At 47.2% G+C, this 57,671-nt stretch carries 39 protein-coding genes (2 of these 39 only partly in view); 14 read left to right on the forward strand and 25 right to left on the reverse strand.

Features of this window, described 5'->3' with window-relative positions; all coding sequences use genetic code 11:
- Both FSB84_RS24675 and FSB84_RS24680 read left to right on the forward strand, forming a co-directional pair.
- Positions 1 to 706, forward strand: partial view of a tetratricopeptide repeat protein gene (locus FSB84_RS24675; RefSeq protein WP_130540516.1) — the final stretch only. 713 nt of this gene lie to the left of the window's left edge; only the last 706 of its 1,419 coding nucleotides appear in the window; the start codon falls outside the window, past its left edge; its stop codon occupies positions 704 to 706.
- An 8-nt stretch (positions 707 to 714) separates the two neighbouring features.
- Positions 715 to 2,064: an alkaline phosphatase family protein gene (locus FSB84_RS24680; protein ID WP_130540517.1), complete on the forward strand. Its 1,350-nt coding sequence runs from the start codon at positions 715 to 717 to the stop codon at positions 2,062 to 2,064.
- Positions 2,065 to 2,158: 94 nt separating this feature from the next.
- On the opposite strand, the gene FSB84_RS24685 is transcribed toward FSB84_RS24680, so the two are convergent.
- The 14 genes from FSB84_RS24685 to FSB84_RS24750 form a co-directional block, all read right to left on the reverse strand.
- Complete coding sequence (locus FSB84_RS24685; RefSeq protein ID WP_130540518.1) at positions 2,159 to 4,471, reverse strand: ABC transporter permease subunit; 2,313 nt, start codon at positions 4,469 to 4,471, stop codon at positions 2,159 to 2,161.
- A 55-nt stretch (positions 4,472 to 4,526) separates the two neighbouring features.
- Entirely contained in the window at positions 4,527 to 5,843 is a 1,317-nt protein-coding gene (locus FSB84_RS24690; RefSeq protein WP_130540519.1) for a MutS-related protein, read from the reverse strand.
- Between the two features lie 24 nt (positions 5,844 to 5,867).
- Complete coding sequence (locus tag FSB84_RS24695) at positions 5,868 to 7,160, reverse strand: MutS-related protein (RefSeq protein ID WP_130540520.1); 1,293 nt, start codon at positions 7,158 to 7,160, stop codon at positions 5,868 to 5,870.
- A 38-nt stretch (positions 7,161 to 7,198) separates the two neighbouring features.
- Positions 7,199 to 9,514: a Gldg family protein gene (locus FSB84_RS24700; RefSeq protein WP_130540521.1), complete on the reverse strand. Its 2,316-nt coding sequence runs from the start codon at positions 9,512 to 9,514 to the stop codon at positions 7,199 to 7,201.
- Positions 9,515 to 9,525: 11 nt separating this feature from the next.
- Complete coding sequence (locus tag FSB84_RS24705) at positions 9,526 to 10,446, reverse strand: ABC transporter ATP-binding protein (protein ID WP_130540522.1); 921 nt, start codon at positions 10,444 to 10,446, stop codon at positions 9,526 to 9,528.
- 44 nt (positions 10,447 to 10,490) lie between these two features.
- Positions 10,491 to 11,294, reverse strand: a complete 804-nt coding sequence (locus tag FSB84_RS24710; protein ID WP_130540523.1) for a hypothetical protein — start codon at positions 11,292 to 11,294, stop codon at positions 10,491 to 10,493.
- A gap of 45 nt (positions 11,295 to 11,339) precedes the next feature.
- Positions 11,340 to 12,797 (reverse strand): RagB/SusD family nutrient uptake outer membrane protein, encoded by a 1,458-nt coding sequence (locus FSB84_RS24715; RefSeq protein WP_158644106.1) that lies wholly within the window; start codon positions 12,795 to 12,797, stop codon positions 11,340 to 11,342.
- 10 nt (positions 12,798 to 12,807) lie between these two features.
- The gene (locus FSB84_RS24720) at positions 12,808 to 16,206 is read right to left on the reverse strand and encodes a SusC/RagA family TonB-linked outer membrane protein (RefSeq protein ID WP_130540525.1); all 3,399 of its coding nucleotides are present in this window, start codon (positions 16,204 to 16,206) and stop codon (positions 12,808 to 12,810) included.
- A 60-nt stretch (positions 16,207 to 16,266) separates the two neighbouring features.
- On the reverse strand, positions 16,267 to 17,424 hold the full coding sequence (locus FSB84_RS24725) for a FecR family protein (protein ID WP_158644107.1): 1,158 nt from the start codon (positions 17,422 to 17,424) through the stop codon (positions 16,267 to 16,269).
- A gap of 76 nt (positions 17,425 to 17,500) precedes the next feature.
- Positions 17,501 to 18,100, reverse strand: coding sequence for an RNA polymerase sigma factor (locus FSB84_RS24730; protein ID WP_130540527.1), 600 nt, complete (start codon positions 18,098 to 18,100; stop codon positions 17,501 to 17,503).
- Positions 18,101 to 18,505: 405 nt separating this feature from the next.
- Positions 18,506 to 19,258 carry a Bax inhibitor-1/YccA family protein gene (locus FSB84_RS24735; RefSeq protein ID WP_225979878.1) on the reverse strand — a complete coding sequence of 251 codons (753 nt, stop codon included), beginning with the start codon at positions 19,256 to 19,258 and terminating at the stop codon, positions 18,506 to 18,508.
- Between the two features lie 171 nt (positions 19,259 to 19,429).
- Complete coding sequence (locus tag FSB84_RS24740; RefSeq protein WP_130540528.1) at positions 19,430 to 22,252, reverse strand: FAD-binding and (Fe-S)-binding domain-containing protein; 2,823 nt, start codon at positions 22,250 to 22,252, stop codon at positions 19,430 to 19,432.
- Positions 22,253 to 22,506: 254 nt separating this feature from the next.
- The gene (locus FSB84_RS24745; RefSeq protein WP_130540529.1) at positions 22,507 to 24,228 is read right to left on the reverse strand and encodes a hypothetical protein; all 1,722 of its coding nucleotides are present in this window, start codon (positions 24,226 to 24,228) and stop codon (positions 22,507 to 22,509) included.
- Between the two features lie 181 nt (positions 24,229 to 24,409).
- Entirely contained in the window at positions 24,410 to 25,549 is a 1,140-nt protein-coding gene (locus FSB84_RS24750) for a TlpA disulfide reductase family protein (RefSeq protein ID WP_130540530.1), read from the reverse strand.
- A gap of 360 nt (positions 25,550 to 25,909) precedes the next feature.
- Between FSB84_RS24750 and FSB84_RS24755 the strand changes: the two genes are divergently transcribed.
- From FSB84_RS24755 to FSB84_RS24795, 9 genes are read left to right on the forward strand one after another with little or no spacing between them, the layout of a single operon-like run.
- Entirely contained in the window at positions 25,910 to 29,071 is a 3,162-nt protein-coding gene (locus FSB84_RS24755) for a SusC/RagA family TonB-linked outer membrane protein (protein ID WP_130540531.1), read from the forward strand.
- A 20-nt stretch (positions 29,072 to 29,091) separates the two neighbouring features.
- On the forward strand, positions 29,092 to 30,660 hold the full coding sequence (locus FSB84_RS24760; protein ID WP_130540532.1) for a RagB/SusD family nutrient uptake outer membrane protein: 1,569 nt from the start codon (positions 29,092 to 29,094) through the stop codon (positions 30,658 to 30,660).
- A gap of 24 nt (positions 30,661 to 30,684) precedes the next feature.
- Positions 30,685 to 31,575 carry a DUF5017 domain-containing protein gene (locus FSB84_RS24765; protein WP_130540533.1) on the forward strand — a complete coding sequence of 297 codons (891 nt, stop codon included), beginning with the start codon at positions 30,685 to 30,687 and terminating at the stop codon, positions 31,573 to 31,575.
- 3 nt (positions 31,576 to 31,578) lie between these two features.
- Positions 31,579 to 34,170, forward strand: a complete 2,592-nt coding sequence (locus tag FSB84_RS24770; protein ID WP_207234222.1) for a glycoside hydrolase family protein — start codon at positions 31,579 to 31,581, stop codon at positions 34,168 to 34,170.
- Positions 34,170 to 37,559 carry a hypothetical protein gene (locus tag FSB84_RS24775; protein WP_225979879.1) on the forward strand — a complete coding sequence of 1,130 codons (3,390 nt, stop codon included), beginning with the start codon at positions 34,170 to 34,172 and terminating at the stop codon, positions 37,557 to 37,559. The genes FSB84_RS24770 and FSB84_RS24775 overlap by 1 nt, the downstream gene beginning before the upstream one ends.
- 26 nt (positions 37,560 to 37,585) lie before the next feature.
- A complete protein-coding gene (locus tag FSB84_RS24780) occupies positions 37,586 to 38,998 on the forward strand; it encodes an SGNH/GDSL hydrolase family protein (protein ID WP_130540535.1) in 1,413 nt (470 codons plus the stop codon).
- A gap of 26 nt (positions 38,999 to 39,024) precedes the next feature.
- A complete protein-coding gene (locus FSB84_RS24785; RefSeq protein ID WP_130540536.1) occupies positions 39,025 to 41,514 on the forward strand; it encodes a beta-glucosidase in 2,490 nt (829 codons plus the stop codon).
- 43 nt (positions 41,515 to 41,557) lie between these two features.
- On the forward strand, positions 41,558 to 43,834 hold the full coding sequence (locus FSB84_RS24790; protein ID WP_130540537.1) for an FAD-dependent oxidoreductase: 2,277 nt from the start codon (positions 41,558 to 41,560) through the stop codon (positions 43,832 to 43,834).
- A gap of 25 nt (positions 43,835 to 43,859) precedes the next feature.
- A complete protein-coding gene (locus FSB84_RS24795) occupies positions 43,860 to 45,542 on the forward strand; it encodes a sodium:solute symporter family protein (RefSeq protein WP_130540538.1) in 1,683 nt (560 codons plus the stop codon).
- Positions 45,543 to 45,602: 60 nt separating this feature from the next.
- Here the strand turns inward: FSB84_RS24795 and FSB84_RS24800 are convergent, their stop codons facing one another.
- From FSB84_RS24800 to FSB84_RS24815, 4 genes are all read right to left on the reverse strand, one after another.
- The gene (locus FSB84_RS24800) at positions 45,603 to 45,962 is read right to left on the reverse strand and encodes a hypothetical protein (protein WP_130540539.1); all 360 of its coding nucleotides are present in this window, start codon (positions 45,960 to 45,962) and stop codon (positions 45,603 to 45,605) included.
- Between the two features lie 266 nt (positions 45,963 to 46,228).
- Positions 46,229 to 47,017, reverse strand: coding sequence for an alpha/beta hydrolase (locus tag FSB84_RS24805; RefSeq protein ID WP_130540540.1), 789 nt, complete (start codon positions 47,015 to 47,017; stop codon positions 46,229 to 46,231).
- A 96-nt stretch (positions 47,018 to 47,113) separates the two neighbouring features.
- Positions 47,114 to 47,974: a helix-turn-helix domain-containing protein gene (locus FSB84_RS24810; RefSeq protein ID WP_130540541.1), complete on the reverse strand. Its 861-nt coding sequence runs from the start codon at positions 47,972 to 47,974 to the stop codon at positions 47,114 to 47,116.
- Between the two features lie 31 nt (positions 47,975 to 48,005).
- On the reverse strand, positions 48,006 to 49,547 hold the full coding sequence (locus FSB84_RS24815) for a bifunctional GNAT family N-acetyltransferase/carbon-nitrogen hydrolase family protein (protein ID WP_130540542.1): 1,542 nt from the start codon (positions 49,545 to 49,547) through the stop codon (positions 48,006 to 48,008).
- A 78-nt stretch (positions 49,548 to 49,625) separates the two neighbouring features.
- Here FSB84_RS24815 and FSB84_RS24820 point away from each other — a divergent pair, with 78 nt between their 5' ends.
- Entirely contained in the window at positions 49,626 to 50,765 is a 1,140-nt protein-coding gene (locus FSB84_RS24820) for a serine hydrolase domain-containing protein (protein ID WP_130540543.1), read from the forward strand.
- On the opposite strand, the gene fabF is transcribed toward FSB84_RS24820, so the two are convergent.
- The 5 genes from fabF to FSB84_RS24845 form a co-directional block, all read right to left on the reverse strand.
- Complete coding sequence (gene fabF / locus FSB84_RS24825) at positions 50,755 to 52,005, reverse strand: beta-ketoacyl-ACP synthase II (RefSeq protein WP_130540544.1); 1,251 nt, start codon at positions 52,003 to 52,005, stop codon at positions 50,755 to 50,757. The genes FSB84_RS24820 and fabF overlap by 11 nt on opposite strands.
- A gap of 14 nt (positions 52,006 to 52,019) precedes the next feature.
- Positions 52,020 to 52,655 carry a TetR/AcrR family transcriptional regulator gene (locus FSB84_RS24830; protein ID WP_207234223.1) on the reverse strand — a complete coding sequence of 212 codons (636 nt, stop codon included), beginning with the start codon at positions 52,653 to 52,655 and terminating at the stop codon, positions 52,020 to 52,022.
- A gap of 174 nt (positions 52,656 to 52,829) precedes the next feature.
- The gene (gene prfH, locus FSB84_RS24835) at positions 52,830 to 53,444 is read right to left on the reverse strand and encodes a peptide chain release factor H (RefSeq protein WP_130540545.1); all 615 of its coding nucleotides are present in this window, start codon (positions 53,442 to 53,444) and stop codon (positions 52,830 to 52,832) included.
- Positions 53,432 to 54,190, reverse strand: coding sequence for a hypothetical protein (locus FSB84_RS24840; RefSeq protein ID WP_130540546.1), 759 nt, complete (start codon positions 54,188 to 54,190; stop codon positions 53,432 to 53,434). The genes prfH and FSB84_RS24840 overlap by 13 nt, the downstream gene beginning before the upstream one ends.
- A 238-nt stretch (positions 54,191 to 54,428) precedes the next feature.
- Entirely contained in the window at positions 54,429 to 55,001 is a 573-nt protein-coding gene (locus FSB84_RS24845) for a hypothetical protein (RefSeq protein ID WP_130540547.1), read from the reverse strand.
- A 225-nt stretch (positions 55,002 to 55,226) separates the two neighbouring features.
- On the opposite strand from FSB84_RS24845, the gene FSB84_RS24850 reads away from it, so the two are divergent.
- On the forward strand, positions 55,227 to 56,096 hold the full coding sequence (locus FSB84_RS24850) for an AraC family transcriptional regulator (RefSeq protein WP_130540548.1): 870 nt from the start codon (positions 55,227 to 55,229) through the stop codon (positions 56,094 to 56,096).
- Between the two features lie 53 nt (positions 56,097 to 56,149).
- Positions 56,150 to 56,827, forward strand: coding sequence for an ankyrin repeat domain-containing protein (locus FSB84_RS24855; protein ID WP_130540549.1), 678 nt, complete (start codon positions 56,150 to 56,152; stop codon positions 56,825 to 56,827).
- Positions 56,828 to 56,878: 51 nt separating this feature from the next.
- Here FSB84_RS24855 and FSB84_RS24860 read toward each other — a convergent pair whose 3' ends face one another.
- Both FSB84_RS24860 and FSB84_RS24865 read right to left on the reverse strand, forming a co-directional pair.
- Positions 56,879 to 57,394 carry an SRPBCC family protein gene (locus FSB84_RS24860; RefSeq protein ID WP_158644108.1) on the reverse strand — a complete coding sequence of 172 codons (516 nt, stop codon included), beginning with the start codon at positions 57,392 to 57,394 and terminating at the stop codon, positions 56,879 to 56,881.
- On the reverse strand, positions 57,351 to 57,671 hold the 3' portion of the coding sequence (locus FSB84_RS24865; protein ID WP_130540551.1) for an ArsR/SmtB family transcription factor. The gene runs 51 nt beyond the window's last position; only the last 321 of its 372 coding nucleotides appear in the window; its start codon lies off the right edge, out of view; the stop codon is at positions 57,351 to 57,353. Before FSB84_RS24865 ends, FSB84_RS24860 begins: the two co-directional genes overlap by 44 nt.

Consider the following 57,671-nt stretch of genomic DNA (forward strand, 5'->3'; position numbering starts at 1 on the left):
CCGCTTTGCACCCCTGCCCCGCCTGGATTTCCTCGATCCCAAATATTTCAATACCGGTGTTGCAGCTGCTGAACAGAAACCTATCGCCATCGCCAAGGGTGAAGAGGCTTACCTGATCATTGCAGAATCACAGATCGCTGCCAATGATTTTCCGGCTGCCCGTCAGACCATGAAGAACATGATTAGTGAAGTAGTGAGCCTCCGCACTATCACCGCTGTTGACGACAGCAAGGAAACCCGCAATGGCGGCAATCGTAAAGACTACCCCCTCACTGCCGTGAAAGTGAAATTCGATGAGAACGATTCACCCAGGGATGGTTATGTATTGAATCGTACAACAGGAAAAGTGAACGCTTATACAGTATCCGGAACCAAAGTAACGGATGCCGATCTCGATGCAGCCGCCACACAGGATGATATGATGTATATCCTGTACCGCCTACGCCAGGAGATCTTCATGAGTGAAGGTCGTCGTATGGCTGATCTTGGTATCAAATTCCCTGTATCACAAACGGAACAACTGAACAACCCGCATGTAAAGGATGAACATATCAAAAAACAGCTTCCCTCCTTCATTCCCCTCAATCGCGGCATGGACGATTTCACCGTGGAAGCCGGAACAGGAACAGTTACCATGAGATACGATATGAACAAAGTGCTGGTGCAAAACAAATCAGCCAAAGAGATTTTTCCATTTTTAAATTAATCTGAAACATGCGCAATAAGATCATCGCCCTGCTGGTAGCTTCCTCTGCATTTTACTCCAGCGTTGTGGCGCAGCAAAAAGCCAAATATGTTATTCTAGTAAGTATCGATGGGTTTCGTTCGGACTTTTACAAAGACCCATCCTGGGCCACTCCATACCTTCAGCAAATGGCCAAAGCCGGTGTTTATGCCCAGGGCGTAAACGGTGTGTTCCCCACCGTTACCTACCCTTCACACACAACACTCGTTACAGGTGTTACACCTTCCAAACATGGAATTCTGTACAATACCATGCCCGATCCCGGTAGTGAAGGCGGACAATGGTATACAGAGACCAAACAGATCCAATCCGAGACAATCTGGGAAGCAGTGAGAAAAGCCGGGATGAAGTCAGCATCAGTTTCCTGGCCGGTTTCCGTTGGCGCTCCCATCGATTACAATATCCCTGAGATCTGGGACAAACAAAATGCATCCGACCGAAGAGGCGCTACTGCACAGTACGCAACGCCCAAAGGTCTTTTTGAAGAAGTAGTGGAAAACGCTACAGGCAAAATGCAGATCAATGATTATAACCTGAGCTCTCCAAGTATGGACCAGAACCTCGCGCGCATCGCAGGTTATATCATCCGCACTTACAAGCCCAACCTGCTAACCATCCACCTGCCGTGCACAGATGGTGCTCAACACGCGGAAGGCCGCGAAAGCGAATTACTCCGCAGGACTATTTCCGGTGCAGACAATGCCATCGGTATTATCATCGATGCATTACAGAAAGCAGGGATCAAAGACAGTACTGCCATTATCGTATCCGGAGATCATGGATTTGTGGACACACATTCCAGTTTCGCCCCCAATGTATGGCTGGCTAAAAAAGGACTCACGGGAAAAGGAAAAGACGACTGGAAAGCCTGGTTCATCCCCACCGGAGGCGCAGCCTTCCTTCGATTGAAAAACCCGAACGATAAAGCCACACTCCAACAAGTGCGTCAAATGCTGGAAGAGCTGCCGGAAGGCTATAAAAAGCAATTCCGCATCATCGAAAAACCAGAGCTGGTGAAATCCGGCTGCGATCCGGAAGCTGTGCTGGCGCTGGCTGCCGTGCAGGGCATCACTTTCAACAGCGCTGCAACAGGCGAAGAGTTCCGCACCGGCAAAGGAGGAACACATGGATATTATCCTGATTTCGCAGAGATCCAGACCGGTTTTGTAGCCAGCGGAGCCGGTATCAGGAAAGGCGGTGTGATCCCGGTAATGAGTTTGACCGATGTGGCGCCTACCGTGGCCTACCTGTTAGGCATTGAACTGAAGTCAGCTACCGGTATCGTATACCCGGGAATGATGGAACAGAAGAAGAAATGATAACTCCGGCCCTGTATTAAAACAGCGTGGCGCCTCCTGATCCGGGGCGCCACATTTGTTTTACAATTCAAGGCTATACTTAACGGACTGAGAACTATTTTCTTTTTCTCCGGATAAGGATCACCGATCCAACAACCAGGATCAACGCCGGAATACCATAGATGTAAACATACCAGAGGATTTTCGCATTTGTTTTCCCGATAGCAACACGGATGTCCGCATGTTCTATGACCGTTTCATAAACGGGATATTTGTTATACACGAGCCAGCTATAGATGCCCAATGCTATATCGGATCCGTTGCCATAATTCGGCGACATAAAATCTGCATCGCTCAACACCACGATCCGTTGTTCTTTATTGTTAATCTTCCTGGTGAGTCTAACGCCCAGTATGTATTCAGATCTTTGCCAATCACCTGCCCCGGGATCAAAAACAGGTTTTGCAGAATCCGGCACATACAATCCATTCTCCACCCAGATCTGCTTGCCGGGTAGTGGGATGATCGGTTCCGCTTTGAAGCCCAGCGTATCTTTGAAACTGATATGACAAGCCCCGGCAAATCCTCCTTTGGCAAGATCTTTCCCCACCCGCTGTGCTATTTGCAACGCCTTTTCCCTTGCCATATAACGGCCGGTCTCATTGATCGCTCCAATGAAAAAATCAGAAGCCTGGTGCAAACGGGGCATCACCAATCTTCCGTTTTCAAGTTGGACACCTATTGTATGCAGCATGGAGTTAAGTACATATTGCTTTCCCGGCTCTGCATAAAACAACAGGTTACCGCCTTTTTCGATATGCTGCTGTACCCTGGCAAGTTCCAACGGCGTCAGTTCTGATTTTGGATCAGCAATTACCAGCAGGTCTGTTCCAACAGGGATTTCCCGATGCAGTAAGGAAAGAGTATCTGCATTCAGACCTCTGTTGATCATGGATAACCGGTTTGCCTGCACATTGGTATGACCCCCAAATTCCCTTTCTCCGTTTCTCCATGGACTGCGTTCATAATGTCCGGTAGTGAACAGCACCCTGGGAATATTATTTTTCGATATTTCCCGGATACTGGCTGCAACATTGGATTGCTCTGGCCATAGCGGTGAATCGAAGGTCCTCAAAAATGATTTCCTCCCTTTATATTCCAGCTCCATCAGCAGTCGCCACATATCTTCCCTCCCCATATCCGTGATCTTGTTGATCTCTCCGGGCTTTCTGAACCCGGCGGTATCAACCTTGAACAGCCTGGCAAATTGGGCGGCGATCTGGTGGATATTCTTTTTCGGGCTGGATTTATACAAGGTGCTGTCACCTGGCTTGATATCGTAGTAGTATTCGTATTTCAATTGGATATTGGGGTAAAATCGAAGAAACCTGTCCCAGAACCCCCAGATGTATTCATTTCTCGCTACAGGCAACCCGTCTCTTGCACCTCTGTTCAACAGGTTAGTATACAGTGTAACGGTGAGCGGGGAACCATCCAGTTCTTTGAGCACAGATTGCATGGCGGTATCGATGGTGTTCAATTTGTTCGTCGTTACATCGTAATACCCCACATAACCAGGCCTGGAGCTGAAATACCCGGTGATCAGAATAACTGCAATCAACATGAAATACCTGGAAAATGAAACGGTCCATTTTTTCGATTCCTGTTTACTTTTCAGATTGATCATAGCCAGCCCAAGGAACAAAACAACCACCAGGATAAAATAAAAGATATCCCTTGTGGTGATCAGTCCAAGGATCAGATTTTCGGTTCTGCCGGCCAGTGAGAGGAACCAGGTAATGTCCCGTATGAAATCATATTCCTGCAAGATCCCTCCCACCAGGTTGATCAGGAAAAATGCAATAAAGGTTGCGATACCAGCCACGATCTGATAATTGGTGATACAGGAGATGAAAAGCCCGATGGCCATATAAGTACTGGACAAACAGAAAAAGCCCAGTAACATTGAACAGTACCATTTGAATTCCGCATGCTGTATACTGAAGTATCCTGTAAACAATAACAAAGCAATGGCTGACAGCAATGCCAGGTTGAGGGCAGTGAGTCCAACAAACTTGCCGAGCACAATTTCACGGATGCTGACGGGAGAAGAGCTCAGCAGCTTCATGGTACCGGCATTTACTTCCCTGTTGATGGTACCCATTGTGAGCAGGGGTATGAACAGGTAAAGATATTCCAGCATTTTACCGATGGAGCTATTGAATAAGTTAAACGTAAGGGGGCCGTCAAATCCAAGCCAGCCGGGGTTATTGGCGATCTGCAGCTCCTGCACCCTTGCAAAATCCATCAGTGGATTAAGAAATTGAATACCGGTGATCACGAAAAATACCACCAGTACGATCCAGGCTACCGGTGAATAGAACAAGGTCCTGAATTCAGCTCTGGCTATCTTACAAATTATTTTCATGGCGAACTTAGATTACGAATGATTGAAAAAGTTGGTCGGTTGCATCGGGTGAACCTCAATCACCGATCATTTCGATGATGCCTTCATTTTTGATGATCATCATACCCTGCCTGTCTTCTGTAATACCATCCTTCAATCTGTAGGTGTAACGGGGTATATTTGCTTCCAGCATTGTAGGCATGTATTTGAACTGGATATTGTTCCGGTGCTTCAGCTGCTCTCCCACTTCTATGATATGGGTGCTCACAATGAACAGGCAGTTCTCATATTCAGCAAAGGCCTGAGTTACCGCGAGTGTACCATCAAAAGCATCTTTCACATTCGTGCCTTTGAACAATTCATCGAACATCAGCAACAGGTGCCTGCCGGTGCAGGTTGAGTTGGCCGCCTGTTTTACCCTTACCACTTCTGCATAGAAATGGCTATAGCCGAGCGCGATATTATCAGACACATTGATGCTGGAATAAATTCCTTCCCGTACAGAGAACTCCATCGATCCGGCAGCAACAGGAAAACCGATATGCGAGAGATACAGGGATATGCCGATGGTTTTCATCCAGGTTGATTTACCAGCCATATTGGCGCCGGTCAGAAATATCACATTGCTTTTGTGCTGCATGGCAATATCGTTGCCGATGGCATTATCGATGCAGGGATGTTTAAGACCGTTTGCACGAAGCATATTGGCGGCTTTTGGCATGGCAGCAGCCCAGGTAAATCCTTTGGAGAATGCCACATTGCCTACGGCGATGTTCACATCCAGCTCTGCAATGAAATGCAGCAGATCCACCACCTGTGCATTGAACCTGTTCTTCAGTAAATGATCGTAGCTGGCGATCCGCCTTACCGGGATATCGGAGTAGATATCTGTTTCAATCAGGCCGGCCAGTTCCGGCGTTTGAAGTATTGATCGCACTTCCTGTATACGATTCAGAAAAGGTCCGCCCATCAACTGTAACTGCTCAGCTATGGTAAGGCATTTTTTCAGGGTAATGATGGTGGCCTGCAGGCCCTGGATCAGGGCTTTGAATCTTTCATCCCGCGTGAGGGCCGACAAAGTCTTTTTCAACAGTATCCCGGCAAAAGTACTCAACTGAGTACTGCCGGCGCCAACATCGATATATTCGCGCATCTGCAAAACCTGTTGAGGATCGAACGGGAATTGCAGCCTGGCTTCCTGGAAGAACCGGAATACAGCCGTCCGCTGATTGATGATATTTTCATCCGTTAGTGGATTCCTGAACAACTGATCAAGCAGCTGCTCTCCCCCTCTTGTTTTTACCTGGTTGAAAAGTGAGTACACGGAACCCTGTTTGAACTTCCCCATCAGGTTCAGCTCATCCAGTGATTGCCTGTCTATTGTAAAGCTCATAATTGGTGATTGATTGAAATAATTTTAGCCATGCTTCTTCCCTGTTGCCAGCGATTCCAGGATGCCTTCATTGCGGATAATGATCATGCCATGCCTGTCGTCTGTAATGCCTTCCTGTAACGTATAGGTATATTCGGGAACAGTGCCGTTCATCCGCGTGGGCAAATAATGGAAACCGATATTCGGCTTTTGTTTTAATTCCTCTCCGGCTTCCACGATATGTGAAGAGATCAGGAACAGGCTGCTTTTCTTTCCTGCAAAAGCCTTTGTTACCGCCACGGTTCCTTCATGCGCATCTTTCACATTTGTTCCTCTGAACAATTCATCAAACAGCACGAAAAGCGATTTTTCTGCACACAGTTCAGCCGCTACTTTTTTCACACGCAGCACTTCTGCATAGAAATGACTGGCGCCGATCCCTAAATTATCAGGCAGGTTGATAGTGGTGAGCACGCCATCCATCACTGAAAAATCCAGGGATCTGGCTGCAATGGGAAAACCCATATGCGCAACATATACCGCTGTGCTGAATGCACGGAGAAAAGTGGACTTACCAGCCATATTGGCGCCAGTAAGAAAAACCACGGACTTACCCGCATGCATATGAAGATCATTGGCAACGGGAACCTTCAATTCAGGATGGTACACGCCTGTTGCTTTCAGGATATTACTGCCCCGGGGATAGGCCACGGGAAAAACGAATTGCCGCTTATTTGCCACCTGTGCTACAGATATGTATACATCGGTCTGATAAATGAATTGCAGCACGGTCTTTACTTTCCCCAACTCCTTCCTGCGTATCAGCATATCAAAAGCAGTAACTGCCCCGAATGAGAGCCTGCTGCCGGGCTTTTCTCTGAAAACAGGCTCCAGTGCAGGATCCAGCAGGAGCTCAAGTATTTCTTTTCTTTCGTCCTCCAACTGGGGGATCTGAACAATGGCGCCATTTTGAAGAAAATCCATCACGGAATGCAATAATTCTATCAGTGCGATAACACCTGTGCTGATCTCTTTTTCGCCCAGAATGGTTTGTTGACTGTCCTCACTGCCACCTGCATGCGAAATGTATTTTTCAACACTGTCCAGCAGCACGGCGTTAAAGGGAAAAACAACGCCTTCCTTTGCATAGGCTGAAATAATACCTGAACGTTTATTGATGGCTTCCAGATTGGACAATGGATTCCTGAACATTTTTTCCAGCAGCATTTCTCCGCCACGGGTGGAAGTATTGTTATAGATATCGTAAATGCCGGCCTGCTCTCTTTTCGCAAATAACCTGAGGTCTTCGATGGTTTGATCATCGGTGATGAGGAACATGATGAATCTTTTTATTGAATGACTCTATGCATTGATGTTTATTTCCTTTTCCTGCGGGTAAGCAGCATGATAGCACCCAGGAGCAATATGCCGGAACCGATGTACACGTACAGCCCGGTGATGAGCTTTGCTGTAGTGGATGATATTTTGAGGAAAAGATCGGGCGCCAGCGGATAATTGGTGTATACGGGATACCGGTTATACAATAGCCAGCTATAGAAAGCGGAATGAATTGTCCGTACCTTCATCCGGTTAATTCCCATGAAATCCGCATCTCCTGTAACGATGATCCTTTGCTCCCTGTTTCCGATCTTCCGGCTGAGCTTCAGCGCAATCAGGTATTCCTCTTTTTTCTGATCTCCACCGCCTGCATCGAATACTGGTGCTGCCGAATCCACTACCAGCACGCCATTTTCTATCCAGGTTTTATCATTGCCTGGCTGAGTGATCACGGGCTCAATGGTAAAACCATCAATGGCTTCATAACGCAGGTTCAATGAGCCCTCGTTCTCTACCATTCCTCCCCTGATCCCATATTGCTGGAACAATTCCATCGGTGCTTCTTTTGCAAGGAAATTGCCGGACCTGGTCAGCATGTTTTGAAAGATATGCGGCATCTCGTGTTCGTTGGGACTAACGATCATACCGTTTTCAGGATACACGCCAATGGTTTCGAGCACGGGCGCCAGTATGAATTGTTTACCGGGTTCGAGATAAAAGATGGCGTTGTTTCCTTCCCTGAGATAATCGATCAGTTTTTGTTTTTCTTCAGCACTGTAATCGGATTTTGGGTCGGCCACCACCAACAGATTGGTATTGGCAGGGATCGAATTGCCGGCAAGGGAAATCGTATCTGCATCCACACCTTCATTGATGAGGGCCCTTCTGGCTGATTTCTGCGTGGTATGATATCCATATTCCCTGCCAGCTAAACTCATTATGTTGCGTTCATAGTGCCCCGTTAGAAAATGAATGGATACGTTCTTATCCCGGGTGAGCCTTTTCAAAATAGCGGCAAAATGCGGCTGGTCCGGCCATACCTGGGGAGGCGTATAGGTTCGCAGGAATTCTTTTTTCCCTTTGTATTCCACCTGCATCACCAGTTTCATGTATTCAGGAGCGAGATCGATCTGCTTCCGGATCTCGGCGGGCGCTTTGAAAATGGACGGGCGGATATTGTACATTTCCGCTTCGATGGCCATGATCTCCTTCAGTGATTTACCCGGGTATTTCCTGTAATAGCTGCTGTCGCCATCCACAACATCATAATAGTATTCGTATTTGAATTCGATATTGGGATAGAACCTGATCAGGGGTTCCCATACATTCCAGATATAATTGTTGCGCGCCTGTGGAAGGCCGGCATAGGCATTCTTGTCGAGCAGGTTGGTATACAAGGTAACGGTGAGCGGCGATCCATCCAGCGATTTCAGTAGTTCCTGCATTTCAGGACGCAATGTATTCACCTGGTTCTTCGTTACATCGGAGTAAGCGATATACCCCGGCCTGGAGCTGAAATAGCCCAGGACCACAATGATCAGGGTAAGTACTGCATAACGGGCAGCATTAGCCGTCCATTTCCGTGATTCCTGCGTGCTTTGCAGTTTGATCAGCGCAAAACCGATGAACATGGAAATGACCAGCAGAAAATATAGTATGTCCCTGCTCGTTATCAAACCACTCATCATCTTCTCTGCTTTTCCGGAAATGGACAGGAAATGGGTAATATCCCTCACCAGGTCATATTGCTGCCATAATCCCGAAATTGCGGAGAGCACAAAAAAGCTGGCAAAAGTGATCACGGCAGCCACGATCTGGTAACCGGTAAGGCAGGATATGAACAGGCCAATGGCAGAATAAGCGCTGGTGAGCAGGAATACACCGAGTATGATGGAGAGATACCATCCGAATTCCCCATTCTGCGTATTCATTCGGATACTGGTAAGGATGATCGAAAAGATCGATAACAGCAGCAGGTTGAAGATCATCAGTCCGAAGAACTTTCCCAATACGATCTGCCGGGTTGTGACGGGAGATGAATACAACAATTTGATGGTGCCATTACTGATCTCACGGTTGATGATCCCCATCGTGAGCAGGGGGATGAAGAGGTAAAGATATTTTAGCATCAGCCCCGTGACTGTTCCGGCCAATACGGTGCCGATGCCTTTGTCGAAGCCCGGCCAGTCTTCATTCAGGTCCAGCATCACTTCCTGGTAGAGTACATAATTTCCCAGGGTATTGGTATACACCAGCACCATCGATACATAAAAAAGAAAAAGTACAAACCAGGCGATGGGTGAATAGAACAAATACCTCAGTTCCGCCCTTGCTATCTTGAATATTATTTTCATGGCCACAGAGTTTAGGCTTGTTGGGATAATTGTTTGAACACATCGTCCAGCACCGATCTTTCGAGGCTGATCTCTGTAAGCCTCCAGTTATGCTGCATGCTTGCAGCAATGATAGCTTCAGAGATAGCTGTATTGCCATGGAAGAATATCCTGTATTGTTTGTCGGTAAGGAACTGCACTTTGGTAACGCCGGGTATTTTCATCAATTCGTTTTCTGCCGGCGGATTTTCCATTCTCGCCAGCACGGCATTGGGTTGAATGTAATTGTTGAATGATTCCATCGAATCCGAGAAAACCATCCGGCCGCTTTCAATCATGATGATATCTCGGCAAAGCAGGTTGATCTCTGACAGTACATGGGAAGAAAGAAGAATGGTATGATCCTGTGCGATCTCTCTGATGAGTTTTCTCGCCTCGATGATCTGGTTGGGGTCAAGTCCATTGGTAGGTTCATCCAGGATCACGATACCGGGTTTGTGGATGATCGCCTGCGCAATACCTACCCGCTGTCTGTAGCCACCAGACAGGTTTTTGATCAGCCTCGAACTGAAATGACTGATACCGGTTCTGTCCATCACTTCGGCAACAGATTGTTTCACTTTTGTTTTTTCGATGAACCGAAGGTCTGCCGTATAAGTAAGGTATTCGTTCACGGTGAAGTCTGCATACAGTGGTGGCGTCTGCGGCAGAAAACCAAGTTGTTTTTTTGCCAGCCTTGGATTTTTCTTTTTATCTACACCATTGATATATACATTCCCTTCCGTTTGATTCAGCACCCCGCAGATGATATTCATGGTGGTGGATTTACCGGCGCCGTTGGAACCGAGCAGTCCGATCACTCCATGCTGACTGATCTCGAAATTGATATCGCGGATCGCCCAGGCACTGGAATACCTGTGGGAGAGATGCTCCACTTTCAATACTATGCTCATAACTCTATGATTGTTGTTTACATGATTTCAGGGAAATAATTTCGCTACCTGTGATTCATTACGATGGTCCTGTAATTGTTGGGAAATGCGGCGCCTGGTTTTCCGGTGAATACGAGTGTATTGGATTTGAATATCCAGTTGTTCACTGCTCCGGGAAAATTATTGCGGGGATTGAGTCCTGTTGTTGTGAAACTGCCGAGGAGGTTGCCTGTTGCCTGCTCTCTTATTTCAAAAATGTAATCCTGTACAGAAACATTTGCTTCCAGCTCAACAAAATCAGACATCGATTTGTATGCCAGATTGGCTACAAAGGAGCCATTGGGCGCTCCCTTGATGTTCACACTGATGGATTGCGTTTCACTGAAATTGGCAAAACGGAGATGGGTAGAACTGTCGCTGCGGTTGATGGGCGGCACATTGTCTTTCACCAGAAGGGACGCGGCATTAGATTTTTCGTGGAAAAGAAAAAGAGAATAGATCCCACTCTTTTGCAGGTCTGCCTCCACACTCAATACCGGCCGGTCATCAGGCATCGTGTCTTTCGAAGAATAAAATTCCACCCGCTGCATGGGCTTGTCCAAATAAAGCAGGTTATTGCGCTGATCATACAACTTATTCCGGATCTGAAGTGATGCATTGTACCGGATGGGATGCGCACCACTGAGATTCGTATACAGAGCAAGGCCATCATCCAGTGCATTGAACACCTGCATCGTTGCCGGATAACCTTCCTGTTCATTTTTATCACAGGAAGAAAATACAGTTGATAAACCCAGGAGCGACAATACCAAAAGCGTCCTGATCCGTGCCTTTTCAGGCCGGTTATGATGGAAATATGTAAATGACATGATCGGTTTTTTAGTGATGAATGTTCGGGTTAGCTACACTTGTTTTTACCTAACATTGTATTCAGGATTCTGTATCAAATGGCTGTTTTCGTTGATCTCACTCGCAGGGATGGGATACAGCAACTGGTAATCTCCCCACCAGGGTTGTTTGTAGGGAATGGTGCTGAGTACGCCGCCGGCCTTACCGGTCCTTTTCAGGTCGAACCAACGGTGGCCCCATTCGAGGAAGAGCTCTACCCTTCTCTCCTGTGCGATGGCATCGATCACCTGTTCGTCAGTAAGCTGATCGTCCAGCTCATCCAGTCCTGCCCTTCTTCTGAGTATATTGAGATCTTCGATGGCATTGCTTTTATCTGCTGGCATGAAGCGCATGATGGCTTCGGCCCTGATCAGGTGCAGCTCGGAGAGACGGATCACATTATAGTATTGCATTTTTTCAGCTTTTGTGTATTTGGCTGAAAGGAATACGGGACCAACCGTTGTTGTCCATAAAACCTTCCGTTGATCGTTCGCTTCAAATGCAGCAATCAGTTCATTGCTTATTTCATAGGAACGGTAGTAAGAACCACCGGGGAACGGCGTATTGAAAAGTATATATCCTTCCGGTGTTCCATTCTGCACCCAGGAATTATCGGAGGCAGGTTTCAATTGCAAGATCGTTTCCCTGTTATTGGGCAGGAAAGTATTGTTCAGGTTTTGTTCAACTGAAAACAATGCTGTGTTACCGATCACACTGGTAGCGCTGTTGATGGCGGGCTGGTATTCTCCCGTATACAGGTATACGCGCGCCAGCATCGCTTCAGCAAACCAGCGATTAATTCTTACCCTTTCATTCCTGCCCACTGAATAATCATCGGCCAGCAGCGACTTTGCCGTCAACAGGTCTGTTTTGATCTGTTCGTACACTTTTGCAACCGGCGCCCTGGGCAGGCTCTGGCTGCTTTTGAAATCGGCAGTGAGGACCAGCGGCACATCCCCGTAAAAATTGACGAGATAGAAATAGCTGAATGCACGAAGCGCCAGCGCTTCTCCTGTGAGTTCATTCCTTACACTGTCGGTCAGCAATGTGGAAGTGGAAGACCTGATACCTTCCAGGGCAGCATTGCAGTCGAAAATGGTCCTGTAGGCCGATTCCCAGATCATCGCGGTTTTGGCGCTGTTCACCACCGTTAGTTTATTATTGCTGGCATGCAGATCGGTATTCTGCAGGTTGGTGGGCGCAGTCAATTCATCTGCCGACAACCCGCCCAAAATGGTGGAAAGGCCGGATGAAAACACTGATTCGGTAATGGCTTGCGGCGTGTTCATTCCTGTATTGACGCCATTGATCATTTTGGAATAAATGGCTGCAATGGCCCACTCGGCCTGTTTATTATTCTCGAAGATCTCCTCTGTTGTTATGGAATTGATGGGCGGACCTATTTCCAGCAGTTTGCTGCAACCGGTTAAAGTAAAGCCGCCGATAATTGCGTATATGCCTGTTAGTAAGAATTTATTTAGCATGATCTCCATTTTAGAAAGTAAATGAAATCCTGGTAGTGATGATCCTTGGTGTGGGAGATGAAAAATTGGAAACTATGATCTCAGGATCGAGGTCTTTGTATGCCGATATCACCAGCAGGTTTTGGGTATCGATACTGATATTGGCATTTTTCATTTTGATCCTGTTTAGCCAGCTGGTGGGCAATCGCCAGGAGACAGAAAGATTTTGCCATCGCAGATAAGACCCGTTGGAATAAGAGCCATCGGAAGCATACAGTGGTCCGAGGTTGGAGGCATTGGTTGTGTACCTGGGATATTTCACCTGATCTCCGGGTTGCTGCCAGTGGTTGTTCTTTATTTCATCGGGCATCGGCATATTATACATCATGCCGGGAACGGAATTGAGATAAGGGTCTGACCTCAGTTTGTTCACAAAATAGAATTGGGATGAGATGGAAAGTTCTTTGTAGCCAAGCTGAAAACCGAAGCCACCACTGTATTTCGGAAGGGTTTCAATCAGCACATAGCGGTCGTCTTCTGCATTGTTCGGAAACGTGGTGAAGCCAGCCGTAACCTTTCCGTCCTTATTACGGTCTTCGAAAGTGTAGGACCCCGTTAATGGATCGATGCCAGTGTAATGCAGGAGGATGCGGCTGGTTGTGGAATATCCCACTTTAAGTTTGCCACTGAAGGAAGATTTCTCCAGGTTGGGAAAGCTCATCAGTTTGTTCCTGTTATGACCCACATTGAAATTGAGCGAGAGGTTCCAGTTTTTCGATTCAATTATCCTGGCCCTTGAGCTGATCTCTATCCCGGAGTTGCGGACTTCGGCAGGCCAGTTGGTCAATGCAGTCTTGAACCCGGTAAGGCTGGGAATAGGCATCGATGCCAGTTGGTTACCTGAATTGTTCTGATAAAATTCAACATCGAGATTGATCCTGTCTTGCCAGAAACCAAATGTGGCAGCCAGTTGTGCTTTGGTGGTGGCCTCCCATCTGAAGTCCTGGTTCAGCGGAGTTACCATGTGAAAGGCGTCGATACCGTTATAATTGAACAAGGTATAGGGGATATCTAAAATACTGTTCCTGGCCCACCGCGACAAATATTCGTAGTTGGCGCTGGGGTCTGATCCTGTAGTGCCATAACTTCCCCTGAGTTTGAGAAAACTGAACCAGGATGGAAGTATTGCCTTCATCCATTTTTCATCAGATGCGATCCAGGCCAGCGCCACCGAACCGAAATTACCGAACTGCCTGCCCGGGCCGAAGCGGGAAGAACCATCCCTTCTTGCATTCAGGCTGAGGATATATTTATTGTCCCATGCATACCGCACAATGCCGGAAACCGACAGGTATTTGTATTCTTTGTATCCTTCCGTGATGGTGATGTTTTTTGCGTTGTTATGGCTTTTCATCATAGCATCATTGGGAAAATCTTCAGCGTGGATAGATTCACTGCTGCTGATCTCTGTCTGCAAATTGGAGATCAGCTGTACAGAAAGGTTTCCTTTTCCGATATAGGTATTGTATTGCAGCTGAGGTTCCACCTGCCAGTTTTTGGATATGGATTTTCCGTAATCAGCATTTGCGATGGAAAAGAAAGACATAATGGGATCGATGGATGCCGCAGGCATGTAAAAGGAATTATCGTTTGACGAAAACATATAACCGGCCTTTGCAGAAAGCGTCAATCCTTTCAGGATCTCATACTTCAGATCAACAAGACCACGAAAAGAGAAAGTCTTGCTCTTGCTGGGCCTCTTGAGCGCATTGAAAGGGAATGCGCTGATGTTCTGTATGCGGTAAGGTTCAAAATTGAACTCTCCATTTTCATTATAGATATCAGGGGCATTGGGAGCAAGTCCTCCCGGAGGCACGATAGCAAAGGCATTGACCTCAGTAAGCGTCAGACTGTTGGAGATCCCGAAATCGAATTTCTGATCACGGCTCGTGTGACTGAAATTGCTGCTGAAAGTTCCCCTGATATTCTTGCCGCCATTGTTCATCACTTCTTTCTGATTGCCATAGCTGGCAGAAAGCCTGTATGCGGATTGCGGCATACCACCACTGACACTGGCATTCACATCCAAATAAGAACCTGTGCCAGCCAGCTCGCGCTGCCAGTCTGTATATTTATTGGGATCCCAGGTAACCAGGTCGGGCGCATTGGTGGCGTCCGGCAGGATTCCATCATTCTGGAATGCTTCCCTTCTCACGGCCAGGTACTGTTCCGTTTTCATCAGTTTGGGAAAGCGCGCCAGCATCCTTATGCCGTTGGATACATTGAGATTGAAACTGGCAGGGCCTGATTTCGCTTTTTTGGTGGTGATCAGGATCACGCCATTGGCGCCTCTTGAACCGTAGATGGCGGTTGCATCGGCATCTTTCAAAATGCTGATACTTTCAATATCCCTCGGATGAATGCTGAGCAAAGGATTTTCACCACTTGTATTGGTCACTCCGCCCTGTACCGCACCCATGGAAACAGGCAAGTGCCCGGTCAAAGGAGAAGCATTTTGCGTGCTCATGGGCATTCCATCGATCACATATAATGGATCAGCCAGCGCCAGTGGATTGATGCCATTCCTGCCCCTGATGGAAACACTGACCGGAGCTGCGGAATTTCCTGAAACAGGATTGATCAGGATGCCCGGCACCCTTCCTGCAATGGCATCGAGCACGGTCATCACCGGTTGTTTTTCGATATCTTCAGCCTTAACTGTACCGATACTGCCGGTGGACAGTCTTTTGCTGGTTTTGCCATAGGCAGTGATCTGCGTTTCATCGAGGATGGCATGTGAAACTTTTAACCGGATCAACAATGTGATGCCCGTTACTTTCACTTCCTGGTTGGAATAACCTACAAAAGAAATGGAAAGGATATCACCTGTTTCGGCCTCGATGGAAAAACTACCCTTGCTGTCTGTGACTGTTCCTTTCTTCGTTCTCTTCACTACAACACTTACACCACCGAGCGGCAGTCCTTCATCAGAATATACAAGACCGCTGGCGGGAGGATTTTGCGGAAGCGTCAATTGCAGTACCGGGGCTGCTTCCGGCGCTAACGGCTGTTTTCGCGTTAGCACGATCGTTTTCTTTTCGAATCGATAAGCAACTGGTTTGTCTTTGAAGATCAGTTGCAGGAATTCCTGTAATTCCATATCCTTTACGGAAATGGAAACGGTGCCTAATTCAGCCAGCAGGTCTGCCCTGCCGGCCACCAGGTAACCTGTTTGTTTTTTTACTTCCGAGAAAACTGTTTTGATCGGGAGATTGTTCCCCGCAAGTGTGATCGTTTGTGAATGCAGTTCCGAACGGGCATTCATGAAGAAACCGATCAGGAATAAGAAAGTGAGCTTCATAACCAGCATGGTTTTGGTGGGCCGGTTCCGGGCATGGTAATGCCAGGACGCGGCAGCAGTCTTAAACATAACGCATTAATTGGGTTAGCAGTTAATTAATTGAACAGGACCTGGAGATAAGGTTATAGTCTAAGGTGTGATGATCAAACGGCGTTCTTCGCCGATACGGGCATGAATATCGAAATCGTTAAGTACCTGCAGCATTCCATTGAGTGTAATATCCCGGCTCAGTTCACCGAACAATTCTATATCCGGCACCCTGCCTTCAAATACCACTTCAATATCGTACCATCTTTCCAGCTGGCGCATGGCTTCTCTCAGCCTGGTGCCATTGAAATTGAAGTTCCCGTTCTTCCAGGCCATCACTTTCTCGATGTCGGCATCACTGACCTGATTGCCCTGTTCACTGATCCTGCATTGCTGGCCGGGTTTCAGCATCATTTGGGTCTTGTTATCATTTACACGCACGATGCCTTCCAGCAACGTAGTGTTCAGGCTGGCTTCCTGTTCATAAGCATTCACGTTGAAATGAGTGCCCAGCACATCCACTGCTGCACGATCCTGAACCTTTACGCGGAATGGCCTTCTTGTATCGCGCGCAACTTCAAAATACACTTCTCCAGTCATCTCCACTTCACGTTTGTCTGTTCCGAAATCCGTAGGATACCTGATGGTGCTGGCGGCATTCAACCATGCTTTCGTTCCATCCGGTAGCCGCAACTGGAATTGTCTCCCCTTTGGCGTACTCATTGTATTGAAAGCGCTTGTTTTTCCTTCGCCTTCATATACCAGCGCTCCATTGCGCATGGTGGCGGCAATACCATCCCTGTTGTCAACCACACCATTCTTTATCGAATCCAGCAATACCTGTGTGCCATCGGCCAGAGTAAGGATAGCGCCGGTTTTACCGGGAAGGATGATGGGTTCATTCTTAACAACCGTTTCTTTTATTTTATCGTTGCTCTTATCGATCGTATAATAAATTGCAAAGGAAGCCAGCAAGAGAACAATCGCTGCAGCCACTCTCGCCCATGTCGTTCTCATGAACCACAACCTGGACCTGGTTCGATGTTGGATTGTATCCAACTGAATATTTGCATAGATGAGCTCACCAGTATCAGCATCTCCGAGCAAAGGAATGCTCTCGTCCATCATCTCTTCATCGAGCTGCATTTCCAGTTCTTTCCCGTACTCATCCACCATCGCCAGAAACCTTGACCGTTCCCTGCTCGTGGCTGATCCATTACGGTATTTCTCCATCAACTGTATGAACTCGTCTTTACTCATATGCGGGATATTCAGGCCCCTTTCCATAATAGACTCGATCCGGAAAAAGTTGTAGGGGGTGAAAAAGAGATTTTTTTTAGAAATCGTAGAAAAAGAAAAGACTGATGATAGCAGGAAGCTCCTGAAGATGTTCGGATAAATGTTTTCGAATGGATTTTAGCGCAAGGCTCATATGTTCCCTGGCAGTGGAATATGAGATACCCAGGGAGTCAGCTACTTTCTTCAAAGGCATTTGCTCTTCCCTGCTCAACAGGTAAACTTTTTTCTGTTGGGGCGACAATGAATCTACGGCTGTTCTGATCAGCAATGCAACTTCCTTTGCATCTATCAACTTATCAGGAAGCAGGTTCGTTTCCTGTACATTGACTTCCCCGGCAGTATCCAGCACGGTTACAGGCTTCTTTTTTCGCAGTTCAGTTATGATAAAATTCCGCGCCATCACGTAGAGATAACCGGCAGGGTTGTCAACACTTACCATGTTAGCACGATTCATCCATAATTTTTCGAATACTTCCTGAACTGCATCCTGAGCAGCAATCGGAGTTTTGAGATAGAGCACAGCCATTGTGTAAACCCTGTTCCAGTGCAGGTTGTAGAACTCACGAAAAGCCAGCTCATCTCCTTCAGCTATGCAACGGAAGAGTTCTTTTTCATTGTATGGGGGATTATCGGGCAATAGTAAGCAGGGGGTATTTTTTAAAGCAATGTTGGGCAAGATAATCAAAAGAATACAAAGAGCCGGTCAAAACTGACCGGCTCTTGTTCTATTGGTTACGGAATATTACTGATTTACATTTTTACAGCTTTTTCTGTTACAGATCAAATTGAGCTGGAATTTGCCAGCGATATTGTAATGCTTCAATCTGTAATTGGCATCACCATCCAGTGTAATCTACACAGCGTGTTTCTCATAAATATAAATTAAGGTTTGAGTCATGGAGGATGGCTCAAAAGATAGACGGGAAGTACGTCGCGCGGGAGACGCGCCTGTTAATTCTTCTAATGTTGCGCGAACATAATTCAAAAAACAAACCCTTCAGATCCGGGGACCTGAAGGGTTTGCACATTTCATTATGATGTATTACTCTCTTCTTCCGCCGAACAATCTCAGCAGGAAAAGGAAGATATTGATGAAGTCGAGATACAAAGTGAGCGCGCCCATAATGGCCAGCTTTTTTGTTTGACTCTGTGGTGTTCCTTCAAATTCAACACCTTCACCGATGCGTTTCAGTTTCTGTACATCGTAAGCGGTAAGACCGGTGAATACCATCACACCGATGATGCTGATCACATAACCCATGGTATCGCTCTTCAGGAAGATATTAATGAGCATGGCTACCACGATACCGATGAGCGCCATGGTGAGCAGGCGTCCAAAACTGGTAAGATCTTTTTTGGTAGTGTATCCCATTACGGCCATGATACCGAACATTGCGGCAGCAGATGCAAAACATCCGATAACGGAATTGGCGGTATAGGTCAAAAGTATAAAGCTGAAGCTGATCCCATTGATGGCTGAGTATAAAAGGAACAACAGAGTGATCACCGGAGCAGAAAGTCTGTTGAATGCAAATGACATCAACAGTACAAAACCTAATGGTGCAAACATGGTGACCCACCCCAATATGTTCAGTTTTCCTGTTTCCAGATCAACCAGGTACAATAAGAGATTGGCGTTGTTCATGAACAACAATGCGAATACGGCTGAAAGGCCAAGCCCCACGAACATCCACATAAAAACATTGGCAAGAAAATTCCTTGCTATGGCCTGCGGCATGGCTTTTTGCCCGCCGGGAGCCTGATAATACTGAGATGGCTGATTGTAATTATCCATATAAAAAACAATTGCTTTGCGTAAATGTAGGAAATAATCGGTAAATCCCCGGTTCAGGAAGGTTTCCGGGGATTAATGGACATAACTTAACGCCGCTTTCACTTTTTAAGTATCTAATCAATTGATATTGCCGGGGACCACCCTAAGGGCAAATCATCGGCCCATAGATTTTTACAGGCATTCATCAAGAAGATACACGATAGACTCATAGTTCTTTCCTGTGGCTTCAGACAAAGCCATTTCACAGGTTTTGGAACTGGAGTAATAACCATCGTAACTGCATTGGTTCACTTCCTGCGCTTCCGCTGCTGTGGCGGAACGCGTAAGCTCGGGGAAGAGGAAACCGCGATCGCCGGCCATACCGCAACAACCTGCATGCAATGGTACTGTAACATCGTTTGCCAGTTGTTTGGCTACCGCCAGGAATCTGGCTTCCTGTTTTGTTTTTTGCAGCGTACACACAGGATGCAGCACGATATTGTTCTTTTTCCTGCTCAACTGTACGCGGGGCAGGATATGATCGGCAATCAGATCGATACTATCGATGATCCTGATGGAGTCGAATTTTCGTTTGTTCTCTTCGGTTAGTTGAGGGCGGCAGGTCTGCAAGGTATAAGTACAGGAGCTGATATCAAGCACCACCGGCCATTTCCCCTGCCCTGTCCAGTTCCATAGTTTTTCGATGGTTTGATTGGCGGTGAATTCAAATGCAGGAGTGAATCCTTTGGAAGAGAATATCTGTCCGCAGCAGGCTGAATTGATATTGTCCGGAATGATCATTCTGAGCCCGGCTCTTTCCGCGATACTCATGAAGATCTCAGCCATCGTTTTTTTACCGGCCACAGAGCCACCCATTTTCCGGTTGATGCAGGTGGTGAAATAAATCACGGTATCCGCATCCTTTTCTCCGCTTGTTGCTTTCGGTACATTACTCAATGAAGAGGAGGCCACCTGGTTGCTCCACAAAGGTGAAGAGGAAACGATCTTCTTCATGCCCTTCGTCAGTTTCACCATAGCGTTCTTACCCAGCAGCCTGTTCACTACAGTGGCAGATTTCACGGCAGCTCCCACGATATTTGTGGTAGCGCCGAAGTTCTTTGCCACGCGCATGGCCACAGCATTCGCCAGTTTGCTATGGTTCTCCTTGCGCAGGCGTTTTACCAGCATGCCGGTATTGATGTCTACCGGGCAGGCCTCAGCGCAAAGCCCGTCAACCGCGCAGGTTTCAAGACCATCATACTGGTATTGGTCCAGCAATTCCTTGTAAGCGGCTGTCTGTCCGGTTTCCTTGTACAGGGCCATTTGCCTTCTGGCAACGATCCTGCGGCGCGGCGTCATGGTGAGATCTCGGCTCGGACATTTCACTTCACAGAAACCGCATTCGATACATTTGTCCACCTCCTCCTCCACCTTTGGTAAAGCTTTCAGGTGTTCAATATGCGCCTGACCGTTAGTAGTGATGAGTACACCTGGGTTCAGCAGGTTGCGGGGATCGGTTTCCTGCTTGATCGTTTTCATGATATCATAGATGGCAGGGCCCCACTCTGTTTCAACGAAAGGCGCCATATTGCGGCCCGTGCCGTGCTCGGCCTTGAGTGCGCCCTTGTATTTACCGGTCACCAGTTCCACTACTTCTCGAATGAAGCGGTCATAACGTTCAACCTCAGACGCTACATTGAAGGTTTGCGTGACCACGAAATGGATATTGCCATCTTTGGCATGGCCAAAGATGATGGCATCATGGTATCCGTATTTGGTGAAGAGTTGTTGCAGATCGAGGATGGCATCACCGAGCTGCACTACAGGCACGGCAATATCTTCAAGGATCACGGTGGTGCCGCTCTGGCGCATGGCGCCTACAGAAGGGAACATGCCCTTGCGGATCTTCCAGAGAAAAGCCTGTTTGGCAGGATCATCCGTGAATGATGGAGGAATGGCAAATGGGAATCCTTCGAGTATCCTGTTGAATCGTGCCAGGCTCGCTTTGATATCTTCGGTTGTATATGCCTGGTATTCCGTGAGCAGGGCCACGCCAGTGGACGGTAAAGCAGCGAGAATTTCAGGAATACCGGGCAGATGGGCAACAGATCGTAAAGAAGCATTGTCCATCAGCTCCACTGCTTCCGCACCGGATTCGATCAATGGCGCAATGGCCTTGCAGGCTGTTTGAATATCAGTGAAGCAAAGCAGGGCTGTGCTTTTTTCCGGATAATCAGGTACGGTCCGCAATACCACTTCGGAAATGAAGCCCAGCGTGCCCTCCGCTCCTACCATCAGATGGGCGAGCATATCCAGTGGTTGCTCATAATCGATGAGGGCATTTACGGAATAGCCGACAGTATTTTTCGTTTTATATTTTTCCCTTACCAGTTCGAATAAAGCCGGATCGTTCAGAATAGCGGTCCGAAGTGAGCGAAGCGAGGCAGCCAGGCTGGTACATTCCTTCTCAAATCGTTCATAGTCCCGGGGTATTTCAGTGGAATACGAGAAACCATTAGGCAACATGAACCTTACATACTGTATGGTATGGTAAGCATTCTTCTGCACACCGCAACACATACCACTGGCATTATTGGAAACGATGCCACCGATCATGGCAGACTGGATACTGGCCGGGTCTGGCCCAATCTTCTTTCCAAATCTGCGCAGCCTGGCATTTACCATACCGCCGGTAATGCCTGGTTGCACGCGCACACGCGTTCCTTCTTCTTCGATCTGTATCTTATTCCAGAATTTACTAAGATCAACCAGTATGCCATCGGTAATGGCCTGACCAGAGAGGCTGGTGCCTGCTGTTCTGAAAGTAAGTGGTATATTATGTTGATGGGAGAAATTGAAAAGCGCCCTGATCTCCTGGTCCGACACAGGGTTTACAACTGCCTGCGGCTTGAGATAATAGAAACCCGCATCTGCGGCGAAGGAAATGAGATCGATGAGTTTGCATTTGATCCTGTCTGCTGGCAAAATTTGTTGCAGCGCTGCTTCGATGTTCATGACGGCTCGGATGTAGGCAAATAGCCCGGTTGTTTAATAGTAGTGAGGTAAAGCAGCAGGTAAGTGATGGTACCGTTCAGGATGATCAGCTCAAAGCCTGCTACATAACCAGGCCGTGAAGATAACTATTTTTCCAGCCCGAAACAGTTCACGGGGCTCAGGAGAATAGTGAATCTTATCGATGACATTCCCTGAAATGCAACCGGCCTGCTGTGTAGTCAGCAGGCCGGTTCTTGTACTATTTTCTTGTTTTCTTATTTTGTTGTGATCCTTCCAACAGACACTCTTGTTTTGGCAAGGGATCTGTCGTACCGTCCCACCAGATACATTTCACTGCCAATCACTGAGCCGAGGCGTGGCATGGCAATCACCGGCATATTCCAGTTGGTGAAGAAAGATTTTCGCTGGAACTTGCCCGTTACTTCATCGAGGGTAACCACAAAGCAATCGGATTTATTGAAGTTCATGAGACGGTTCACTTTTTTCCCGGGCTGCGTTATATCTGCATTGTTCTGACGGTCATTGAAGAAGATCTGGATGCCGCTGGGCGATTGTATCGCGCCGAAGCCGGCGTAGAAGGGACGAACATCGCCACCAAAGAAATAATTATAGTTAATGCCTGAAGATCCGGGCACCCTGTAAGCCTCGCGCTGGTTCTTTGGCAGGATCTGAAGCCAGCTGATATTGTTGGAGGCATCCAGCTTCACCATCATGATATCCCTGCAATCATAAATATAATTCGTATAGTAGTCGAAGCCGCTGCCCATTCCGTTCATACCCCTGTTGGATACTGTGGTGTAGCTCCATGCATGATAGTCTTCTGCAAGCAGCACCAGTCCGTTATCTTTTGTGTAGAAGATATTCTGGAATTTCATGTATCTGGAAAATGACTCACCTTCGTCTTTGAGCTTTGCCAGTTTTTCCCTCTCCTTTCTTTCTTCCCTGCTTTCTTTATCATCATCATCTTCCGTATCCGCTTCGCCGTTATCAGTTGTAATGAGTGAGTTGTTGATCTGTTTTTCTGCAGAGCTGAGCACTTTAGCTGTATTGGGATCGATGCGTTCCACCAGCAATCCTTCGGTGGTTTTGCTTTTCCTGTCTTTGCTGTAGAAGCTGGCGAGAACCAGTTCATTGTTCCTGCCCATCATCAGTTTGGTGCTGGTCAGCCATTTATCCTTGATATTGGTATTGATCTCGTTTTCTTGTTTACCTGTTGCATCATAGATGCGGATATTGTAATTGACGAAATCCAGGAATTTCTCTTTTTTCTTTTTTCCCTCCCTGTATTCCATCACGCGTCCAACAAGGATGGTCTTACGGTTTGTAGTCACCAGCACATCTTCCAGTTGGTATGTCTTTGCTTCGAATTCATTGGTGATGGTGGCGGGCCTGGAAGCGGCTTTCAGGCTGCCGTCGAACTCCTGTACCAGGAAGCTGTTCTTTTCCTTTCCTGTAATGGTGCTGACCAGAATGATCTTTGTAGTATCTGCATTGGGGATCAGTTTGAATTCGATCTCCGATTTCTTATCTTCTTTCTGGAAGCTGGTGATCGGTTTCCAGGTGCCTGTGGTCAGCCCGGTGTTCTTATCGATCTCCGCGCCGAAGAGCTCCATCGTTTTTTCACTTTTCCTGTATTCGGAAGCGATGATCAGAAGCTTGTCCCTGAACGGAAAGAATTCCACGAACTCTTTTCCCTTGAGCTCTTTATTGAAGTCAGTACGGTAGAGCTCATTCACGCTTTTGTCCAGCTTCACCAATGTGGCGGATTCCCTGAAAGAGGCGCCGATAACAAAATAGGACTTCATGGCCAGATGTCCTTCCTGAAGATAAACGCCGCTTTTATCTGTGTGGATAACGGTAAGGTCTGTGCTGCCTTTTTTCATTTTGAATTCCTCACCCCAGGTAATGTTTTGTTTCTGGGCAAAGGAAAAAATAGACAGCATGGTAAGGGTAAAAACCAGGGGGATTTTTTTCATATCGGGGTTCAGTTTTTACAATTGTTGCAGGAATGTTTCAATGAAAAGCAATATCGCTTTAATTGAAGCAATCAGGAATAATGGACTGCTTAAGTTTTGTGAATATTAGAAAACCAGGGGCTGGCAGGTTTTCTGAGACGGTGCAAATATATACGTAACAAATTTGTCTTATAAACTTACTTCATTTTTCGGTGAAAATGGAATTGAGCTTACTGAGCAGTTCCTCCCCTCTGAGGTCTTTCGCAACGATATTTCCTTCCGGATCTATCAGGAAATTTGCTGGAATGCCTCTGACTCCATAGAGTTTCGCGGCTTCACAGTCCCAGCCTTTCAGATCAGATACCTGTGACCAGCCAAGTTTGTCCTGCTCTATGGCCTTGATCCAGGCCTCCTTCTGCGCCTTTGCATCCAGCGATATGCCCAGTATTTCAAAGCCTTTCTCACGATATTGAGTATACGCTTTCACGAGGTTGGGATTTTCTGCACGGCAGGGCCCGCACCAACTTGCCCAGAAGTCGAGCAACAGGTATCGTCCTTTGAAATCAGCAACAGCTATCAATTTTCCATCCGGGCCAGGCAGGGAGAAATCTATCGCGGGTTTTCCCACCTGCGTTCTGGTTTGTGATGCCACCAGAACCGGGATGCCTTTGCCGGTTGGTGAGTTTTTCAAACGGGCCGGTAATTGTTGCCAGGCTTTTCCCGCTTCTTCACCCATGCCGGGCTGGGCGGCAATATGCGCCAGGCTGATCACGCTGAGATAAGAGTCCGGATGTTGTTGGGCAAAACGAAGATGAATGCGATAGCTCTCGTTCATCAGTTCTTTTTCCCGTTCTATGAATCCCTTCAGTACAGTATTATCTTTTTTCTTTTCCTCCGGTAATGCTGCATACTCCTGGTTCAGCCGGGTGAAAGCATCATCATTCTCCTTAAGCATATTCTTAAGTATGCCATGCACTGAGTTGGTGGGTGAACCACTTATCCTGATATTATTCAGGGAATCTGCCGATTGCATTACGATGTTTTCAGGCGCCAGGTAAAAACGGAAATAATCAATGGATTCTCCTTTTGCCAGTTTCGTCTTATAAGGATTCTTATGCAGGTACAGGGCTGCCATTACCGGAAATTCCAGTTTTCCAGAGAAAGAGAAGCAACCATTTATCACTGTAGTGGAGTCATTCACCTGCAGATCATCCGCCTGAAATACCAGGAAAACGGTATCGCCATTGCGGAGCTGATGAACATCAGCCTGAATACTGTATTGATTTTGCGCGGAAAGGGAAAAAATAGAAAAAAATAAAAACAGGCAGGCTAAGGACCTCATGGTGAAGTTTTACCAAATGTAAATGTAAAACAGGCTCTTGCACATATTATTTTAAAAACAGATTCAACAACCATTTCCACTAATTCCTGGGAACATTCCCACAAAATGGGAATGTTCCCACAGAAAATATGCTCTGTTTTATTTGTTTGGGAACTGAAACTTCAAAAGATTTGACCTTTCAAACTGGTCTTTGACCGCGCTGCCTCTATCCAATGACGTTCACTAAACCCTAAATCTTTCCTGTACATGGCCATCGAATGAATGGATCGTTCGAATTTTTTTTCAAACCAAAGTCTAATGATTTCAACGATGTACACTTGCTGATTGCGTCCGTACATCCGGTTTTAAAGCAGACCCCATATGAAAAAACGATTTGCGGAAATTGCCAGAGCTACCTGTCTTCTCTCCTCTCTTTTATTGGTAGTTGCTCTTGCTGAGGCCCAGGAAAGTCCCAGGCGCTATTCCAAAACAGTTACGGGTATTGTTACAGATTCCAAAGGCGAGCCCATTGACGGAGCTTCCGTTCAGGTAAAAGGAAAATCCTGGGGTGCCATCGCCAATGACCGCGGCGTGTACAACCTGGTGATCCCGGATTCCATCAATGTAATGCTGATCTTTTCGGCTACCAATTTCCTCACCAAAGAGATCAGGTTACCCATTGCACTCACGGTAATGAATGCAAAACTTGAAGAATCCGCCACCTCCCTCGAAGATGTGGTAGTGATCGGTTATGGAACAGTAAAGAAAAAAGATGTGACCGGCGCTGTAGCGCAGGCCAATGTGGCGGACATGAAGAAAGCCCCCGTGAACACTTTCGCGGAAGCGCTGGCCGGCCGCGTTGCAGGTGTGAACGTGTCTTCATCGGATGGACAACCAGGCAGTGAAATGAATATCGTGATCCGCGGTAATAATTCTGTAACGCAGGACAATTCCCCACTCTATGTGATCGACGGATTCCCGGTTGAGACCGCTTCCGCCAATATCATCAATCCGGAGGAGATCGAGTCGATCGAGATCCTGAAAGACGCTTCGGCCACCGCCATCTACGGTGCGCGCGGCGCCAACGGCGTTGTGATCATCACTACAAAAAAAGGAAAAGTGGGCGCACCGGTAGTGACCTACGATGCCTGGGTGGGCATGCACCAGAATCTGAAAAAACAGGAACTGCTCAGCCCATACGAATTCGTGAAATACCAGATCGAAATGAGCCCTTCCGTTAACGGACCCATTTATTTGAATAATGGAAAAACACTCGAGTCATACAAAGATGTAAAAGGCGCCGACTGGCAGGACCTTATTTTCCGCGACGCCTTCGTACAAAGCCATAGCCTCGCACTGCGCGGGGGAACGGATAAAACACGTTACTCTGTTTCAGGCTCCATGATAGACCAGGATGGTATCATCATCAACAGTGGTTTCCGCCGCTATCAGGGCCGGCTTTCACTGGATCAGACCATCAATACCAAATTCAAAGCCGGTGTGAACATCAACTACACTTCGTACAAAAGATATGGAACCATTGCTGCAGAATCGCAATCAAGTCCTACCGCTACCATGATGTACAGTGTCTGGGGCTACAGGCCCATCACCGGCGATTCCGCTGCCAATGCGAATATGGAAGACATGCTCTTCGATCCCGGTATCGATCCTGCAACGGATTTCCGCATGAACCCCGTACTGTCTACCAAAAACGAATACAACCCGCTTTTCAACAATACCCTTATCGTTAACTCTTATATCGATTACAAGATCAATAGGTTCCTCAGCCTGAGAGTTACCGGTGGAATGACCAAAACCCAGATCAGAAGAGAGATCTTCAACAGCTCTTCTACCCGTGGTGGCCATCCGCGCAATAACCAGGGCGTGAATGGCTCCATCACCAACACAGACCTTACCAACCTATTGAATGAAAACACCCTTACGTATAACCGAAGATTCAACAAGGACCACAACCTGAATGTGGTGGCAGGTTTTACGGTGCAGGATATCAAAGGCTCAGTGAATGGTTTCACCGCAACACAGGTGCCTACAGAATCACTCGGCATCAAAGGGCTTGGACAGGGCACTGTAACTGTATCACCTACCAGTGCGCCGGCCAGCGGATTATTGTCGTACCTCGGCCGTGTGAATTATAATTTCAAATCACGTTACCTGCTCACATTGTCGTTCAGGGCGGATGGTTCATCCAAGTTCCCGAAAGACAATCGCTGGGCTTATTTCCCTTCCGGCGCATTTGCCTGGAGACTGGCTGATGAGAAATTCATGAAGCAGTTCGACTGGCTTTCCGAAGCTAAGGTGCGCATCGGTTATGGTACTACCGGCAACAACCGTGTGAACGACTTCTCCGCATGGTCTTCACTGGAGATCAATCCTACTACCGGTTATAGTTATGGGAACGTGCCCGGACAAGGTATGGTGCCCATCAACCTCGGTAACGATAAACTGAAATGGGAAACCACTGCACAGACCAATATCGGTCTGGACCTCGGTTTCTTCAACAACAGGATCACCCTCACCACGGATTATTATTACAAGGAAACCAAAGACCTCCTGCTGAACGCCACACTGGCGCCATCCCAGGGCTTTCTTACCGGTTACAAGAATGTAGGAAAAGTGTCCAATGAAGGTGTGGAATTCACTCTGAATACGAGAAATATAGAAAACAAAAATTTCTCCTGGAGCAGCAGCTTCAATATCGCTTTCAACAAAAACAAAGTACTGGCGCTGAACGATGGCGAAAGCAGCCTGGCCACACGCGTAACATGGGGCAATTTCAACAATGCATTCCCATACATCGCGATCCCCGGTAATCCGATCGCACTCTATTACGGAATGCTCTTCGATGGCATTTACCAGTACAGCGATTTCGATAAAGTGGGTGAAACCTATATATTGAAAGCCAATGTCCCTAATAACGGCAATGCACGTGCGAATATTCAGCCGGGTCATATCAAATTCAAAGATATCAATGGCGATAATAAGATCGATGACAATGACCTCACCATCATTGGTAACCCCAATCCCATTCATACAGGCGGTTTCACCAACAACTTCACCTATAAGAACTGGGACCTGAACGTGTTCTTCCAGTGGAGCTATGGCAACGATCTGCTCAATGCCAACCGCATCGAGTTCGAAGGCGGTGATCCAGTTACCAGGAACCTGCTGAATATGTTCAAATCCGTAGAGAACAGGTGGACGCCGGATAACCAGAATAATGAAATGTACAAGATCGGTGGACAGGGCCCTGCCTACTACTCTTCACGCACCATTGAAGATGGTTCATACATCCGCCTGAAAACAGTTTCACTCGGCTACAATATCGATACAAAAACACTTAAGAAACTGAAGATAAAATCCCTCCGTTTCTACCTGGCAGCGCAGAACCTGCTTACCTGGACCAACTACTCAGGTCTCGATCCTGAAGTGAATACCAGGCCCAGCGCACTCACTCCCGGGTTCGATTTCTCACCTTATCCCAGGACCCGGACCCTCACCTTTGGTTTAAATGCATCATTTTAATCATGATTAACAAGATTGACATGAAACGATTTGTTTTGCTGCTCACGATAGCTGCCACCCTCGCAAGTTCCTGTAGTAAAGTACTGGACAAAGACCCTGATTTTGTATCTCCCGACAATTATTATAACAATGAGGCAGACCTGATGAAAGCCCTCAATGGCGTGTACAACCGGCTGATAGATCAAAACCAGCGGATGTATTCCCGCGGCCTCTTCAGCTACCTGGTGGTAAGTGATGAAGCCTTCTTCAGGAATATTTCCATCAACAATATCCGCGTAATGGTATTTGATGCGGGCGACCTTGATATCGGCAGGATCTGGGAATGCATGTACGAGGCCATCAACCGCGCCAACCTCCTTTTAGAAAATGTGCACAAAGCGAAAATGGACGAAGTGCAACGCAACGCCATCAAAGGTGAAGCGCTTTTCCTCCGTGCCTATTTCTATTATTTGCTGGCTGATTTGTACGGCCCTGTTCCCCTCAAACTCTACTCCACCAAATCTCCGCTGGATGCCAACCTTCCAAGGACGCCTCTCGCTGACGTATATGCGCAGGTAGTGAAAGACATGAAGGAAGCAGAAACCCTGGTGAACGAGATCACTCATTTCACGCATAACGAAAGAGTTTCCAAAACCGCTGTACAGGCAGTGCTGGCAAGGGTTTTCCTGAAAATGGCAGGCGAACCGCTGCGCGATGTATCCAAATACAACGATGCACTGGAATATGCCAATAAAGTAATCAATTCAGGACATCATTCACTCAATCCTGATTTCAAACAGATCTTCATCAATCATTCCAGGAATATCAACGACAGCAAGGAATGTCTCTGGGAAGTGGGCATGTATGGCAACAAGATCGGCAACTATGACCAGGCGGGCTCTGTAGGCGTTGAGAATGGCATCGAATGCCCTAATGAAGCCATCGGATATTCCGGCGGCGCCATGAAGACAACAGCAAAACTCTACAACCTTTTCGGTACAAAAGATACACTGCGAAGGGACTGGAGCATTGCGCCTTACCGTTATGTTGCATCCGGTACCACAGCCGTGAAAACAAACTGGACAACTGCACAGATCTATGAGCGCAACCCCGGAAAATGGCGCAGGGAATATGAGAATGAAGCGAAAGCAAGATTGTATAACTCCACCAATTTCCCGCTGGTTCGCTATTCCGATGTTTTGCTGATGAAGGCTGAAGCAGAGAACGAAGTATACAACGGCCCAACAGCAGAAGCCTACGAAGCTATCAATATGGTAAGAAGAAGGGCATTCGGAAAACCTGTGGATATTGCCGATGCTGATGCGGATATTCCCGCTAACCTCACCAAAGATGATTTCTTTGTGGAACTGCAGAACGAGCGCCTCCGCGAGCTTTGCTTCGAAGGCATCCGCAAGCACGACCTCATCCGCTGGGGTTCTTATGTGTTCACGATGAAAAACCTGGCAGCGGATATTACCGCCAATGCGCCCAGCACCTGGAAATATGCAGCTTCCGCAGGAAACAATGTTACTGCGAGAAATGTGCTCTTCCCTATTCCCATTACAGAGCTCACCATTAACGATAAAATTGAACAAAACGAAGGGTATTGATCCTTAGCACCCAAAACTCAAATCATGAAATTCACAATCACATATATCGTATTGCTGACGCTGCTGATCACAAGCTGCGCAAAGGTGAAAACACCTGAGCCCAATCTTACTGTCACCACCAGCTCCAACACTTACAAAGCGGGTGATACCGTCACTTTCAACTTTGCAGGCAATCCGGATAATATCATTTTCTATTCAGGTGAGATCGGACATAATTATGAATACAGGAAACGCACCAAGGCTTCCAATGACCTGCAGATCCAGTTCAGAAGCTTTGTATCCTTCGGCGTGATTGCACAGAACCTGCAACTGATGGTGTCCAATAATTTCAATGGTACAGCAGACCAGGAAAATCTGGAAAAAGCTACATGGACAGATATCTCCCACCTGGCAACCTGGTCAGCCGGGGCCGACCAGGTGAACTCCGGCGTGATCAGCCTCAAACCCTACGAAGGCACAGATGAAAATTCCGTGATGTATGTGGCCTTCCGTTACACAGACACGCAGAAAGCGCAGGGACAGAACCGCTGGGTGATCAGAACCTTCAGTGCAGACAACGTAACACCTGAAGGAGCATCCACCAACCTGGCCGTGATGAGCACTGCCGGCTGGAAAGCAGTGAACATCAAGAACGCAGCATCGGTATGGACCATCACTTCCGCACAACTGCTGATGTATGGCGGAGCTGCCACGCAGCCCGACAATGAGGATTGGGTGATCACCAAAGCTTTCGATTCAAAAACAGTACAACCCGATGCCGGCATTGCGCTGAAGAATATCAGTAAAACAATGGACAGCTATAGCTATGTTTTCAATACCCCCGGCACCTACCGCGTGGTATTTGAATCCTCCGCTGTACGCTACAACGGAGAAAATAGAAAAGTAAACGAGCTCACCCTTACCATTACCCCATAACCTATGATGCGTCTTTTGCAAATACAGATCCTGTTGCTCCTTGTTTTTCCTGCGTTCACCAGCGGGCAGGGTATTTCATTGAAGAATAACCGCCTGGATCTGCAGTGGACGAAAGACGCATCGGGCTTCAAACTCAGCAGGCTGGCTGTTTCCAGCCCACAGGGCTGGCAGGGGATCAGTAACGCCAACGGCGCTTATACCCTGCTTTATTCTCAGGCAAAACCTGATGTAACGCCGGAAAAACTGCTGGACGAAAAAGGACAGGAGATCATTTTCCCGGAGGCGCATTACCGTTATCTCATTCCCGTTTGGAAACAATCCATTTCCCCTGTTGAATTGAACACTGCAGGAGAAGCTATTCAGTTCTTTCCTTCCTCAGCAGTTCAAACTGCCAATGAGATCCTGTTCACACAGGAAAATGAAAAAGCATTCATTACATCACTATGGAGCTTCGATCCGGCATTTGCCAATGATGTAAAAGTGGAAATCAGGATCATAGCAAAACAGGCAGGCCATTTCTCGATGGCCAGCCCCAGTCTTGCTTCGCTGAACAAGAACCATTTCAAATGGGCTACCGTTCCGGGCGTATTCCAGGGTAATGCCATTGAAAAGAAATTCATCAATGCATTTGCCTACGGGCAGGGAATTCCTGAAAGGCCAGTGGTAGTGAGAGAGCGCACAGCTTCCACACTCGCACCAATGGTGACCACCAGCGGGAATATCACCCTGGCCGTGATCCCCGAGCCGGGTACCGGCAGGGATCCCTGGGCTAAAAATGAAAAAACGAACTCAGACTGGCTGATCGGATTATCCGTGATGAACCGCAATGCGGAGCTCATGCCAACTCTGTACCATCCTGTTTTGGGCGAGAAGAAATCATGGCTGAATGCCGGCGACAGCATCGTATTCCGCTTCCGTTACAGCATACAGCCTGAGAACTGGTATCCTGTTTTCAAACATGCCGTGAATGATGTATACCAGTTCAATCATTTCCTGCATCTGAAACGAACCAGACAATCACTCACCAACAGGTTGCTGGGCATGCACCGCTACCTGGTGAACGACAGCTTATCCCTCTGGCGGCTGGATGACTTCAAAGGCATGACCATCGGCGCACAGGACTATCTCGGTGGCGTATACGGCTCGGATAAAGATGCCATGAAGAATGCCGATTATGGCGCCATGTGGATGCTGGGAAAGATCACGGAAGATGGAACACTGCTCACTACCCGTCTCCCCTATGCGCGTAATTTCAAACTGATGCAGCAACATACCGATACCGGCTTCTTCCATGGCGCTGCTGCAGGACAATACTATCTCCATAAATCAAATCAGTTCACTGAAGAATGGGGTGATTATTCCGAGCCGGTCGGCAGCACTTTCTACATGCTCTGCGATATCGGTAATGTATTGTTGTTTGAAAAAAATGATACTGCCCTGCGTACAGCTTTGAGAATCTCTGCAGATAAACTCCTGCAATGGATGGGCCCGAACGGACAATGGCAGGTTGCTTACGATAATAAAACACAACAGCCACTTTTCACGGACGTGCAAGACCTGCGCCCTACCTTCTATGGAATGATCGTGGCTTATCAGGTCCTCAAAGACCCAAAATACCTGGCAGCTGCAAAGCTGGGAGCAGACTGGTATATCACCAATGCTGTTGAACGCGGCCGCTTTCTCGGCACCTGCGGGGATGCACGCTTCGTACCGGATTTCGCAACCGGACAAAGCGCCCAGGCCCTGCTGGATCTTTATGATATAACAAAAGAAGAAAAATATAAAAAGGCGGCTATCGATGTAGCCACCATATATACCGCTTCCGTATATACGCATCCCGTGCCAACCACGCAACAAAAAACTGTGAATGGCATTACGCGAGAGGACTGGGAGATATCGCAGGTGGGTCTAAGCTTTGAACATGGCGGTGTGATCGGTTCGGCCAATCACCGCGGTCCGATTATGCTGGCCAGTCATGCAGGCATGTTCGTTCGCCTTTTCTCACTCACCAAAGATTCACTCTTCCTCAATATGGCCAGGGCTGCCGCACTGGGCCGCGATGCCTTCGTGGATTCAGCCACTTCCGTTGCCAGCTATTACTGGGATGTTATGAACAAGGGAGCCGGCCCATATCCACACCACGCCTGGTGGCAGATCGGCTGGATCACCGACTATCTTTTGTCTGAAGTAAGAATGCGCTCCAATGGAAAAGTGGAATTCCCGCGTGGTTTCATCACTCCCAAAGTAGGGCCGCATCAGACCTACGGATTTGCCGATGGAAAAATATACGGAAGCAATGCGTCCCTCCTGCTGAAAGAAGGCATGCTCACCATCGCAGATCCTTACACAGACTACTTTACTGCCATCGATACAAAAGGGAAAAAACTATTCCTGCTGGTGATGAACAATGATGATGAAGCCAGGAAAGTGAACATCGCACTTGATCCTGCAAAAGTGATAAAAGGGAAAAAGATAAAACTGGTAAAAACGATTGTACAATCTGATAAACACGCAACCCCATTGAACAATTCAGGGAAATGGAGCATCAGTCTCCCTCCCTACGGATTGAAAGTGATTGCCATAACTTATCGATAATGAAGAAGAATATTGTATTCATTTGGTTGGTCTTTTTTTGCCAGGCTTTGTTTGCCCAGTCTGCCGGTTACCTGGTGGAAGCAGAGGCATTCCAGTTCAGGGGAGGTTGGTTTGAAGAAAAGAGCGGGCTCACCATGGGCAATTCCATGTTGCGCGTGCTCGGAGGAAAGCATGGTGCTGCCGATGCGCTCACAGTGATAGATGTAAAAGAAAAAGGACAATATACTGTCTGGGTCCGCGCCATGGATTTCAAAGAAAAACCCGGCACCCGCCTTAGCCGCCTCCTGGTAGATGAACAACCCATGGAAGAAGCAGGCAAACATGGCAAAGAAGGTTTCGCCTGGGAAAAAGTAGGCGTTGTTGCACTGGATAAAAAACAGGTGTTGCTGCGATTGAAAGATACACGCAAGAATTTCGCCCGCGTTGATGCAGTGCTGCTCACAGCCGATGCTTCTTACGATCCTAACAATATCGAGCTGCCACAGCTAGCAAAACTGAGAGTTAAACCAGTTGCCATGCAGGTGGCGGATGCAAAGCCACCGGCTGTTTCACCCTACCTGTTGATCCCTGCTGACTCAAAGACCATCGCAGAAATATCCAATAACAGGATCAAACTGAGTTTTGCTACCGGTGGCGTCAACAATAAAAGCATAGTTGCCAAAACACTGGTAGATGATAAAGGAGAATGGAAAAGTGTAAACAGGTTTCATGAAGACCATAAAGTGTACCTGCTTTCTTCACAAAGCCCTGAGCTCACTTTCGGTAATTTCTTCCCGTCCTGGAATGGCTCAAAAGCCATCAGTTATATTCAGCATGATGGGAAAAAAATCGAATTGCAGGAACCTGAAGACCTGCTGAATCCCTTCATGGCCGGTGATCTCAGCGAAGCCATTCCGGTTGATGCGAAAAAAATAAACAGCAACAGGATCGATGTAAAGTATGTGACCAGCGATGGATCCACCATCACAGGCATCTGGACCATCGAAAAGAGCAGCGCGCATATTTCCGTGAAACTGGAAGCAACCGTTGCCAATCCCGGTTTTTACAGTATCGGCCTGGCTGCATTCCAGGGAATAGCCCCGGATAAAGTGACCAATATCCAGTTACCACCGATGTTCCAGTACAAACGTTTATCTCCAAATGCAGTGATGATGCCATCAGCCATGATGCAGCAACCGCTGGCTATTGCGGAAACAAAATATGGAGCCACAGGTTTTGTTTCCACTTTTATCAGCGCAGATCCCGCCATGATGAAGAATGAATGGGGCATGCCTGAGAAATCCCCGATGGGCTTTGCCATCAGGAATGAAGCTGGTCTGGTACAGCCAGTTGCTTTCGCACCGGTACTGGGGCTGGAAGATTCCAAACTGAAAGCAGGGCAAAAAATAGAAAAGAGTTTTGTGATGGGTTCATTCTACAATGACTGGCAGAAAACCATGGAATATGTGTCTGAACAGGTTTTCAAAGTGAAGGATTACAGAACACAGCAGGGCTCGCTCACAGATGCCGTTTTCAATATGATCGACCTGATCAAAAACGATACAGCTGCAGGATGGAGTAATGAGCTCAAAGGATTCTACGATATTGAAGCCGATCCCAAAACTGCCGCTACGGTAGTGCATCCTTCTCCCCTCACGCTCCTGTCAACCGCCGTGATCATGAACGATGAAGACTTCTACCTGAAGCGTGCATTACCGGTGATTGAATATACATTGAGCAGAAGCGGATACCGCTGGGCAAAGAATGTGGTGCCCACAGGCTACAACAATTCCAGGAAAACACTTTTCCTGAATCCTTTCAACTCACAATTCACTACCGCCTATTACGAAGGGCTTTACCAGTTCACTGGTGGCGCCAATCCCTGGATCAACAATATCGCGTTGCCAGATGGTAAGGTGAGGGCCGCAAGTGGTTACTCTGTTAATATCCCAGGCTGGGTGCAGGAACTGGCCGCATACCGCCTGACCAGAGAGAACAAATGGCTGAACAGCGCCACTGCCAATGCAGATAAATTCCTCAACACGGCAGTATACAACAATACTATTACGCCACTGAGCAAAGGACCTTTCTACAATTCGCAATTCTATGCTTACTGGTGGAACCTGCTCGACCTCTATGAACAAACGAAAGATGAAAAATACCTGAAAGCCGCTGAACAAAGCGCTTTTCAAACCATTGCAGGCATCAGGTCCCTGCCACAGGTGAAGGACACCGTTATGACCATTCATCCGGGAAATAAATACGAAGGCAATACCACACTCTGGTGGAAAGGTGAACAACGCTACAGGCTTGGTTTCCCCCGCAAGGCAGGAGACGCGCCTGAAAAGCAGGTGGCAGAAAGTCTTGTGAGTCCTGTCGGGCTTGGCTTTGAACAGCCCTTCACTTATTTCGAACCAGGCAAAACTGTACGTCCTGTTTTCATGAGCAGCTGGGCTCCGCATTTACTGAGACTGTACCAATATACCAAAAGGGATATCTTCCTCACTTATGCCCGCAATGCCGTGATCGGAAGATTCACCAATTATCCCGGTTACTATGCAACAGGTTTTACAGATATCACCATGAAGGCTGATTTCCCTTACAAGGGGCCTGATGTGAGTTCTATCTATTATCACCATATTCCTGCGCATCTTTCGTTCAGCTGGGATTACCTGATCACGGAAGCGGTGCAGCGCTCAAATAACAAGATCAGTTTTCCATACAGCCAGCAAGACGGGTTTGTATGGTTTACCAACAGGCATTATGGCGCAGCAAAAGGAGCCATTTATGATGATAAGAATGTTCGTCTCTGGATGAAACGCGGGCTGGTGGAAGTGAATTCACCTGAGATCAACTATATCACGGGTGTTTCAAAAGACAAATTCTGGGTGGCTCTGCTGAGCGAGTCTGCGAACTCTTTGCCTGTTACATTGAAGATTGGAAAAGACGCAGGCGTTGCCGCCAATGCACCTGCTGCATTATACTCAAATGAAAAATCAAAACCTGCAAAGGCTGTATTGAATGATCTTGAATTGCCACTCACAGTAGCCGGTAAAGGCATCACGGTAGTGAGTTTCCCGTTGGCTTCAAGCAGCACGGAGACTGTAGTTCCGGCAATCAAAAATGGGATGAAAGTGGTGGAACTGGGCGAGCCATGGGGCAAAATGTTCCTGTTCAGGATCCGCTCCCCTTTCGGATGGGATTCCATTTACGGATTCCTGGAAACTGCTCCCATCAATGGCGCTGTTGTGAGCATTACCAGCCAGCAGCAAACTATTACCAAAAACAATTATCCATTCGAATGGAGCCTTCCTAAAGTTGGCACAAATGAAAAAATGGAATTGAAAATAAAGTTGCAGACCAGCGATGGCAAAGTCCATGAAGAAACGGTAACGCTGGAAGGAAACTGATTCATTCATCCAAAGCAAAAAAGACCATGATCCGTTCCCTGTTTATGTTAACCCTGATCCTTACAATGGGATGTATCCGTACCCTCGGTCAATCCGATGCCGAACTTGCAAGGATTTCAGCCTCACAGGCTGGTGCATCTCCATTGTTCTTTGATCCGTTTGTACAAAAGATCCCCGCTATCGAAGTAAGCGCCTTCAATGATGCACGCGAACTCAACATCCGCAATGGCCTGCCCAATTTCTTTGCAAAGGTCAATGCCGGTAAAACCGTCACCGTTGGTTTCATCGGTGGAAGTATCACACAGGCTTTGTACGGCTATCGTATCCAGGCCACGCAATACATTCAATCGAAATGGACAAAGGCAACTTTCAGATGGATGAATGCCGGCGTTTCAGGAACGGGAACAGATCTAGGCGCCTGCCGCATAGGCGATCAGATCCTGAAACACAATCCTGACCTGGTTTTTGTGGAGTTCGCCGTAAACGGAGGTTATAATGCCGGAATGGAAGGCATCATCCGCCAGATCATCCGCAATAATCCTGCAACGGATATCTGCCTCATCTATACTGTGCTCAATCCACAGGCTAAAGTGTATCTCCAACCCGGAGCAATATCCGAAAACCTGCAAAAGCTGGAAAAAATTGCTGATCATTATCGTATCCCCTCCATTCACATGGGGATCGAAGCAGCCATGCTGGAAGCAGAAAATAAACTGGTCTGGAAAGGAGATGCAAAGGCAATTCAGGACAAAATTGTTTTCTCGGGCGATGGGATCCATCCCTTCACAGAAGGAGGTAATCTCTATGCCGCGGCCATTGCAAGAAGCTTTTCTAAATTAGCCAGCAATGCAACACCTGCTGTACATACGCTGCCAGCTGCACTGATCCCCGGCAACTGGGAAGACGCTAAAATGCTGGACCCGCTTGAAGTAGCCCAATTCAGCAAAGGCTGGAAGAAAACGAAAACACAGGGACATCCTGCACTGAAACAATTCAACTCCTGGTTCCCTTATGTAATGGAAGGCGAAAAACCAGGCAGCTCATTCACTTTCCGTTTCAAAGGAAACATGTTCGGCATCTTCGATGTGGGTGGTCCTGAAGTTGGACAACTTTCAGTAAAAGTGGACGGAAAAGAAGTGAAGCTGCAGGAAGTTTCCGGCAGGGGCTTCAGGCTTTACAAAGCCAATGAAACTACCGGCGCTGATGTACTGAACCTCTTCAATTCATTTTGCAATAACCGCTATCGCGGACAATATGATTTCATTGAAACGGAGGATGGAGAGCATACTGTAACCATCACCATATCTGATCTGAAATCCGACAAGGAAAAGATATTAGGCGAAAAACAACTCAAGGATATAACCGAAAACCCGGAGAAATACGACAGAACTGTGCTGTACCTGGGTAAGATCCTGCTGCGCGGAGAGATCATCAAATAAAAAGACTGGATTCAAAATACAATCTAATGAAGCGGATAGCTACTGTTGTTCTGTTGATGTCTTTTACGGCATCCTATGCACAAGTGTACAAGGATAAAAATGCACCGGTGGAATCGCGTGTAAATGACCTGGTCTCCAGAATGACCCTGGAGGAAAAGATCGATTATATCGGAGGCTACAAAGGATTCTATATTCGTGGTATCGAAAGGCTGGGACTGCCGGAGATCAAACTCACAGACGGCCCAGTGGGCACGCACAAAGACGGAAAGTCCACCGCCTACCCTGCCAGTGTTTTATCAGCCGCTACCTGGGACACATCATTGGTATATGAATTGGGTAAGCAACTGGGACGTGACTCCAGGGCCCGCGGCGTGCATGTATTGCTGGCCCCCGGTGTGAACATCCTGCGCGCTCCCATGGGAGGCAGGAACTTTGAATATTTCACTGAAGATCCATTCCTCAATTCCCGTATGGCCGTTGCCTATGTAAAAGGATTACAGGATGAGAAAGTAGTAGCCACTGTAAAACATTTTGCAGCCAACAACCAGGAATGGGACAGGCACAATGTAAGCAGCGATATCGATGAACGCACTTTACATGAGATCTACCTCCCCGCTTATAAAGCAGCTGTACTGGAAGCCAAAGCCGGCTCCATCATGAACAGCTATAACCTCATCAATGGCGTACACGCTTCTCAGCATGATGAACTTAATAATAAGATCCTGAGGGATCTGTGGGGCTTCGATGGTTTTGTGATGAGCGACTGGTCATCCACTTACGATGCCGTAGGCGCTGCCAATGGCGGACTTGACCTGGAAATGCCGCGCGCGCGATTCATGACCAAAGAGAAACTGCTCCCCGCTATTCAACAGGGACTGGTAAAGGAATCCACCATTGATGATAAAGTGAAAAGGATGCTCCGCATCATTTTCCGTTTCGGTTTCTTCGATAATGTACAACTGGACAAAAATATTCCCCTCGATAATCCCGATGCAGCCAAAGCCTCTCTGGAACTGGCCCGCGGAGGCATCGTACTCCTGAAGAACAAAGGGAATGTACTTCCTTTGAGCAGTGAAAAAGTGAAAACCCTGGCTGTGATCGGACCCAATGCCAACGCCTATATTTCCGGCGGAGGCAGCTCTTACACTTTTCCCTTTCACTCAGTTTCCACCTTACAGGGAATTCAGCAATTAGAAAAAAATTTAAGAACGATCTATGCACCCGGTTTGCCTACACTACCTGATATGGTGGCGCAATCCGTTTTCTATACCGAGCCAGGCAGTAAAACAAAAGGACTGAAAGGCGAATACTTCAGCAATATCAAACTGAGCGGTACTCCTGCAAAAATTGCTGTTGACACCATCGTCAGCATCAACAATGGATGGCATATCGCGGCAGAAAACCAGGGCATTCCTTTCGATCATTGCTCCATGCGCTGGACCGGGGTGGTTAGACCAGACAAAACAAGCGGCTATCGATTCACTGTTCGTGGTTTCGATGGCTTCAGGCTCTATGTAGACACCGCCCTCGTGATAAATGAATGGAGAGACCAGGGCATTACCACCCGCGAAGCAGTTGTGCAGATGGAAGCCGGAAAAGAATACAATGTACGCCTGGAATACTTTGCCAACGTGCATCCCGTGGATATCAGCTTTGCCTGGCGGGAAGACAAACTGCTCTTCGAAGACGCCATCAATGCAGCATCAGGAGCGGATGCCGCCATCGTGTGCATCGGCTTCAATGAAAGCAGTGAGCGCGAAAGCAACGACAGAACATTCGCACTCCCTCAATTCCAGGACAGTCTCATTCAATCTATCGCCAAAGCAAACCCCAATACCATCGTACTGCTGAATGCAGGTGGAAATGTGGACATGCAAAAATGGATTTCCAAAATCCCTGCACTTGTGCATATCTGGTATGCCGGACAGGAAGGAGGTACCGCCATTGCAGAGATCCTGTTCGGGAAAACAAATCCCAGCGGCAAACTTCCGGTAAGCTTCGAGAAGAAATGGGAAGACAATCCTGCATTCAATTACTATTATGATCCTGCCAACACCAAACGTGTGGCATATAAGGAAGGGATTTTCATGGGCTATCGGCACTACGACCGCAGTGCTGTGAAACCAATGTTCCCATTTGGTTTCGGCCTCTCCTACACCAGTTTCAAATACAATGGACTGACTGTAAAAAATGAAACTGGTGCATCTAACCCCAAAGTACAGGTGCAATTCACTCTTACCAATACAGGAAAAGCCGATGGCGCAGAAGTGGCGCAGGTATACATACGGCCCCTGAATGCGAAAGTGCCCCGTCCCTACAAGGAACTGAAGGCTTTCTCCAAAACATTCCTGAAAAAAGGAGAAAAGAAGACGATCAGTCTCACGCTGGATGCAAATGCATTCCAGTATTACAGCACAGAGAAACACGGATTTGTGCACGATGCAGGCGATTATGAGATCATCGTGGCGGCTTCTGCGGAGGACATCAAACTGAGAAAGACGATTCGTATCCAATAGACCAGATAACACTAAAAAAAGAATAACCGATAAATCAAGAAATATGATTTTTAGCGAAGGCGGAGAAAAGAGAGCGCTGGCTTTAGAACAACTGGAAACAGAGCTGGTGATCGTAGGCGGCGGCGTGTCCGGCGTTTGCGCAGCCATCACGGCGGCCCGGAGAGGCGTAAAAGTGGTTTTGCTGCAAGACAGGCCTGTGCTCGGCGGTAATGCCAGCAGTGAAGTTCGTTTGTGGATGCTTGGGGCAACCTCACATATGGGAAATAACAACAGGTGGGCGCGCGAAGGTGGTGTGGTGGATGAACTGATGGTGGAGAATATGTACCGCAACAAAGAAGGCAATCCCCTCATTTTCGATACAGTGATGCTGGACATGGTGAAATCTGAACCCAATATCACACTCTTACTGAACACAGCAGTATATCACCTTGAAAAATCCACTGCAGATGAGATCAGCGCGGTGAAAGCCTTTTGCAGCCAGAACTCTACCGAGTACTTTGTAAAGGCGCCACTCTTTGTGGATGCATCAGGAGACGGCATCGTAGGTTTTCTCGCCGGCGCAGCCTTCAGAATGGGCGCAGAAAGCAAAGATGAATTCGGAGAGAAATTCGCACCATCGAAAGAATACGGAGAACTGCTGGGACATAGCCTGTATTTCTACAGCAAGGATGCAGGCAGGCCCGTTAAATTTGTTCCTCCCTCCTATGCATTGCAGGACATTACCACTATTCCAAGATTCAAAAATTTCAATACCCGGGAATACGGTTGTAAACTCTGGTGGCTGGAATACGGTGGCCGTTTGGATACCGTACATGATACAGAAAAGATAAAATGGGAATTATGGAAAGTTGCATACGGGGCCTGGAATTATATCAAGAACTCCGGCAATTTTCCTGAAGCGGAAAACCTTACACTGGAATGGGTGGGAACTATCCCGGGAAAAAGAGAAAGCCGCCGTTTCGAAGGCGAGTATATGCTGAAACAGCAGGACATCGTGGAGCAGCGCCACCATGATGATGCAGTGGCATTCGGTGGCTGGAGCATCGATCTCCATCCTGCCGATGGTGTTTTCAGTGAAAAGCCCGGCTGCAATCAATGGCATAGTAAAGGACTCTACCAGATCCCTTACCGTTCCCTTTACAGCAGGAATATCAAAAACCTTTTCCTGGCAGGAAGGATCATCAGTGCCACGCATGTGGCATTTGGATCTTCACGCGTAATGGCCACCGCTGCACATGCCGCACAGGCAGTTGCAATGGCGGCAGTTATTTGCCTCGATAAAAAAGTCTGGCCGGCAGAGATCTATCACAAGCAATATATCGGCACTTTACAAACTGAATTGCTAAAATCTGGTCATCATATTCCCGGGCTGCTCCTGAACGACGGGAAGGAACTGGTGAAACAAGCCACCATCACGGCTTCCAGTGAACTTGTATTGAAAGAGCTCCCTGAATCCAAATTGCTGAAAAGCCTTGAAACTGCTGTGGCGCAGATGGTGCCGCTCAAAGCAGGCAAAGTGCAGGATTTCATTTTCCATGCTGAAGGAAATGCAGCCACGCAACTGGAAGTGGAATTGCGCATCAGCAGCAAACCGTTCAATCATACTCCAGACGTAACACTGGAAAGGAAGACCATACCAATCCATCCCGGAAGGAACTGTATCAATATCAGTTTTGATGCAGTGATGCAGGAGCAGGCTTATGCCTTCATCACTTTCCTGAAGAATCCGGATATACAATTACATTTTTCCACTAAACGTGTAACAGGTGTATTGTCCGTTTTCAATTCCATCAACAAGGCTGTATCGAATTATGGAAAACAAACACCGCCTGAAGACCTGGGTGTGGATGAATTCGAATTCTGGTGCCCCAAAAGAAGACCTGATGGAGAGAACATCGCGTTCAAATATCCTTCCGGCATCGATTTGTTCCGCGCCGTCAATATTGCCAATGGCATCGACAGGCCGGTAGCATCACCCAATGCCTGGGTAGCGGATTTCAATGATCCCAATCCGAATCTGACCATCAGCTGGAACGAGAAAAAACAAATATCCTCAATCGATCTGTTGTTCGATACGGATTATGATCATCCAATGGAATCCGTACTGATGGGCCATCCTGAGGATGTTATGCCTTTCTGCGTGAGAAACTACACAGTGAAAGACGAACAGGGAAATATCATCTATCAGCAAAAAGAGAATTATCAAACAATGAACAAAATCAGGTTGCCACAGCCGCTGTCAACCAGCAGTCTCACCATTGAAGTGGAACATCCTTCAGCCGATGTTCCTGCTGCAATTTTTTCCGTGAGATGTTATTAGCCATTCAATCGCCTAAATTAGCAACATGAACTCAGCCATCGATGCTTCCGTAATAGTGATCTTTTCAGTTTTTATCATGCTGGTGGGTTTCTCATTCTCGGGAACCGGCCGCAACCTGAAGTCGTTCTTTGCCGGTGGCGAAGCCGTTCCCTGGAGTATCGGGGGGCTGAGCCTCTTCATGAGCTTCTTCTCCGCCGGCACATTTGTGGCCTGGGGTTCCATCGCCTACAAATATGGATGGGTGGCCATTACCATTCAGTGGACGATGTGCATCGGCGGACTGATCACGGGCGTTTTTCTCGCGCCCAAATGGAAAGCAACCGGAAACCTTACCGCTGCTGAATTCATCAGGGAACGACTGGGTGAGAAAGTGCAGAAATCGTATATCTACATATTCATGCTGGTGTCTCTGTTCATCAAAGGCTCAGTTCTGTATTCGGTTGCGAGGCTGGTAGGATCATCACTCGATTTTCCACTGGTGCCCGTTACAATTGTACTGGGCATTCTCATGATCGCTTACACGGCCGTGGGCGGATTGTGGGCCGTGATGGTAACAGATATCCTGCAATTTGTGATCCTCACAGCTGCCGTGTTGCTGATCATTCCGCTCGTATTCCAGGAAGCAGGCGGCTTCAGTAATTTCATGGCAAAGAAACCGGAAGGATTCTTTGATGTGGTAAATGGCGAATACACCTGGGGATTCATCGCCGCCTTTGCGATCTATCATATTTTCTATATAGGAGGAAACTGGACTTTTGTACAACGATACACCAGTGTAGATACGCCAAGATCCGCCGGCAAAGTAGCTTACCTGTTTGCTGCGCTTTACCTCATCAGTCCGATCTTGTGGATGCTGCCACCAATGGTTTACCAAACCATCAATCCAACACTCACCGGACTGGAAACGGAGAACGCCTACCTGATGGTGTGCAAGCAGGTATTGCCTGCCGGCCTGATGGGACTGATACTTACAGGAATGTATTTTTCCACTTCTGCATCTGCGAATACTGCACTGAACGTAGTATCGGCGGTATTCACAAACGATATTTATAAAGGCAGTATCAATCCCAACGCATCCGATAAGAAACTGATGAAAGTAGCCCGAACTTCTTCATGGCTTTTCGGATTCGGGATGATTGCAATCGCCCTGATTGTTCCGTATATCGGTGGAATTGTGGAATTCACGCTGAGTATCGGCGCCATCACCGGAGGCCCGTTGCTGGCTCCTCCTATCTGGGCGCTGTTTTCCAAAAGACTAACGGGAAAGGCCACACTGCTGATCACGATTGTGAGCTTACTGGTGAACCTTCTTTTCAAAATGATCCTTCCATTTGTGATCGATTATAAACTGAGCAGAGGCAATGAGATGCTGCTCGGCGTTCTCTTACCTGCGATCCTGCTGGTGATCTATGAGCTCTATGCTGCATCCAAAGGCTCCATCAGCCTGGAATATGCAGACATGCAGCAACGCAAGCTGCGGAGAAAACAGGAAGCTGTTGCAGTCAGTGAAGAAGAACTGAGCGCAGTGAGGAGACAGAACAAATTCGGCCTGCGCATCATAGCTTTCTCGCTGGCCTTTACCGCCGTATTGTTGTATGTACTGAGCGCGCTTACTACCAAAGCATCCGGAATGGTTGCAGGAATTGCTACAGTGATCCTGGTGCTTGCGCTGATCCCCTGGTTCAACTCGAGAAAGATAAAAGTATAAGAATGTACAAAGAGCATCAACTAAAAATGCCGCAGCGCCTTGCTGTGGCTTTTTTAATGATCACTTACGGAGTACCATATACGATTTCGGCGCTTCAGGGATCATGGGACCGAAGTATTCGATCTTAATTGTTTTGTCATCGATGATCTCAAAGTCCAGCATTATGTCCGGAAATTCGCCCCTCAGGGATTTGAGCCTGATCTTGTTCTCCGGGAAAGAAACCAGTGATGTGTCTGTGATACTGCTGCCGGACTCTCCCCTGACCATTCTTCCTCCGGAGATGAAATGTAAGGTGGTATTGCCCGCTACAGGCGCTACTTCAATATAGAGTCCAGACAATTGACCGGAATCATGCTTGCTTTTTTTACAGGCCACAACGCTGAGTGCGGAAGCACAGAGCAGGAAAATGGAAAGTTTCATATGCTGACAGGTTTTATGTTCTGACCCTTACATCAGTTCTTCCGTTGCATATACATTGTCATAATCAGTGTTACTTGCCGGTTTCAGACTTCGAATACACATTATTGCCGTGCCCAATTGCAGTTTTTTACCATTGTTCAGTACAGGTTCAGCGCAGCCACCGTTGACTCTGTAATAATCGTTGAATCTAAAACAGAAAATCCCGGCTGCAATAAGTCAGCCAGGACCCTGTTTTTCAATCTCTTTGAGAATAATACCAAAAACTATTATTTGCTTACAGATTTAGCGGCATCGATGATCACGGCTGCAACTTTTGCCGGTTGTGACATGAATACCACATGGCTGCCTTTTATTTCAGTGATCTTTGTATTGGAGCGTTTGTACATATTGCGCTGGATCTCCGGAACAATGGCTTTGTCTTCTGTGGCTACAATTCCAAAAGCCGGCTTGGATCTCCAGGCCGCATTCGTAATCGAAGTTGCGAAAGCTTTAGCGTAGAAAGTTCCCTGGGATGCATACATGAAGTCAGCCTGTTCTTTGGGGATATCTGCGCAGAATCCTGCATGGTATTTGCTTTTCTCGAAGTACACAATTCCATTTTCGTCGGGTGCCGTGATACCGTTCTCCGGAGCTGGTGGTGCTGACTGGACCCATTGCAATCCAGACTCGCCTTTGTCAGGCTGGAAAGCTGCGATATATACCAGTCCGGCCACTTTGGGATGATTACCTGCTTCCGTGATCACAACGCCGCCCCAGGAATGTCCGGCCAGGATAGCAGGTCCATCCTGCTTATCGAGAGCGCGTTTGGTTGCTTCCACATCGGCTTCCAGTGAGCTCAGTGGATTTTGTACAACTGTAACATTATAGCCTTTCTTTGTGAGCTCGGTATACAGGTTCTTGTATCCGGAACCATCGGCAAAAGCACCATGAACAAGAACTACATTCTTCACCTGTTGCGCCTCAGCATCAGTGTTGATGGCGGTAGTAGCCGTAAAAGTCATAGCTGCAGCGATCAGTCCGCTTTTCAGTGTGTTGGTAAGAGTTTTCTTTTCCATTTGTATTGTTGTTGATTTTTTTTGTTTGTTTCAACAGTACAAAGTTGCGATGGAAAGAGGCCCCGGAGAATGTGCGGAATTCCCGGTTAGTTGTAATTATTTCCCGGATACGGGAATGCTGCGGTTATTCCTGAAATCCTGAGGGGATTGCTTCATGTGTTTCTTGAAAAAATTGGAGAAATGAGGCATGTCTTCAAAGCCCAGTTCATAGGTAATTGCTTTCACGGGCTTGTCTGTATACGCAAGAAGTCTTTTGGCTTCGATCAATATCCTTTCCTGTATCACCCGGGAAGGTGATTTATGATTGTAGAGTGCAAAGAGATTAGACAATGTTTTGGGCGATTTGAACAATTGTGCTGCATAGAAGCTGACCGCATGTTCCGATTTGAAACTGGCTTCCACCAGCAGGTTGAACTTCCTGATCAGGTTATATTTTTCGTCTTTTACTTTTTTCACGGGAACATATTCGGCCCGGGCCAGGCCGGTGATATAGCTGATCAAACGTTTCAGTAATGCCAGCAACATTTCGTTCCGGATATTGTCGTTGGCCTTAAGTTCATCGGAGAACACATCGAACAGGAGTTTCAATTTTTGCTGTGCTTCCGGTTTCAGGTGAATGAATAAATGATCGGTTGTGCCAAAGAGAAAGCCTACGCAGCTTACTTCGCTATCATGGTCCATGATGCAATAGAATTCACGGTTGAATTGCCAGGCGATGATCCCATCAGCTCTTTCGAAATGGAAAGATTGATCAAACAGCAGTGTGAGCAGGCTATTGGAAGGGAATTCGTATGCTTCTTCATCGATGGTTACTGTTTGTGAGGCACCAGGATTCCAGGCAATGGTGAATCGTTTATTGCTTTTGTCCCTGGTGAAATAATGTCTGTCGAAACCCTGTTCATTGTTGAACAAAAGGAGGTCACCACCGGTTTTCTCATCTTTGATTTGTAATCTCATGCAAAAGAATATTTGCAAACTTATCTAATTTCTAAAGTACCTGCTCCTTACCATCTTCAAAATAATGGATCCTGTAGAGGTCATCACGCCGATCGAACCAGGTGCGTACATTCCCTGCCAGTTTATTGCGTTTGATCAGGTTCATGTCGAGGTCCTGATAGATCAGCGTTTCATCGCCGGGCTCGGCTTCCGCTGCTATGGCCTCCCGGTGGAATTCAACATCTGATGGTGTAAGGATGGCGCTCTGGGCATACTGGATATCCAGGTTATCTACCTGCGGCAGATTGCCCACTGCGCCCGCCAGCACTACGTACACCTGGTTTTCTACCGCCCTGGCCTGTGCGCAGTAACGAACACGGTTATACGCTCTCCGGTCGTCCGTATTGAATGGCACAAAAATGATCTGCGCTCCCTTGCTGGTAGCGATCCTGCACAGCTCGGGGAATTCAACATCATAACAAATGGAAATCGCGATCTTCCCGCAATCCGTATCGAACACTTCCACTTTATCGCCAGGCTTTACTCCCCACCATTTTTTTTCATGCGGAGTGATATGGAGTTTGTATTGCTTATCGAAGCTGCCGTCTCTACGGAAGAGATAAGAAATATTGTACAGTTCTTCATCTTCTTCCGTTTGCAGATGAGAACCTGCGATGATATTGGTGTTGTATTTAATAGCCATCTGACGGAAGAATTCGACGTATTGAGTGGTGTAGGCAGACAATTGCCGGACAGCCGTGCCGGGCCTTTTGTTCGGCAGAAAGGACAGCAGTTGCATAGTGAGCATTTCAGGGAACAAAACGAAATCGCTTTTGTAATCGGCTGCCACGTCGATGAAGTATTCACAATGTTGTGCAAATTCCTCGAAACTGTTCACCATCCGCATCATATACTGTACAGCGCAAACGCGCACATAAGTATTGAATTGTTGTTCTCCTTCCGCCTGGTAATCCAGGTTCACCCATTCCATGAAAGTGGCAAATCCACCACTCTCCTTATCTCCCGGAAGGTAGTCCTTGATGATCCGTTTCAGCGTAAAGCCGTTGGACAGCTGCGTGGTGAGCACTGGGTCGAATATCTTTTTGTCCATTACATTCTGTACATATTCGCGAATATCCATTTCATCCGCGTAGAGATGATAATTGGGAAGCCGCCCTCCCACCACGATGCGTTTGAGGTTCATTTCTCGGGCCAGCTTTTTCCTGGCCTCGTACAATCTCCTGGCCAGCTTCATATTCCGGTATTCCGGATCAACCATGATCTCGATACCATAAAGCGTGTCCCCTAGAGGGTTGTGTGTGCTCAATGTTCCATTACCGGTGATCTCGGACCAGGAATGATTGATGGAGAATTCATCGAAATTCAATAATAGAGAACTGGAGGAAGCCACCAGGTCATCGTTCAGCATCACTCCGATCTGCCCTTCAGGGAAAGTTGTAACGCATTGCTCCCATTGTTCCTTTTTCCATGGTTTCATTAATGGAAAAGCAGCCAGTTGCATGGTTACCACTTCATCAAAATCATCAACCCTCAATTGTCTTATCCGGATGCTCAATTCTTTATTCTCAACCATAGTCCGATAGATTAATTATGAATGATCACATAATTTACGAAATATCGATGGCATGAAAGTTTTTTGTAAATTACTGTTATGATCAAATCCGTTTTCAGGAATACAGTAATCTTCCTGGTTACTGCCTTCCCGGTTAAGCTGTCCGCACAGGGACAGGAGTTGTTCCCTTCCTCATCCTATACAGATTCTGTAGTTGCTGCAGCAGTGAATCAGTTTGCAAAGGAAAATGAGATGATCGGCTTGTCCATCGGCATACTGATCAATGGAAAACAACAATTCTACAATTATGGAGAAGTGAAAAAAGAGACCGGGATTGCGCCTACCGGGAAACATCTTTACGATATCGGCTCAATAGCAAAAGTATTCGTTACTACCCTGCTGGCGCACGCAGTGGTCCGGAACCGGATCAGCCTGGAAGACGATATCCGGAAATACCTGCCTGGCAAATATCCCAACCTTCATTACAAAGATTTCCCTGTGCGAGTATTGCACCTGGCGGACCATACTTCGGGCCTTCCTGAATTGAGCAGGCAATACTCAGAACAGGAAATGGAACAAATCATGAAACTGGATGCAGCAGGCCTGGAACGATTCTATACTAACTATACTGCAGACAGCCTCTTGAAAGACCTGCATGCTTTTGAAGTGGATACCATTCCAGGCGTCCGTTACCGTTATAATGGCAATGCAATGAATGTACTACAGCTATTGCTGCAGCAGGTTTATCAGCAACCCTATGACGAAGTGTTGCAGCGCTTGCTGAGTAAGAGATACAATATGAACGCCACCAAGATCCATCTGAGCCCGGACGATAAAAAAATGCTGGTGCAGGGATATGATGACGGACGGGAAGAGCCTTACCGTAATTACCCCGGCTACAGGGCCGCTCCTGGTTTGAATTCCAGCACAGAGGACATGTTGCAGTTCATTAGTGTGAACCTGGCGGAAGACATCGCGCCGGTGAGATTGGCGCACCATCCCTGGTTTGGGCTTACAGACTCAACGGCCATTGGTCTTGGATGGATGATCGAAAATAGAAAAGGGCACAGAATGATCTATCATAGCGGACGCGGTTCCGGCATTACATCACTCTGTACCCTTCACCCGGAATTGAAAACCGGGATGATCATATTTTCCAACAACAGTAATAGTGAACAAAGTCTTTTCCGGCTGGAAAAAGCCATCACTGCTGCCTTGTATTTAAACTCTACGCGCTGAACTTTTTGAAAACGGTAGTGGCCGTATGCCCTCCGAACCCAAAAGTATTGTTCAGCACATAATTCACTTCCATTGGTTTTGCTTTGCCGAGCAGGATATTCAGGTCCTGCGGGATCTCCTCATCAATAACGGTGGTATTGATGGTGGCAGGAACGATACTGTCCCTGATGGACAAGATACTGATGATACTTTCAATGGCTCCGGCAGCACCAAGAAGGTGGCCTGTCATGGACTTGGTAGCGCTGATCACGGCAGGGTGACCTTTCAGCACACGTTGAACGGCGATCATTTCGCTTACATCTCCAAGACCTGTTGAAGTAGCATGCGTGTTCACATAGTCGATCGCTGAAGGTTCGATGCCTGCTTCCCTGAAAGCATATTCCATACCTACACCCGCACCGTATCCGTCAGGGGCAGTACCGGTCAGGTGATAGGCATCTGCAGCCATTCCACCGGCCACGATCTCTGCATAGATACGCGCTCCACGCGCTACAGCATGATCCAGTTCTTCTAACACCAACGCACCAGCGCCTTCTCCCATCACAAAGCCATCGCGCTCTTTATCAAATGGACGCGAAGCCGTCTGCGGATCATCATTTCTTTTGGATAATGCCTGCGCAGCATTGAAACCGCCGATAGCGCTTGGCGTGATGGCAGCTTCGGAACCACCGGTGATCATCATCTTAGCCCTTCCCAGCCTGATGGTATCGAATGCATTCACGATAGCGGTATTGGAAGATGCACAAGCAGAAACTGTACAATAGTTGGGACCATAGAGTTTATTGCGGATAGAGATCACACCGGCCGCAATATCCACTATCATCTTGGGGATGAAATAAGGATTGAAGCGCGGAGTGCCATCGCCGCCATGGAAGTCCCTGAGCTGCTCCTCAAAAGTGCCGATGCCACCATTACCCGATGCCCAGATAACGCCTACATCGTTCCTTTGAGTGTCTGTCCAGGTACTGAAATCGATACCTGCATCCTTGATCGCCTGGTCTGTTGCGGCAATGCCGTATTGAGTGAACAGGTCATATTTTTTCAGTTCTTTTTTCTCGATGTATTCTTCTGCATTGAAGCCTTTCACTTCGCAGGCGAATTGTGTTTTGAATTTGGAGGCATCGAATTTGGTGATGGCGCCTGCACCGGATTTGCCGGCGATAATGTTTGTCCAGAATTCCGACACTGAATTTCCAAGTGGTGTAATAGCTCCCAATCCTGTAATAACTACCCTTTTCATATGATATGATGTATTTATTCTAAATTATTGATGAAGGCTGTAATGGAATGCATGATACTTGTTCTGTAATCCGGTTTATTGAGAATGCCTGAGATCATCATGCCTCCTTCAATGATGGCTATGATGGTAAGCGCCACCTGTTCCGGCCTGGTGCGTTTACTGAACTCACCTGCCTGAATTCCTTCTTCTACCAGAATGGTTAGATTTTTTTTCCAGGCATTGAGCGCCGCTCTTACTCTTTTCCGTAATTCCGGATGCGTGTCGTCCGATTCAGTGGCCGTATTGAGAATAGGACAACCTCCTGATGGAAAAGGATAATCGGGAAAATTTGCGTACACTTTTCCATAAACCATCAGCTTCTCTTTCGCCGTCTTACATTTTTCCATTTCGCGCTGAAAAATGGAATTCAGCTTGTTCAGATTATGATCGAAAGCGGCCAGCGCCACTGCATCTTTATTGGCAAAGATGCCATAGATACAGCCTTTGGTAAGTTGCGTGGCGTTTGTGATATCAGACATGGAAGTGCCGGCATAGCCTTTTTTGTTGAAAAGCGGCGCGGTGGTTTCAATGATGAAAGCTTTTGTTTGTTCACTTTTTGTCATGATCTGCAATGTCGCTGCAAAATTATACCAATCGGTATATTTTTTCAAATAAATATTGTTAACAGGTTGGAAGCTGCAAAAATTACTGCTGGCGGGGCTTTCAGCCCGGGAAACAATTATGCTTCCCGCCAACAACAATAATGGTGGATATTTGTTCGGGGGAAGTCAATTTCACGAATATTTCGGTTGATTGTCGAATTTTCCCATCAATTATACTCCTGCTCACAATATTTCTGTGATAATTTTCACTTCATTGCCTCTTTCCAATATATTGTGCAGCTGCCAGCGGCACTGCTGTTCCTGTACCAGCTGTTCCATCTGCCAGGCCATTACTTTGGCGCGGAGCCGTTCCAGGCAGAGTTTCTTATTCTGCAATTGTGAACGGCTGTCCATCGCCAGCACCTGGATGCCGCTGGGGATATGCATACCTCGTACGGCAGATTCCACTTTGTTCACGTTCTGGCCGCCGGGGCCGGAAGCACGACAAGTTTCAAATTTCACATCGCGCTCATTCCATTGCGGCAATTCCTGCACTCCAAAGATCGCTACGCCCGCAAACCAGTTCTTGCGTTTGTGGTTTTTCCGGTAAGGACTTTGTGCAATCCACTTGATGGTTCCGCGCCATTCGCGGATGAAACTTTCAAGGTCCCTGCCCTGCAACTGTAATGTAACTGAATAGTGTGTGCCGTTTACAGGTCCTGCTGTTTCTTCGAGCAGCTCGGTTCCATAACCGGCCTTACTTGATTGCGCCAGCATCTTTTCTTTGATACAGGTCACTACCCTGCAACATTCAACAGGGCCGCGGCCTGATGAGATCTGTATGATTATCTTGTCCATGATTCTTCTTTTTCATTTCCGGTTTCCTGCAAAATGAGATGAACCGGTTTTTGTTTGTAAGGATTGCGAAACCGGGCAACTTTCCCGTCCCAATAACGCCGGTATTTCACTTTCCCCCATACCAGGCGCTCTATCTTATGCCTGAGATGATGGGTTGTGATGTGATTTTCGATTTGTTTTCTTCTGCTGAGTAATTCTTCATCGATCATTTTTTTATGGGTTATCATATGTGGTCTTATCCGCAAAACATACCGCCAGGGCTCAGAGAATACATACTTGTAATAGGGCTTACCTGATTGATGCCAGTATTCTTTTTTATAGAATAACTGCTTTTCCGCTTCAGTAAGTTTGCAACTGGTATCATTCCATTCATGCTCCCAGAATTCACGAAGTTGTTGTTCTATTGCCTGCCTGTATTTCCTGCCCTTGCTTCTTTTCTTTTTGGTGAAGCTTTTGTCCGGACTGTATTCCGTTGTATTGATCTTCTTCAGTAGTGTTTCAAAAAACGCCTGCTGATGGCTTTTTTTTATATCCGGGCGCAGTACGAAACTGCGTTTCCAACCCTTCTGATAAGGATGTTGCAGCGGTACCCATGGCAGATTCCAAATAGCCGAAGCAAAGGCATTCTCTTCTTTGAACAAACTGATCAATTGTTTTTCGCGGGCTTTTTTAGCCGTTCTTTTTCTGCTACGGACAGAACGAAGCCTGTAGCAAAGGAGCTCCTGCTCCCATTTGCTTGCATGCATGGAGAAATCCATTAATGATGGTAGAATTGCTGCCTGCGTGCAAAAAGTGCATTGACAGGGCCATGAGAAACCAGGTCCTTAGCGGGTTATGATTACTTTCAGAAAAAAGAAAGGAAATTCAAGCGCTTGCCGCTCAGGCAGCTTTTGCAGATGATGATATGGAAGGATATACTGTCATGATTCCTTTGAATTAAGAGTGAATAATAAAGGAATGCGATGCAAAACTATAAAAGGAAATCTAATTGTGAAATATTTTTTTCAGGAGATTGTCGAAATCATCATTTCCGCAACCGCCATCAGTGAGTGCAGTGTTCATGTAATTACTCTTGATGGTATAGTAAGTGGTAGTGGTGCAGCCACCGGGCCTGAGTATTGGCCAGGTTGCTTCAAACTCTCTGAAAGCAGCCATAGACGCGGCATCCATGCGCGCAGAAGAGATAAAGTCATCATTACAGTAAAAGTTCAGAAGATTTTGTATAAGGGTACTTTCCCAATGGAATAGTTCAGCAACCAAGCCGTTGCTTTTTCTGATGATCTTGAGCTCATACCCTTTATCTCCGAAACAGCCACTCATTTGGTACCATATCTGTAATGTTTCTCCAATCTCCAATGCAGACAGGATCCCATTGGTGTAACCAACTGAATTCTTATTGTAAACAGCCATTGTATCCGCATTCTTCATTGTTACAAAAGGCTTTGCTACCCTATTGGTGAATACCTGCATGAATACTAACAGCAGGGCAAAAGCGAAAAGCAGTCGCCGACAATCGCGGATGAGGGTTTGTTTCTTTCTGTTGTGAGTGTTATCCATGAATGGGCGGTTCCATTATTCCAATTTACCAGTTTTTCTGAATTAGTAAACAACGGTGAATGGCGACAGGCTCATTTTTTTTTCGGTTTCATACTCTTACTTGTTGCAAATGTACCGGATCCGCCAGCCGGGGGCCTGCACCTCTTCCGGGATTAGTCAATTTGCCGTAATTCCCGGAACATATTACTGATTTCTACTTTTCGTATTTTCGTAATACAACAACCTATGCCAATACAGAAGCCACTTCCCGTTTTCAGTATCGAAGACATCACGCCTCCTTTCAAAAAGCAGGCATTCAGTTTTCTTGTACATAATGAAAAACAATGGCCGGGACTGGCCTATCCGCATAAGCATGATTTCTTTATGCTCCTCTTTTTTACCAAAGCCAGGGGCACCCATAGTATCGATTTCAAAGAATATGCAACACATAAATACCAGGTGCATTTCCTGGCGCCCGGACAGGCGCATCACTGGAAATTCCAGTCCGGCACCAGTGGAATACAACTGATGTTCGGACCGGATTTCCTGCCGGATACCAGGCAATGGCCTTTCTTCTCCTGGTCCGGCAATCCTGTACTGGACCTAAGCACTGCAAAATTCAACGAGCTACTGGCCGAACTGTCATTAATGGAAAAAGAATACAGGAATGCTGACCATTTTTCCATCGAAATTCTTGCACACCGGCTGCTGGTGTTACTCAATATGCTGCAAAGATTCTATGAATCGGCTCATCCGGATCTGAATCCCACACCTGTTAAGAAGATCATGATGCAGTTTACGGACCTGGTGGAAACGCATTACAGGGAGGAGCCTACAGTTGAATATTATGCCGCAGTGTTACATGTAACGCCGCAACACCTCAACAATACCTGCAAACGCGAATCCGGAATCACAGCAGGCGCATTCATCCGCCAGCGGATATTGCTGGAAGCCAGGCGGCTGCTCAGTTTTTCAGGGATGGATGTAAAAGAGATCGCCTATCATCTGGGATTTTCCGACACTTCCTATTTCAGCCGCTTTGTCCGCAGGTACACGGGCCTCACCCCACTCGCCTTCCGTCAGCAGGTTCAGAAAGTACCCGGATCATCCCGTTAAGTACCTTTTCCTGTTTTGATCAGTTACTACCTTTGAATTGCAAATAGTGAACAATGAAACTATTCTTTTATGCGGCGATGCTTATAAGCAGCCTTACTGCATGTGCACAAAAAAACAATACGATGAGCAATACTCCCGCAGACCAGCAACTGGCAGCCGCCATCAAAGCTGATGATGCAGTTGCTGTGGCAAACGCATTGAAAGCAGGCGCCGGGAAAGAGATCCGTGATGGAGAAAACAGAACCCCACTGATGAATGCCCTCTATCAAAACCGGCTGGAAGCAGCCAAAGTATTGATCCGCGCAGGCGCCAGCGTGAATGCGCAGGACAGGGTGCTGAATACGCCTTTTCTGTATGCAGGCGCATCCGGCTTCACAGACATCGTGAGGCTCTGTATGAAATCCGGAGCAGATTACACTATTTTCAACCGCTATAATGGATCGGCCCTGATCCCCGCCTGCGAAAGAGGACATGTGGAAACTGTTGCCGCCATACTTGAGGACAAAAAATTCCCCATCGATCATATCAATCGCCTGGGCTGGACTGCCTTGCTGGAAGCCATCATTCTGGGTAATGGCGGTAAGGCACATACGAAGATCGTACAGCTCCTGATCAAGGCAGGGGCTGACCTGAACATTGCGGACCAAAACGGGATCACTCCGCTGGCGCATGCCAGGAAAAAAGGACAAAAAGAGATTGTGATACTGCTGGAAAATGCAGGAGCCAGATAATTTGAACTATCGAAAAACCAGTAACTGGCCGGTCCCGGGAAATGGACCGGCTTATTTTTTTTCTGTAATGCCTGCCAGGTATTGATCCATTACATCGAAGCTGGAAAGCCAGCCCTGATAAGCACCTTTGCGCATAGCAGCTGCTTCGGATACAGATTGACGTAAGGTGAGCCTGGTCTTGTTACCCGGCAATTCCTCAAAGCTAAGCGTTACAATGGTGGATGCCGGCCAGTCGGCATTCTGGTACTGCGGCAGGTTGATATTGCCCTGCTCGTCCGACATCTCCATGGTGTACGCAATCCGCTCAGGGGCTTGTAATTCGAGATAGACACCTTTCACCCAGCAATCCGGATAAACTGGATTTTTCACCACCGAAAGGAATTCACCTCCGGGCCTTACATCGATCCTTGAATAATGAATGCTGCATCCCAGTGGAGCATTCCATTTTTTCAAATGTTCTTCCTTTGTCCATAATTGATACACCAGTTCTCGCGGAGCATCCAGGATGCGGACGATCTCCAGCTCATTTTCTTTTGCTGCCGGTTTGTTTTCTTTTTGTGCTAACATGATCGTTGTTTTTTGTTTGTATTGAATTGAGATATTGCTCCATTGAATCCAGGGTTTCTGTCCAGTATTTGCGGGCATTTTCAATCCATCCCGTTACTTCGTTCAGGCCTTCCAGTTTCGCTTCGCAAAACCTTTCCCTTCCCTTTTGCGTGATGAAGACCAGCCCGCACTCATGCAGGATCTTGATATGCTCCGAAATAGTGGGCCTGCTGGAATCGAAATGTTCCGCAATACTGTTCAGGTTCAGGGATTGCCTGCTCAACAGATCGATGATGCC

The sequence above is a fragment of the Pseudobacter ginsenosidimutans genome, from assembly GCF_007970185.1.
GTDB classification, from domain to species: domain Bacteria; phylum Bacteroidota; class Bacteroidia; order Chitinophagales; family Chitinophagaceae; genus Pseudobacter; species Pseudobacter ginsenosidimutans.

Bases quoted from the DNA above. Each gene is read 5' to 3' on its own strand.
- FSB84_RS24680 (WP_130540517.1), top strand. From the start codon at position 715: ATGCGCAATAAGATCATCGCCCTGCTGGTAGCTTCCTCTGCATTTTAC.
- FSB84_RS24685 (WP_130540518.1), bottom strand. From the start codon at position 4,471: ATGAAAATAATTTGTAAGATAGCCAGAGCTGAATTCAGGACCTTGTTC.
- FSB84_RS24690 (WP_130540519.1), bottom strand. From the start codon at position 5,843: ATGAGCTTTACAATAGACAGGCAATCACTGGATGAGCTGAACCTGATG.
- FSB84_RS24695 (WP_130540520.1), bottom strand. From the start codon at position 7,160: ATGTTCCTCATCACCGATGATCAAACCATCGAAGACCTCAGGTTATTT.
- FSB84_RS24700 (WP_130540521.1), bottom strand. From the start codon at position 9,514: ATGAAAATAATATTCAAGATAGCAAGGGCGGAACTGAGGTATTTGTTC.
- FSB84_RS24705 (WP_130540522.1), bottom strand. From the start codon at position 10,446: ATGAGCATAGTATTGAAAGTGGAGCATCTCTCCCACAGGTATTCCAGT.
- FSB84_RS24710 (WP_130540523.1), bottom strand. From the start codon at position 11,294: ATGTCATTTACATATTTCCATCATAACCGGCCTGAAAAGGCACGGATC.
- FSB84_RS24715 (WP_158644106.1), bottom strand. From the start codon at position 12,797: ATGCTAAATAAATTCTTACTAACAGGCATATACGCAATTATCGGCGGC.
- FSB84_RS24720 (WP_130540525.1), bottom strand. From the start codon at position 16,206: ATGTTTAAGACTGCTGCCGCGTCCTGGCATTACCATGCCCGGAACCGG.
- FSB84_RS24725 (WP_158644107.1), bottom strand. From the start codon at position 17,424: ATGAGTAAAGACGAGTTCATACAGTTGATGGAGAAATACCGTAATGGA.
- FSB84_RS24735 (WP_225979878.1), bottom strand. From the start codon at position 19,258: ATGGATAATTACAATCAGCCATCTCAGTATTATCAGGCTCCCGGCGGG.
- FSB84_RS24740 (WP_130540528.1), bottom strand. From the start codon at position 22,252: ATGAACATCGAAGCAGCGCTGCAACAAATTTTGCCAGCAGACAGGATC.
- FSB84_RS24745 (WP_130540529.1), bottom strand. From the start codon at position 24,228: ATGAAAAAAATCCCCCTGGTTTTTACCCTTACCATGCTGTCTATTTTT.
- FSB84_RS24750 (WP_130540530.1), bottom strand. From the start codon at position 25,549: ATGAGGTCCTTAGCCTGCCTGTTTTTATTTTTTTCTATTTTTTCCCTT.
- FSB84_RS24755 (WP_130540531.1), top strand. From the start codon at position 25,910: ATGAAAAAACGATTTGCGGAAATTGCCAGAGCTACCTGTCTTCTCTCC.
- FSB84_RS24760 (WP_130540532.1), top strand. From the start codon at position 29,092: ATGAAACGATTTGTTTTGCTGCTCACGATAGCTGCCACCCTCGCAAGT.
- FSB84_RS24765 (WP_130540533.1), top strand. From the start codon at position 30,685: ATGAAATTCACAATCACATATATCGTATTGCTGACGCTGCTGATCACA.
- FSB84_RS24770 (WP_207234222.1), top strand. From the start codon at position 31,579: ATGATGCGTCTTTTGCAAATACAGATCCTGTTGCTCCTTGTTTTTCCT.
- FSB84_RS24775 (WP_225979879.1), top strand. From the start codon at position 34,170: ATGAAGAAGAATATTGTATTCATTTGGTTGGTCTTTTTTTGCCAGGCT.
- FSB84_RS24780 (WP_130540535.1), top strand. From the start codon at position 37,586: ATGATCCGTTCCCTGTTTATGTTAACCCTGATCCTTACAATGGGATGT.
- FSB84_RS24785 (WP_130540536.1), top strand. From the start codon at position 39,025: ATGAAGCGGATAGCTACTGTTGTTCTGTTGATGTCTTTTACGGCATCC.
- FSB84_RS24790 (WP_130540537.1), top strand. From the start codon at position 41,558: ATGATTTTTAGCGAAGGCGGAGAAAAGAGAGCGCTGGCTTTAGAACAA.
- FSB84_RS24795 (WP_130540538.1), top strand. From the start codon at position 43,860: ATGAACTCAGCCATCGATGCTTCCGTAATAGTGATCTTTTCAGTTTTT.
- FSB84_RS24800 (WP_130540539.1), bottom strand. From the start codon at position 45,962: ATGAAACTTTCCATTTTCCTGCTCTGTGCTTCCGCACTCAGCGTTGTG.
- FSB84_RS24805 (WP_130540540.1), bottom strand. From the start codon at position 47,017: ATGGAAAAGAAAACTCTTACCAACACACTGAAAAGCGGACTGATCGCT.
- FSB84_RS24810 (WP_130540541.1), bottom strand. From the start codon at position 47,974: ATGAGATTACAAATCAAAGATGAGAAAACCGGTGGTGACCTCCTTTTG.
- FSB84_RS24815 (WP_130540542.1), bottom strand. From the start codon at position 49,547: ATGGTTGAGAATAAAGAATTGAGCATCCGGATAAGACAATTGAGGGTT.
- FSB84_RS24820 (WP_130540543.1), top strand. From the start codon at position 49,626: ATGATCAAATCCGTTTTCAGGAATACAGTAATCTTCCTGGTTACTGCC.
- fabF (WP_130540544.1), bottom strand. From the start codon at position 52,005: ATGAAAAGGGTAGTTATTACAGGATTGGGAGCTATTACACCACTTGGA.
- prfH (WP_130540545.1), bottom strand. From the start codon at position 53,444: ATGGACAAGATAATCATACAGATCTCATCAGGCCGCGGCCCTGTTGAA.
- FSB84_RS24840 (WP_130540546.1), bottom strand. From the start codon at position 54,190: ATGCATGCAAGCAAATGGGAGCAGGAGCTCCTTTGCTACAGGCTTCGT.
- FSB84_RS24845 (WP_130540547.1), bottom strand. From the start codon at position 55,001: ATGGATAACACTCACAACAGAAAGAAACAAACCCTCATCCGCGATTGT.
- FSB84_RS24850 (WP_130540548.1), top strand. From the start codon at position 55,227: ATGCCAATACAGAAGCCACTTCCCGTTTTCAGTATCGAAGACATCACG.
- FSB84_RS24855 (WP_130540549.1), top strand. From the start codon at position 56,150: ATGAAACTATTCTTTTATGCGGCGATGCTTATAAGCAGCCTTACTGCA.
- FSB84_RS24860 (WP_158644108.1), bottom strand. From the start codon at position 57,394: ATGTTAGCACAAAAAGAAAACAAACCGGCAGCAAAAGAAAATGAGCTG.